The sequence below is a fragment of the Phaeobacter sp. CC-HEC084 genome (assembly GCF_059429255.1).
The window spans coordinates 1-55,816 of the sequence record NZ_JCAIJQ010000006.1; the positions used below are offsets into that span (position 1 = coordinate 1).

The following is a 55,816-nucleotide window of genomic DNA, read 5'->3' on the forward strand; positions in this document are numbered from 1 at the left end:
TCTGTCCACTCCCCAAGTGCAGCGTTGGCCGCGTTCAAGGTCTGGGTGGCGTCTGCCAACGCCAGCTGTAGCGGGGCAAGATCCGGGCGTTCACGATCTGCACAAGCGGCTATGGCGTTCTGCAATGTCGTGCGAGCAGCGATCAATCCATCGCGGTGATCGGTCACCTTCTTGCGGTCGGCGTCGAGAGTCGGGAAATGGCTCTTGCAGGCATCATATCCCGCTTTGTCCAGCCCAACCTCGGTAAGCCGAGCGACAAAATCACCTTGTGCCTTCTTCACGCGCTGCTGCTGCCCGTCGCGCGCCCGCTTCGCTGCTTCTAGCTGCTCTTGCGACCGGGTGAGCACTTCACTGGCGGCTCGGTCCTGTTGCGTCGCCACTTCCAGCGCCTCGGAGAGTTGCCTTTGCTCTCTCTGCAAAGCCTCGCGTCGAACGACAACCGCCTCGGGCGTGCGCAGACCTTCCGGCAGGGCCTCGATCACTGTGTCCAGCTTGGCGCGCGCGCCGGCAAGAGCGGTCTCAGCCTTTCCCGCAGCGGTGCGCGCCGTAGCCTCGGCAGTTTCAGCCTCGGTCAGTTTCAGCTTGAGTTGAGCCAACTGCTCCGCCATCGTGTCTACATCGACCGCTTCTCCGAGTTCGGCGACATCGCCTTCAAGTCGTGCGATTTCAGCTTCGAGTTCCACCAACGTGCGCTCAGGACTTTCCTGTTCCTCCAGCGACCGCTTCTTTTCGTCGAGCCGGATTCGAAAATTGCCGAGTTCGCTTTCGGCCCGAACTCTGGCTTCGGACGCAGTTCTCGCCAGAACCTGCGCGCTCCGAAATGCTTCGGTCAAACCAGATTGTTCGGGCGTACCATGGGCAGGCGCAGGATGATCATGGGAACCACAGACAGGGCAGGGCGCCCCTTCGGTCAACTTTTCCGCGAGAATGATCGCTTGCGTGCGCGAAAGCCGTGCCTCGGCATCTACCAAGTCCGCGTCAGCGGTTCGCGTCGCATCGGTTCTTGTCGCCAATTCGTTCGATGCCGCTTCGACATTTCGTTGGGCATCAGCGACAGCTTCTTGCGCCTTAGCATACGCCGCTGCCTTGACCCTTTCTCGGTTGACCTCGGCCAGCTCACCGGTCAGCTGGCCTCGCTCCGTTTCGGTCTTTCGCGCTTGATCAAGCGCCAGATCGGTCGCATCGCGCTGAGACTTGAGCTTCTCTCGGGCATCTATGGCCTCGGTCAGAGCCTTTTTCGCTGAAGCTTCGTCCTCCGCAGCGTCGTCAAACGCGCGTCTAAGATCCGCTGCCTGCCCGACCTGCTTCTCGATCGCCTCCAACCTTGTCAGGTCAGCCTGAACTTGTTGCCGTCGGTCCTCGCCAGACTGTGCCTCAGCAAGTTTCTTTTCCGCCAACTCCTTCACGCCAGTGGCGATCTTGAGTTCTGCCTCGGCCTTCGTGACAGCCTCCACCGCATTCAGGCTTTCCTGCTCCGCATCGCACCAAGCCGTCTCAAGATCACGGGCCTGCATGGCATTCCGGACAGCCTCAATCCGCTTGGCCAGTTCTTCGACCTCGCCCGTTTTCCTTTCTAGATCATCGAATGCCTGCTGTGCCGTGTCGACAGCAGAAAATGCTGTCGCGATTTGCTCGCCTTCGGTCAGAGCTTTGCGCGCGGCTTCGGTAGCCATCGCCGCGCCGTGCTGAATTCCCTGCTTTTCTTCGACTTTTGCTTCGGCTGCGGCAATCCCGAATTCTAACGCCTCCGCGCTCTCAAAACCACGTTCCTCGAGTCGAGCCACGTAGAGAGCGCGCTGGTCGCGCAACGCTCGTTCTGCCTCTGAGGCTTCTTCTTTCAGCCGTGCGGCGAGATCGCGATAGATCTTCACGTCGAAGAGATCCCGCAATATCTCGACACGCGCATCCGTTTTTGCGGCCAAGAACGTCTCGAACTTGCCTTGCGGTAAGAGCACGATCTGTCGAAACTGTTCTGCCCCGTAGCCAAGCAGCGCCTCGACCTGCTGCCCCACTAGCGAGACCTTCTTTTCCGCAATGACACGGCCAGACTGACTCGGACCAAGAGTGTCCACCGGAATCCCGGTGACGTCGAACAGCGAGGCTTCTGCGGCGTCCTCAGTGGTCCCTTCACCGCGCGCCTTTGGACGTTCCTGCACCGGACGACGACGGATCAGGTAGGTCTTGGCGCCCAGCTCAAAGACAAATTCGACTTCGGTAGGTAGATCCGATGCGGCGTGATCCGAGCGTAGTGAACGTGGTTCCTGATCAGTCTTGGTCGGCGCCCCGAATAGCGCGAAGGACATCGCCGAAAACAGCGTCGACTTTCCCGCGCCGGTCTGACCATAAATTCCGAACAGACCCGTCTCCAGCGCGGACCGGAAATCGACTACCTCGGTTGTCGCAAATGGCCCGAAGGCTTGAAGCGATAGGCGAATGGGTCTCATGTCTGCTCCTCCCCGGAGGATGCTGCGTGGAGCTTTTCCGCGACGATCGCGACTTCGGTGGCGTTTGGTTCCCGGCCGCGCACAACTTTCACGAAGTCGTTAATCATCTCGATTGGCGTGACCGCGGCCCGCCCGCTGCCGAGCGCCTTGGTCTCCGCAGCGCGCTCCTGCCGGGCATAGGCCAGATGGCAAGCATTGGGATAGGTCGCGCGTAACCGCTTCATCGGATCGATCAGAGGGTTTTCATCCGTCAGGATAGCCTGGATGAAATCGTCAGACGGCGTTCCTGCCAGAAGATCCGAGAATGCCCCGGTAAGCGAGCGGACCTGCCGGATCGGTCGGAACGGTACGGTGCGGATGTCGACACCTTCAGCTTTCAGATCGACGACAGTCATGGATTTTTCGTTTCCCACCTCGTCGAAACCGAAAGCGAGCGGTGCGCCGGAGTAACGAATATGGCTCGCGCCCACTTCCTGCGGCTTGTGCAAATGCCCCAGTGCAACATAGTCCACCCCATCGAAGACATCGGAGGGAACAGTTTCGATGCCCCCGACTCGCGTCAGGGCGCGCTCGGTCTCGCCGACCGCACCCCCCGCGACGAAAGCATGGGCCACGACGACCCAACGCGCCCCATCAGGAACCTGCCCCCTCGCAGCTGCGATCTGGGCGGCAACTACCTCCGCCGGCGCACTAATGCTTTCATCCCCGAACACCTCGCGTGCGGCGTATTCATAGGAAAAAGGCAGCGCGGAAAAGGCGACCTCGCCATGCGCGTCACGCAGCACCAGCGGCGCTTCCACCGCATCGGCAATCCCGCGCACCAGCACACGAGACGCGGTGGAAAAGACAGACATTGCCTCGATCCGGTCGCCAGAATCGTGGTTTCCAGAGATCATAACCACAGCGGCTTCGGTCTCCTCTGCCACGCGTTTGAGGAAGCGATTGAACTGCCGAATCGACGAACTGGGCGGCGAGGCACGGTCAAAAACGTCCCCGGCGATGACAAGAACATCGACCCGATCGGCGACAAGCGTTTCAAGGATCTGACCCAGGATGACCTCATGATCCTCCTCGAGGCTCAACCCCATGAACTGCCGCCCCAGGTGCAGATCTGCCGTATGAAGTATTCGCACCAGATCAATCCATTTTCTATACGTATAGTAAATGTATGGACTATGCGAGCAGAGTCAAGTATTACTCGGCGTATGAGCCTGAAAGCCCTCAAACACGCGCAACGCGAGCGAATTTTGTTCCTCGACCAATGTCTGACCTGGAGAGGTCAGGCGAACCGCCGCGACTTGATCGAACGCTTCAATATCTCGATGGCACAGGCTGCGGTTGACTTTCGAACCTATCTTTCTCTGACGAATACGCCGCCGGTCTACGATGCCGCAGTGAAGGCCTATTTCTCGACCGGCGACCACTGCGCATTGACTGAGGCTGGCCCGGAACAAGTTTTCGAATTACTTGATAGCAAGGCGACATCGCTTGGCGCGAGCATCCCGCTTCCCACTCGCGTGATGGATTCCACCGTTGTCGCACAACTCTACCGCGCCAGGATGGGCGAACGCGACATCCAGATTACCTACACCTCGATGACAAGCGGCCTATCCGACCCGCAGTGGATCAGTCCAGTTCAGTTCCATTTTGACGGAGAGGCAATTTATCTCCGCGCCTGGAGCTATAATCACGAGGCGTACCGCGATTATCTCCCAATACGAATAACGAGACAAACTGAGATGAAAACGCGGGAGCGGCCTGCTCCCCTGCCTTTTGACACGGACTGGAACAGCTTGGTGCGCATGTGGATACGCCCGCGTTCAGATCTATCCGATGCACAAGCGCGAGCCGTCCGGCTAGAGTATGGCTTTGACGAAAAGACGCACTTACTGATCGAAACGCGCAAGGCGCTCGTGTTTTATGTCGTTAGACGATGGCGACTGAACCAGGAAAAGGCGCGTTTGGAATTGGAAACAGTTGAAGAGATGAATGCATGAATGGTCTTTTCGAAAGGTGAAGTTCTGACCAACTCCGGAATTGAGCTTTAGGGACTGAATATGATGCCCCATTCGCTCTTCGAAATTCGCACAGTCGCGTTGCTCGCTGGAAGCGAGTGGCGGGAATGGGTCGACCAAGGTCAATAGCATCTACCTTGGTCAAATATTTTTCAGGTTTCACTCTGACGACCTAGGGGGGGGGGTGGGCGGCGACAAAACAGTTCATGGACGAGCGAGGCGAGATGACACATGGCAATACTTGATCCCGACACCAACCAGCGCGTCCCCTTGGATCGCGATCTTGCAGAGCGATATGCGAAAGAGGTGAACGCTTTTAACGCGACCGAGTGCCAGCACACGCGCAGCGAACTTCGTCGTGGCTTCAACAAGGGCGGCGGGCCAATCGTCAAAAAGCAGTGCCTCGACTGCGGCTTGCTTCTGGGCAACCCGGTGAAGCGCACGACCGAGACTGAACTATTGCCCGAGATCGACGAAGCGCACAACCCGGACTACGAGGCGAAACGGAAGGGCGAGTGGGACACAGTGCGCCGCCGCTACGTCGCCATCCAAGAGAGCCGGTGGCGCGGCAGTGTTGAGGGTAAATCATACTTCCAAAGATCTCATGCCGACTATCTTGCATCCCGCGAGTGGGCCGAACGGCGATCGCTAGTGATGGATCGTGCTGCTGGCCTATGCGAGGGGTGCCGCAAAGCGCGAGCAGCCGAGGTACATCACCTCAGTTATCGCAATTGGGGTAGCGAGTTTCTGTTCGAACTAGTGGCATTGTGTGGCGACTGTCACGACCGCATCCACCGCTTGAATGAAGACCGCGAGACAGGTTGCACCGGCTGCGTGCACGCTGGGGACGATGGCGAGTGGTGCCATCAGTTTGGCATGCCTAGTGGCGCCGCTTCAATTCCTGGTGGAGCCTGCGGCAGCGACCGACAAGGTTTTGTAGACGCAGAAGACTATGGGTGAGCGCACTACAATTGTCGCCTACTGCAATTCGCACACCTGTCCTTTGGACGTTTCACAACGTGACCACCCTCATCCACCCAATAACTCCTCAATGAAATCCTCCTGCCGGTCGAGCGCCGCCTCCCATTCCTTCGGCACCACCGCTTCCCGCTCGAGCGTCTCCGGCTCTGGTTGCCCGCGCCCAGCCTCGATCGCCATAACGCTCATCGCGCGGGCCTCGCGTCGCTGCGAACGATCGCGGGCCGGCGCGCGTTCGACTGGTTTCACAATCTCATCCGCGACTGACCCATCATCACCGTCGCCACCCACTATTCCATTCCAAGGCCCCACACCCTGCACGCTCGGCGGATAGGGAAAGGGCTTGCCCTCCTGGCGGGCCAGCATCTCCTTGAAGAACGGATCGTCGTAATACTTGACCCGGCTCGCCTTGATCGGATGCTGGGGCGAAGCGAGAATGATGACCTCGTCGGGATCCATGAGGCGCGCTTCGGTCTCGGAAAGCAGCGGCCGCTCTTCCAGCCGCGCTGATGTCGAGGTCGCGCCAAGGAAGCCCTTGTTTCGGCCATACATCCGGGTCACCGCCTCGCGGGTCGTGCTACCGACCGCGGCGGAAACTTCTTTCACCGTCCGCTGGTCCCGCGGGGTGATGTAGAGCTTGAGCCCCGCCCCGTTTTCGAGGCTTTCGCGGCCCTCGGGACCATAGATCCGGTCGAGCGAAGCGAGCGACTGTGCGATCATCGCGACGCGGCCGCCATAGCTTGCCAAGGAATGGATAGCGCGTTCGAGATAGGGCATTGCACCCATCTGCTGGAATTCGTCGATCATCATCATGACCGGCCAGGGTTCGTCGGGGCCCGGTTCATTCAGGCGGATCGAGGCGATGAGATCGGCGAACATCAGGCGCAGGAGTGGGGCGAGGGTTGCGATGTGATCTTCGGAGACGGCGATATAGAGCGACTGCGGTTGATTCCGAAAAGTCGAGAAATCGAAGTCGCTGGCTTGCGTGGCCGAGCGCACTGCCGGGTTGTCCCACTGCTTGAGGCCCGCGGTCATCAGCGCCTGGATGTTTGAGGTCAGCAGCCGCGACGAGGCAGAGGCCGCGTTGGTCCAGAGCTCGCGCAGGATGTCTTCTTCGGCTTCATCGGCATAGGTCTTGTACTGGGCGTTCTTGTACTCGCCCCCGGCGACGATCTGGTTCACCGCGCCAAGGTTTGGGGTGCCGCGCTGGATCGCTAGCAGGCAGGCGGCGACAAAGATCGACTTGCCGGCCTCGGAGAAAGTGTCGAGTTGTTTGTTGTCCTTGTCGAGGAAGAGGTCGGCGAGGATCGAGACCTCGGTGAACCGCTGCGCGAAGCTCGGGGCCTTGGCGATCCGGGCGAGCGGGTTGTAGCGATGCGTGGCATTGGCCCAGTCGAAGGGGCTGAACCGATAGACCTCGTCGCCATTGAGCGCCCGGAGCCGGGCGGTCTTCTCGAAGTTCTCGCCCTTCACGTCCAGCACCACGACCGAGCCCGCAAAGCTCAGAAGGTTCGGGATCACGAAACCGACGCCCTTACCGGCCCGAGTGGGCGCAACCATCATCACATGCGGGATGCTGGTCGATGAGATGAACTCAGCTTTGGACGTCGGGGCTCCGAGCTTGCCGCAGACAAAGCCCTTGCCAGGCGCTTGAAGCATGTCGTTCTTCTTCAGCTCCGCCTTTGTCTGCCAGTGGGCCGAGCCATAGTCGTCCCGCTCCTTCTTCCAGGTCCAGGCAAGCGCTAGGGCGCCGAGGCCGATGGCTCCGAAGCCGACGGCGCCAAAACCCACCTTGAAGGCCTCGGGATGTGCCGCGCGTGTGCCCGCGCTCGCCTTCCAGAGCGCCAACATGTCGAAGCTGCCAAAGCCGGTTTTCAGGGCCAGGGTCAGGTAGAAGGCAGCGACGATGGTGCCGATGACGGCGCCGCAGATCACGCCGAAGAGGAGCGCGGCCCAGAGGGGAAGTGTCTTGGTCATGGTGGTCATCCCCCCTTTAGAATTCCATCTCGTCATCGAGACCGCGGTCCCGACCGAGATCACGTCCCAGCTCCTGGGCCTCCTGCTGGCCGCGCAGCCGCGCGATCTCCGTCGCCTTGTCCTGCTGCAACCCGGCAGCGCGGTCGGTGAAGACCTGATCGCCGGTTTCCTCAAACGTCATCTCAAGGAACTCCTGCGTGACGGTGATCTGATCGAGCTTGCTCGGCAGCGCCGCGTCCAGCACCTCGTAGTTGCCGCGGCGAAGCTCGGCCAAGCCTTCTTCGCCCAACTCCTTGAAGAGCTCGGATTGCAGGGTCCGCTCGACCGTCTCTTCCTGTTCCTCGCTGAGCTTGCCGTCGCGCAGCATGTCGGCGAGGTCCTGCAGGTAGGGATTTGGCGTCCGGTCGTCTTCGTCGATGAGCGGCAGGATCTCCTGTTCCTCGTCCGCGAGGGTCCGACCGATCTCGACGCCCATCTCCTTTGCTCTTTCCATCAACGCGTCCATCACGCCGTCGACCTTTTCCAGCGCGGCATCCAGTTGGTCATCATTGGCCGTCTCGACGCTGAGACCGTCCTTCGCCAGCACCGCGTTCATGTCCCGCTCGACCCAGTCCTGCGCCATGCCGTAGTTCCGCGTGCCGCCCGCAGCAATCCGAGCCACCAGATCCTCACTGTCCATGCCGACTGCCTGGGCGCGCTCGAGCACCTCACGCAGCCCCTCGTCCTTGCCGGACTGCAGTGCGGCGATCAGCACTTCGCTGCCCGCCCCCGGCGGATAGGGTTCCTCGAGCTGCTTGCCGAAACGCGCGCGCAAGTCCGGGTCCGGCACCATCTGCGAGAGATCCGCGATGATCGGTGCGGCCTTGGCTTCAAAAGCGGCGCGCTCGGCCGGGTCCAGTTCCTCGGCCTTGAGCCGCAGCGCCTCGATCGTGCGCTCGGAATAGTCGATTGCATCACCGACGGTCTTGATGTCCTTCATGTCTATCTCTCCTTCGGTGAAATTCCACGGCGTGTCGGAACCAAGCCCGTCCGCCATGCCGCGCACGGCGCGGGCCATGTGGTGCCGGTCCATCCGGTCCAGCAGGTCGGCGAGGTTCTTGTAGTCCTTGGCGAAGCCCACCACCTGCGCCTGCGCGATGGCGGATTCCTGGGCCGTCATGACGATCTCGCGCGGCAGGCGGGCCTCTTCCTTGGCACGGTAGATTTCCTCGATCCCGACAGGCTTCTCGAAGATGCCCCGCTCGAGCCGGGTGGTGGCGTCGAGCATCACGCCGTAGCGCTCCGCGATCTCGGCCTGCTTCTCGCGCATGAGCTGCGGCGACATCACGCCCTCGGCCCAGCAAGAGAACCAGGTGCCTTTCTCGACGCCGCGATTGTTCAGAATGATGTGGGCGTGCTTGTGCGCCCGGTCGTCATGGACCGCGAGCACATAATCCCACTGGTCGCCGTATTCACCGCTCTCGAAGAAATGCTCCGTCCAGTCCATGGCGATGTCACGGACCTGGTCGACCGTCACGTCGGTCGGGAAGGACAGGAGCATGTGCGAGGTGAACCCGAGCTTGGTCGAGCCGCGCCAAGTCCCGGCCCAGTCCTCGATGATGCTTTCCTTCTGCTCCTCAGAAAGCACCGCGGCATCGGTCAGGGCATTGGTCATCGTCGAGTAGGTGTAGACCGCCTTGTCGTTGATGTAAGAGATCTGCGCCCCAAGCGAAGCACGCGTCTTGCAGCCCCCCGCCCGGATCCGCTTGAACACCGCCGCTCGGCTCTGACCCGAGGCCGCCTTCAGCGCGTTCCGCGCCGACAGGGAACCAACGTGCGCGAAACTCCGCCCCTGTCGACGCCCCGCCAGCCGCGCGTCGATCCGCGCCGCGGCTTGGCCCCGGATGCGCTCATCCTCCCAGAGCCGGCCCATGACCGAAGAGTAGAGGGCGAGGGGATCAGCCATTGCGCACCAGCCTCAGACCGCCGCCGGTCGCGGGCGAGCTGCCCTCCAGAACCGCGCGATCCGCCCCCTGCCCTTCTTCCTTTTGCGGCCACTCCTGTTGACGCAGCGCCTGCGCCGCATCCTTAATCCGGCCCATCTCACGGCTCATTGATTGCGCCAGATCAAGGAGTTCGATCAGCACCGCGCGGTCCGCCTCCGAGACCTCCAGCCGACCGCGATGGACCGCCTTGGCAAGCACCAATCCGGCGTCGCTCACGTCCTTCGCCTGACGCCATGCGGCGCAGAATTCGGCGACCAGATCGCGGGGAACATCAAGGAATCCGCAACGACCGCGCAGCACCGCATTGAGCGCCTGAGAACGATTGGCGTAGCCCCGTTCGCGCCACTCCACATCGAAGGCGTCCAGTTCGGATCGGCTTGCCCGGAACGCCACCGTCTCGCTCGGATCGCGCACCGCGATGCCTTCGCCCGCCTCCTCTTTCGCGAGGCGGTTCACGTGTCGCGGAGAGATGCCAAACACCGCCGCCAGCTCCTTCGCGCTCTCGCCCGCCGCAAAGCGCCGCGCGACTTCGATGCGCTCTTCAAGCTTCAGGTTTTTCGCTGGCCTCGGCACGGGTCAGACCCCTCGGACAAAATGTGCAAACATTGGCCATATCCTGCCAACGTCTTCCTTCTCTCCTTCGCTTATACTTCAATACATCACATTGCGCAATATTACGTTTTGCATGTTGTGTCTTTTTGCTGGCATTGGACGCCGTCAGGACCCCGCTGCGCAGCGCGACATGGAACGGGTCCCGCCCTCATCGATGCATGACAACCAGGTCGAAAGAGCTTCCGAAACTTGTGTTTAAGACGCAGGCGATGGCAGGCAAACCGAACGCTCGAGCCGGTCACGGATCGGCGCCAAGAACACGAAAATGGCCCGCGCGGGATGGCGCGGGTCGCACCCTCTGAGGGCGTCACGAAGCTTCTTAGAGACGGCGTCAGACCCCTGCGGATCCGAAGACCCGCAGGGGTGTCTGGGTCAGTGACCCAGTCCCTGAGAGCGCAGGTCGTCGTAGCGGCTGCGGGCGATCAGCGCCTCGGTCTCGAGGCTGTCGAGGGTCTCGGGATGGGCGTCTTCGTCGAAGGCGGCGAGGTAGGCATCGAAGGCCATTTCGGCTTGCAGTTCGGCGAGGTCGATGGATTGTTCGAGTGTCATGATGTGATCCTTTCCGTTGATCGTCGTTGGACGGATCGTGGAAAAGACCGGGGGCATGAGAGCGGGCAGCACCCGGCACGGGGCGGAATGAAATGGAGCACGCCGGGGGCAGGTTTGTTGTGAGCGATGCCCCGCAGCGCTCAAGGCGCCAGCCGCCCAGAAACCTGTCCCCGGCGTTGCCGACCGCTCGACCCCGGGCTAGCGATCTGAAAGGCCAACAGGTCGACGAAAAGGCGCGCAGCAGTGACACTGATGTGAGACGTTGCCCTCGGACACATGACGTTGATCTGCGGTTTTCACCCTCGCGGCACAGGGTGAGTTCGGCGCCCCTGCCAGCTTCGCCAAGACGACCCAGGCGCGGGTTGCTCGACTGATAGAAGGAGTGCGCTTGACCTCGCTCAGCGGACTGCCAGTTCTCCCTGCTGACATTCAGTCCCGCCTCGGGTTCGTGCGATCCACGCTGTCCCTCAACAGAAAGATCAGAGCCGCTACTGCGACCGATCCAGTCAGACTATCCGCCTCGGTGTCAGCGTCCGAAATATGCCACGTTCTTCGGACATCGGCTTTTTTGGCCCGCCCATCGGGCTCACCCAAGAACGAGAGATAGCCAGACCGCCGGAGCGGTCTGGCCCTTGGCTTAGGCGGCGTCTTTCGGCCCCCAGGGGATGACGGCCTGCAGGGACAGATCGTCCTGGTTGGCGGCCTTGCCGAGATTGGCGTTGAAGCCGTGGTCGCGGATGGTCAGCGTGTAGTAGTCCGCGCCGGTCTCCTTGTTCTGCTTCTTCCAGATTCCGCCGCACTCGACCAGCTTACCGCGCGGGGAACGGCCGAGGACGCGGTGCGTAGGGGCCATCGGGTTCGCGCTTGCGACGGGTTCGACCGTGATGTCGAGATCGAAGGTCAGGGTCGAGATGGAGCCGACGCCCTTGGCGGTTTCGATGTCGGCGCTGGTGAATTTGATGCAGTTCGTGGTCATTGCTCTTCTCCTTGATTGCGTTGCAATGATGGTCACCTTGCAGCTGGCCAAGGCCCGGCCACACCGAAGGCGAAGCGCAGCGGAGAGGGGCAGGCGCCGGTCTTTTTGCCCCGCGCGGAATGACCCGTAGGGGCAGGGGAAAAAGATCGGCGACAACCTTTGTGGACGGGACGACAGCTGCGACCAGCATGTCATGCAACTCAGACAAAGGGAGAAGTGCGGTGGCCGCGAAGGAAGGTAGGGGAACAGCCGAGGGAGATGCTGCGGAGTGCGGTGCCTTCTCTGTCCTCTTGCCCCGATCCGAAACCGGACGAGTCAGAGCTTTCCCTGACCCTAGCTTACGTGCCGCAACGGTTGGTTTCCGTGGCAACGCGATGTGTGTTGTCTGAAAAGAGCAGGGGGCAGACCGACGAAGCCTCGATACCGTACTCGGCTCGCCCGGATTTCGTACGGAACCTCTACGGCAGCCCGATATTATGCGATCCGTGCATCATGACCATCACCGGCCCTCTGCCGGCTGCGGCCAATGCAATCCAGCGGTCGTCGGACATCGTTTGCGACCCATGATCGCAGCGCGGAGCTGCGTGCCCGGCAAAGCGAGGAAAAACACCGACCGAGACGCTAGGTACGTGATCACTGATGTCACACGCCCGCCCCAGCGACCGTTACCGAACGGCCGAGATGAAGCGTTGCCACGACCATGCGACGGCTGGTCGATTTGGCTCCGGAGGAGACTGCACGGCCAGCGGCAAGTCGCAGGGAGAGGCGGCGATTCAGCTCGGGGAGGGCGGCTGCGTGCAGCCGACCGAGTAGGGCGCGGTCCTGGCCAAAGGGCAGGAGGGGCCAAAATCATCGAGAGGGGCCCACAGGTAGTTGCTTGCCGAACGTCCACGATGTAAGCTCGAGAAGCTCACTTGGGGCTGGCGCGCTGTAAAGTACAGGTCGGCGCAGCAGGTGGAAACCAACCCAGCGAACCTGATCCGGGCCCATTGGATCCTGGTTTGCCGAGCTTCTGGATATTCATCGGTTTGCTCAATCAGCTGCGCGCTTTCCGACTCCTGCTATAGGGCCCACGGCTTGAATTGGTTTCGGAGGCACGCCAGAGGAATGAGCAAAATGAACCTGAACACTGATGTGCAGTCAGCCGAGACCTTCCCGATCAAGCTCGAAGACCTGTCAAAAGGCGTCGACCGAATTCTGGAAAGATGGACCGGCGAAAATCGCCCTACCAAGCTGACACTCTTGAACGATCTTGCCGCCGCGATCTCCCCGGGCTCAAACTGGGGCGCGCTGAAAGCAAAACAATTCAAGCGAGCCCACCCACAGACGGGGCAGAACACCAGTTTCATCCCCGCGATCAATCGAAGCGCCAAAGAACTACCCGCGCGATTGGCCGAAGTGAAAAACAGCGAGAATGGAATTGACCTCGCATACCTCGTCGAAGAAATCCGCCCCCTATTTGCGATGCGGCACGCAGGCGATCCGATCATAGGTTTGGAACTCAGCGTCGTGGAAGGGAATGGGTACAGCGAGGCGTCCATCTACGCAAAACTGATCTTGAATCGTGGGGACGCCATTGGCATCGCCGAAGCCTATGCATCGGACCTTGAACCGGTCGTTGCGCAACTCGTCTACAACGCAATCCAAAACCTGAACTCCATCGAGTTGTACCCCACCTTGGCGCAGAGTGCTTGCAATGCGCTTCGGATCGTTGTCGGTCCCTTCGATTGCGTGCTGTCTATTCCGGAGTTCTACGGGCGCATGCCTGATGAAAGCCATGCATCTCAAGGGGTGCGGGTCCTTCTTGATGAAGGCGATACGCCGTCGGTCACCGATCTAGATCTGGCGTTGCGCCTGCTATCGGCAGTGTCCACCCATCTCGGCCAGAAACAATTCATGGAACATGGGAGCGTCCGGTTCAGGTTGTCCCAGCCGCTCATGCAGGTTTGGAAACGAATTGGGTTTGCGACGCCGGACCTGATCGATGATCGGCCCATGTTCTGGATTCCTGACGGCGAATACTGGGCGCACGAAGGCGATGACTACCTCCTCGATCACAACATTTGGACGCACAGCACACTTGGCGAGCCGCTCGATCTAGCTTTGGCCCTGATCAATATTGACGATCCGGATATCTACCTGAAGGTCGCGCTGACCCCGATGCCAAAGAGGTCGCAAAGATCCGGCCAACGACAAGAGAACTGGCGGGGCGGGTTTCATCGAGGCTTTCAGGTTCTCCGGATACGAGAGGGTGAACCAGTTCAAGAGCTTTGCCTGGACGACCAAACGAAAGAACGTTTCGAGCGGGGATTCATCGGGTGGGCTATTCACGAAGGGCACGAGGTTGTTGAGGACAGAGCCCGAACACGAACTGAAGCGCTCATTCCACGGAACTTGAGACGCGCCTCGCAGCACCTCCTTCAGGTGGAGGCGATTTTGAACGGTGCCGACCCAACGGACAAAGAATTATTGCGTCGTATCCGGGAGGGAAAGGGTAGCGATCAGGCTGGCTAGCGATCTGTTTTGCGTCGTCTGCAACGAACAAGCGAGGCAAAGGTTTGCCTCGCTTAACCGTCTTGCGTCCTCGCTGGCAGCTACTGAACGACTATGCTTTCGCCAAGCGCAAAAGCGGCCAGTGCAGGATAGCGCGAAAACACGCCCTGCTCTCCCGAGGCGATCTTGAAAAGCCGAGACTGCGCATCAGCAATCGAGCTCGGGTCATCGGGGTTCAACTGACGAAAGATCGCAAGGACGGGCATGGCGACTTCAACAGTCGTGGCAAGTGTCCCACGTTCACTGAACTCGTTGTTGAAAGCCCCGTTGCCGATATCGTCGACCAAAGCAAAAGCTTCCCTACAAATTGCCGGATAGTCCATGATCAGAGGTTTCCCTTGCCTTGATATTGAACGCGCCTAGAAGAGAACGGTCGCGCGCCAAATAATCCTTTGGCGCGCAACGCAAAAGTTATCTCACCTTTTCTATCATCGATACGGACATTTCAATGCGCCGAAGCTGCCGGCGAAGTGGGGCGCAATCCGGATAAGCGTTCTTCAACATCCGTACTATCCTACGAAGGGCTGCAACAACGTCGTCAGCAGAGTTCAATGTCTGCAGAAACGCCTGATCCTCATCGGTTCGGGTATAGTAGACTTCGAAGAACTCAGGGCCGTCGAGTTGCCCCCGATCAATCTCAAGGCTGAGCCAATCCTCGAGATCTGAGCGAAGCGCGCTCAAACGCGTATAAACCCCATCTGTCGCATATTGCGACGACATCACTGCCTTGAGCACGCGGCCTGCCTGCACATGGCCATCAATTCCGAGTTCACCAGCTGGACGGCGGCGCGAACACCCGGGGTTGTAGTTATAGGGTACGGTGGCCTTGCTCGGAGAGGGATAGATCATACCCTTGCACCTTGCGCGGCGTTCGTCCTGTTTCGTCTTCGCCATTGGGCTGAGAAACGTCTCCCATGAAGGTACGGATTCGCCCGTCCAGTTTTCGCTGACGACTGGCTCTGGCATGGCACTGATCTTTTCCATCAGAGCGTCAACGTCGTATCCTGAGCGTGTGTCGATACCGACATAGAGATCGCAATCGTAGGGCCGATACATCCCGGGCCAAGACGCCTTTTCAAGCCGCCAGCCGTTGCGGGTCGCCCATGCTGCGCGATTTGAATCGTCGGGCGCGTTGCCATAGGGCTCGTCGATCAGGACGAATTGACCATTGGCCGGATCTACCCAGTCTGTCGAATGGTCGATATTGGGCAGTTTGTCGGTGTCCAGAATTCTGGGGTAGTTCCTGCGGTCTCGGTTTGGTCGCAGTCCGGTATGCTCCATGAAACGAAGCGAACGCTCAGCTGCACAAAGCCGATCCCGCGCATATTCTTGCTTGTGGGCAATGTCATCACAGACAAAATGGTCATCGGCAACCATTCGAAGGTTTCCGAATCCGCGAACATATCTGAGCGCACTTTTGGGGCAGAGTTCGAGGATTGGCTTGGAAAGCTCAATTCGCAGTGTTTCCCGCCCGCAGCGATGGTGGCGCTCCTTGTCGCTCCAGTAGATCGTCAGCAACACATAGGGCTTGGAGTTCGTGAAACCATTGGTCGGCAAAGTGCGCTGTGCATGACGAAAGTTGACACAATCGGCAGACTTGGCAGCAAGATCAAGCGCGTCAGAATGCTTGATTCCGTTTGTCTTCTTCAGCTGCTTGGCAAGGCGTTTCACCCCAACAAGGGTGGTAGGTCGTGGACCATCGATCAACATAGCTATCTCCCGGCTTGACACCGAACGTCACTCGCCTACCGCCCTACAAGCCAGAGTGTTAGCTGATGGGGGTCGCTAGAAAGATTTTCGGGCAGTGCTGCCTGCAGCTTCGGAACGGCGAGTGCCACGCTCCTGCCAAGAGCTTCTACAAGATAGGATGGATCGCACCATCATGCAACTGGCACCTGACCGCGTCGCCGCCTGCGGAAGCACGGTCGGCACAGGGATCACAGTTCGCAGCGACGATACTAACATCAGCATTGAAAACTAACACTATCAATGTTATCTTCCAAAATCATGTTAGAAGTGGATCAGAAATCCTGCCAGGAACTCATCAAGGATGCGCAGTCTCACCTGCGTACAACGCTTCATGTGCCAGCCAGCCTGAAGGCCTGGGGGAGCAAGAAAGGGTTGCCGCTCTTTCTTGCCAATGGGTTCGAGTACCGACAAACGGAGCTCTTTGGGCATACGATCTTGCTCGTCGTCCCGATGTCAGAGGACGCCAAGAATCCTACTGGCCTTTCCAAACAGCTTGGAGCTATCCAACGCCACTTTGAGGGAATCCTCGTATTGGTCCTGGACCACCTATCCGCCTATCAACGCAGCCGGCTCATCGAGGAGTCCGCAGCCTTTATTGTCCCGGGCAATCAACTGTTCATCCCGCAGCTTGCCATGGACCTCCGGGAGCATTTTCGGCGAAGACGTGATTTTGCGGAGGACCAGCTTTCGCCTGCATCACAAGCGCTCTTCTTGCGACACCTGAACCTCAGGGACGTGGAGAACGCGCGACCGAGCGATCTCGCGGAAATCTTGCGATACTCGGCTATGTCGATCGGGCGCGCCTTCGAAGAACTGGAGGCCAGCGAGCTAGCGCATGTGGAAACGCGAGGGCGCAGCAAGCATATCCAGTTCTCCGAAGCTCCTCGAGAATTGTTCGAAGCCGCAGCTTCAAGAATGCGCTCACCGGTCAAAGCCGAACATTGGTTTCGGGCACCCTCCCTGCCGAAGGGCTTCCACGGCAGCCCACTGCCTGAGTACCTGCCAACCGGTGGCGAAAGTGCACTCTCGGAGCGATCGACAATGTCCAGGCCCCGCATCATACGTTTTGCTGCCGGGCCAAAGGACTGGAAACGGATTCAAAGTGGCGAGTTTGGGAAAGAGGTCGAACAGGACGAGGAGCCGAACTTCGCGGTCGACGTTTGGTGGTACGACCCCGATATCGTGTCGGGTGCGCGTGAGGTCGATGTGCTGTCGCTCTACCTGCAGTTCCGCGATAGCCCAGACGAGCGGCTGGAAGCCGCTGCGGAGCAATTGTTGGAGGACTTCGCGTGGTAGTCGGTCTGGACAAGTTTCGAGAGCATTTCGCGGACCATGCCGACCATTATGCGGTTATCGGCGGCACCGCATGTTCGATGATTTTCGAGGAGGTCGGCATCGATTTCCGCCAGACCAACGACATCGACATGGTTCTCTGCGTAGAGGTGGTGGATCCGTCCTTCGCACAGTCCCTGAAGGCCTTTCTGGATAGCGGAGGTTACCAGGCACGCGAACGCAGCAATGGTCGCCGGGAGTTCTACAGGTTCCACAAACCGACCGACCCATCGTATCCGGCAATGCTCGAGCTCTTTGCGCGAAAGCCCGAAGCGCTGGAAATCCCTGAGGATGCGGGGCTGACCGTGGTGGAGGTTTCGGACGAAACCCTGAGCCTCTCCGCGATCCTGTTGGACACGGACTACTACGAGGCACTCCTCGAGAGCCGTCGCGCGATCGATGGTGTTCTGGTTCTCGATGAACGCCTGCTCATCCCATTCAAGGCCAGAGCATTCGTCGACCTGTCTCAGCGAAAGGATGATGGGGACGCAAATGCCAAGGGAAGCGATATCAGGAAGCACCGGAACGATGTGTTTAGGTTGCTTCAACTTCTCCCGACCGATCAGCCCATCGAGGTCACCGAGCCACTGAAAGCTGACCTCAGGGCCTATGTGGAGCGGGTGAACGGGCTGACAGACTTCGACCCGAATACATTCGGTGTCCCCATTGATCGAGAAACTGGCCTCGGCCTGATCTCCAGTCTCTACCAGCTCTGACAACTGCTAGCCGACACGTCTGCGAGCCAAGCTGAGAACGTCGCGGGTGCGAAACTCAACGCATACGGCGCAGGCTGCGGCGCAATGCGCGGTTGCCTTCGTCTGGGTCATCCTCTCCAGGGTGTTTTCCCCCGCCCTTCCAGTCGTCCGACACGAGCCATTCCTCGAAATAAATCAGCCAGAGGTGGGTCCAGGGGATGATGGTGAGGTCCAAACGTTTGCTGGCATCCCATTGTCCGGTCCCGGGCAGATAGAGTCAGAGCCGATCCGGGTTGTGGTAGATATGCGGCAGGTCGCGTCCACCGGCGAGCAACCTCAAGTCAGGTTCTACGACCCGAACGTCCGGCGTCCCGTCCCTCTCCAGGACAAGAGTGACTTGATACGACCGGGAAAGCGGCGTCGGTTGCGCCTGAAAACGCCATTCCAACCGGCGCGGACCAAGCACCCCCGCGCCGGCTATCGTCTTGGACCTCTGCAGGAACAGGTACTGCTGGGGCAGTGACAGCCGGTTTTTCGTAGTCGATCCCGTCATCGCGCCTAGTCCCCGAAAAACTCGTTCTTGGGAACGTGCGTCGAAGCAGCCGATTTTTGGGTCGTCAGGCCGACACCGGCACCAAGCATGAGAGCGCCCGTCTTGCGCCCTTCGTTCAGCGCATCCATCCGCCGGTTCATGGTCCGGGCAACAAGTTTGTCACCCAGGCTGTCCTTCATGGAGCCGACAATCGCGTCGAGGCCAACGAGGTCACGCAGGGATTCGAAATCCGCAAGCGCCTTGCCGTGCCATTTGTAGAAGGCCTCGACCCGCGCGGGTTCTTCATTCCAACGCTCTGCAAAATTTTCGCCTTCGGTGGTCTCGTTCCAGACCGCGTAGATTTGGCGGCCATTGACCAGCGGGCGTTCGATGAAGACCGGCATCAGACGGATCGTGTCGATCAGAACCTGGAGCTCGTCTGCGAAAACGTGGCGCCTCACACACATCTCATAGGATCGCATGGCCAAGGTCGTGATGATGATCGAGATCGGTGCGATCTCCTCCTGAACATGCAGGAATTCCAGATCCCGGTGACGCTTTAGGAGTTGCACGGTCCGCCGCAGAATGCCCTTGACGGACTGACGTACCGGGAAAGGCTCGGTCGTCGCCGCATCGCGCTGCGCCGCGATGATCGACTGCGTCATCTGCGGGACTAGGGCCGCCCGTTCGTCGAAGAGGGCCCGATAGGCCCGGGGATTCGTCGCGTGCCAATCCCGCAACTTGCGATCGGGCACCAGCTCACCGCCGTTCATGCAGTTCGGATTGGCAATGGTCGGGGAGATGTCGAGGTGGAAGTCACCGGCGTAGTTCAGGCGCCAGCAGCGCTTCTTTTCTTCCAGGATCGACGCGTAGTAGGCGTGTTCGCGCAAGCGCTTGCCGATCGCAGCCTTCAGGCGCGCCGGTGCGATTTCCGGGCCGAGGCCGAGGATGAAGCTGATCAGGTCGACATCGAACTCGTCGCGCCCGATTGGTTTGATCGAGGTGCCGAGTGCGCCAGAGCCGTGCAGGTAGACATGAAGGGAAGCAAGCATCGGGTCACTCGATCCGGCCAACCAGTCCGCGACCGCCTCGTAGCTGGTGCGGGCCTTCTCGAACTGGGTCTGCGTCCATTCCAGCTCCTGGCAGATTTCTTCGAGGATCGTGAAAACCTGCGCCCGCCGCTGAATGGCGGTATCGGTAAGGGGGTGCGAGAAGAACTGGTTCATGCCGCGTTCCGTTCGAGTTGATGCACGGGCACGAACGGCTCGGCAGGTTGCTGGAAGAAGATGGGGGTCAGTGTGGGGCTCGCGTGCCGGGCACTCGAGGCACCAAGCCCCTTGAGCCTCTGAATCTTGGTGGTGTCATCGAGGGAAAAGAAACCCTCCGGCACGCTTGGCGAGTACCGGTGAACAGCCGTCCGGTCGTGCGGATCGCCTGTCATATGACGGGCAATGCCGAGCGCTCCGCGGGATTGACCGTCCATGAGAAGGCTGAGGGCCTTCAACCCGAGTCCGGCTTTGCCGGGGGATTCGGGAAGCATGTAGACCTCGTCGACACAGCCGAGGCTCAGGATGTGCAGGTCCTGTGGAGACCAGCCGAGCATCGAGATCGCTTCGACGGTCGCGACGCCCACCGGATTGTTGCACCAGGTGCCGCCATCGAGAAGCCCGACATCATCCACCGTCTTGTGGCGCGCGAAATAGGTCGGAGCGGCTGACGTCGCCATCGCGGCGTCGAGGGCCGGCTTCCGGTAATCCTTGGTGAGCCGCGGATGATGTGACGTCTTGTAGATGTAGACGCTGCGCTGATCGGCATCCCAGGCCGGGATGAGCAACCGGGTCTCCGCTTCGCCGATGAGCTTGTCACCGAGGACGGCGCGGAGCTCGTCTCGAAGCGTGGATGCTTCGTGCTTGGGCTTGACCAGGTGACGCAGGGCGGCACGCGCGTCCCGGGCCTTTTGTCCGAGCCAGCTCTTGTCCCCCGCTTGCCCGAAGATCGTCGGCCCGCGATTTTCGTAAAGTTCGAGGAGGGTCTTGGCCCGGATGCCGAGGGCAAGGCCGATCGCGAGAATACCCCCGGTTGACGTTCCCGCAATCAGGTCGAAGTAGCGGCCAATCGGTTCATCAAGATCTTCTTCCAAACCCGCCAGAAAGGCCGCCGGTTGGGTGCCTTTGATGCCGCCGCCATCGATGCACAGGATACGTCTCATGGTTCACTTAGCCTTCCGGGGGGTAGGGGTCTTTGCCGTAGGTGTTGCGCTCACGGATGCGACCGTTGGTGCCGTGGATCAGCATTTCCGAGCCCTGATTGCGGGCGATGTCACGCGCCTGGGTGATCGCGGATTGCTGCGTCGGGTGGATGGCCGTTGCTTTATCATTTCCGGCGCCTTTCACGGCCCAACCGTTCTTGTGGGGACAACATGCTGATTTTTCTTGGTCATTTTAATCTCAAAGTGCCTTTTTTCCTTGACGATTCGTCAATCTTGTGTTGATATATACAGCAAGAATTGTCGTATCTCAACCGACGTTTTTACGGGAGCAGACCATGTTTGGACAACGGTTGCGACTGGCCCGCAAGAAGGCGGGTTTGTCGATGCAGGGGCTTGCCGACCGCACCTCGCCAAGGATCACCGCACAGGCCATCAGCAAGTACGAGGCGGACAAGATGAATCCGTCCTCCTCGGTGTTGGTCGGTCTGAGCAAGGCTCTGGGCGTGTCGCTCGATTTCCTGATGGGAGGTCAGGTCGAAGAGCTTGTCGGCGTCGAATTCCGCAAGCATTCCAGCACCTCCGCGAGGGACCGCGCCCATGCGGAAGCCATCGTCATAGAGAGACTGGAAGACTACCTGGCGATCGAGGACATCCTGGAGATCGCACCGCCGGATGACCCGTTCGGCGATCTGGTTAGGGAAGTCGTCGAGAGCTACGAAGAGCTGGACCTGTTGGCACGAGAGCTGCGAAGGCATTGGAAGCTCGGAAACGATCCAATTCCCAGCATGTCGCGGCTGCTCGAGGACAAGGGCATCAAGGTCATCGAAGCCGATTTCGCCGAGCGCTTCGATGGGTTGGCCTGCGAGGTGCGGCGCAGCGAGGGCCGAAGTTCCACCGATGTCGTGGTGGTTTCAAGCCGCACCAATGTCGAGCGCAGGCGTTTCAATCTTGCGCATGAACTGGCGCACCGTGTCATTCGGGCGACCGGAAACTCGGCGATCAAGCTCGAGAAGGCGATGAACCGTTTCGCCGGTGCGTTCCTGATACCCACCGATCACCTGATCGAGGAGGCCGGTCCCTCGCGCAGCGGCATGACCTATATGGAGATCATGCGACTGAAGCGGCTCTATGGCGTGTCGGCAGCCGCGATGCTGATGCGTCTCGGACAGGTTGGCATCCTGCCCCAGTCGATGATCGACTACGCGTTTCGGACCTATGCACGGCGCTGGCGCACCAGCGAGCCGGACGAGATACGGGATGATGAGGGGTTCGGTGCCTTCGAGCATCCGCAGCGGTTTGAGCGCCTGGTCTGGCGAGCCCTCGGTGAGGAATTGATCTCGCCGGTACGCGCCGCTCAGATGCTGCACATATCGCTGTCCACCGTTGAAGAGAATATCAGGGGATAGTCCTCTCGTGGCCCGTGTGATCGTCAACGATGCCAGCTGCTTGATCGATCTTCGGAAGGGTCGGTTGTGGACCTGTCACGGAATTGTTCCGCTCCTTTGACTTGGTATTTTGCCACAGAGGAGAAACATCATGGCACAAAAACCGACCCCGGAATTCCGCGCAGAGGCAGTGCGGGTAGCGTTGACCAGCGGCTTGCCGCGTAGGCAGGTGGCAGCAGATTTTGGCGTCGGCTTCTCGACGCTGAGCCGTTGGATCCAGCAGGATCGGCGCAATCCCGAGAAGCCAACCGCCCAGTCTGATCTCGAGCGCGAGGTCGCCGAGCTGCGGAAAGAGAACCGCATGCTCCGGGAGGAGAGGGAGGTGTTAAAAAAGGCCACCCAGTTCTTTGCGGAGCGAAGCAAATGAGGTTTGCTTTCATCGCAAAGAACGCTGACATGTTGTCCATCGAGCGGCTGTGCCAGATTATGGATGTCAGCCCGAGAGGGTATCGTGCATACCGCAGCCGTCCCCTGAGCCAAAGTCAGCGCAAGGATATGGTTGTCTTGGCGCACATCCGCGAACAGTTCGTCCTTTCTCTTGGCAGTTATGGCCGACCGCGCATGACTGAGGAGTTGAAGGAACTGGGCCTTGACGTGGGGCATCGCCGTGTTGGCAGGCTGATGCAGGAGAATGGCATCGAGGTGAAGCGAAACGAGAAGTTCAAGGCCACGACCGACAGCAACCACAGCTTCAACATCGCGCCGAACCTCTTGAACCGGGACTTCGCTGCTGATCGCCCAAACCAGAAATGGGCAGGCGACATCAGCTATGTATGGACGCGCGAAGGATGGCTCTACCTGGCTGTCATCCTTGATCTGCATTCCCGGCGCGTGATCGGCTGGGCGGTCAGCAACCGGATGAAACGCGACCTGGCGATCCGGGCGTTGAACATGGCCATTGCTTTGCGGCGACCACCCAAGGGCTGCATCCACCACACGGACCGGGGTAGCCAATACTGCTCACACGACTACCAGAAGCTTCTGCGCCAGCATGGCTTCAAGGTGTCAATGAGCGGCACCGGCAACTGCTATGATAACGCGGCCGTTGAGGCCTTCTTCAAAACGATCAAGGCGGAGCTGCTGTGGCAACGGTCCTGGCGGACGCGACGTGACGCCGAGATCGCCATCTTCGAATACATCAACGGCTTCTACAATCCGCGCCGACGCCACTCAGCACTGGGCTGGAAAAGCCCGTTGGCTTTCGAAAGAGAGGCCGCTTAAATGAGCAACCGGAGCGGCACGAAAGCGTGACAGGTCCAGTTGTTGCATGTCCTGTGCGCCCTACCCTACGAGTTCATCGTACCGCTTCCCGTGCGCGCGAGCGAGATCCTGGATTTCACACCTCAGGAATGGGCGCTTCTCGACGGTAGCGGCATGACAACATATGACCTGCCGCCTGCCCAGGTCGGCCAGGCATTCGACATCAAGAAGCGGCACGGGCGTCTGTCGGCGAACGATTGCTTCTGCATCGTGACGGCACAGATGCACGCGGAAGCTATTCTGCTCACCGGAGACCGTTTGCTGCGGCGCGTGGCCGTGGACAACGGGATCGCCGCGCATGGCGTTCTATGGGTGGTCGACCAACTACTGAGTGAGAGCCTTTGCGATCCCAAGCTCCTTGAAACGGCATTGACGCTTTGGCGGGATGACAAGGCGGTCTTCCTGCCTAATCAGCTCATCGATAACCTGCTACGTCGGGTGCGGTAGTCGAGCATCAGACACCTATTTCTTCCACCTCCCGAGCGCGCAGATACTCTTGGCGGTCCTCCTCATTTGTTTGCCTCAATGTTCGCTGGCTCACCGCGAGATACAGATCGATCATTTGCCGATGAGCCTTATCGGTATAGGCTTGCGGATTGTTTCTGAGGCCAGCCATGTAGCCCGTCAGTCGTCGGAAAAAGATCAGAGGATTGCAATAATCCTGGATATCATCCCAGCAGTCCATGAAGCCTTGGTGATTCAGGCGTGACGTCAACCTGCGGTCGCACTCGCCCTTGCATACGAAGTGGACCGAGTGCGTGATATCATCCTTGACTGCGAAGTTGATTGCGCCCTTGAAATTTCCTTTGGTGCTCTCCTTCAGGAGGTCCCTTCCGCAAACCTCGCATTCCAGCGGCACATACTCACCGAGAAGAGGATGGATTGGCCGCAACGCCGTGTGGCTAGCAGGAAGATGCTGAAGCAAGACTCCAGACAACCCAACATCGTGAAACCCGCTCTCAATACGAGCTCCGTCAAATACTTCAAAAGACTCAATTGTGCCGTTACCACGAAGTTCCTTTAGGCGGGTAATCAGCGCAGCACTGGCGGTCGTAGAGTAGAACCCGAGAAATCCATTCGCATTATGGTGCGCCAGCCGATCCGTTATATTTGTTTCATGATTGGTCCCGACGGACCCGCCACCAGCGGCAAAGTGCTTGCATGACACAAGCCATGTGAAAGACCGTGTCGCGAGCTTTCCTTTTAGTTGCTCCTTGACTAGCAAGTCGCGACCACCGTCCGGGCCCGGCCCAGGCGGCACCTCGACTACCAGGCCTTGCGCCACAAGATAGTCCAAGCAGAAGAGCTCCCAATCGTCACCATTTCTGATTTCCGTATAGTCAATCATCGGAAGCCTCTTGTTTTGGTTGGTCTCACGCAGTCATCTGCGCCAGCCGATAACTCCTTGTCAGATCATTTGACAAGCCGATCAACCGGATACGGGATTCATTACGTCGTTAATTCCAGATCCGGCAGATCCCGCAGGCTCTGCAGATCGAAGGTCACCAGAAACGTCTCGGTCGTCACGAAGGTATGCGGCGCCCCGGGCCGCGGTGACCGCGGCCCGCTTGCGATCAGGTCCTTGTAGCGCAGTCGGGCCAAAAGATCGCGGCTGACCTCCTTGCCGAAGATGTCGGCCAGCCCCGCCCGGTCGATCGGCTGGTGGTAGGCGATGGCGCAAAGCACGCCCATCTCCATCTCGGAGAAGGCAAGCGGCTGCTCGCCAAGGTCGGCCGCCGCCTTGATCGCGTCCGCGAACTGCGTCCTCGTTCGGAACATCCAGCCGCCAGCCACTTGGGCCAGCTCGTAAGGACGACCCGTCAGCTCGGCCTGGACGTCCTCGATCAGCATCTCCACCGAGGCCCCCTGCCCCACCACGCGCGCGAGGTCCTCGCGGCTAACTGGCGAGGCACTGGCGAAGAGCACCGCCTCGATCCGGCCCATCCATTCGCGCCAGCGCAGCTCCTGCGGCAGGTCGTCCAGATCCCGGTCAAAGACGGCGCCGCCTTCCTCCGCCGGTTTCCGCTTCCTGGTCGCGACCGTCATGGCGCGATCCCGTAGAGCCGGAAGGTTGGCCGCCCGGTCAGCTCCCGCGCGACACCCAGCTCGACCAGCCGGTCGCAGAACCGCCGTGCAGCGCGATCGGTCATGGAGATCGAGGTCCCGCGAATACGCGGCGACAGCATCGACGCCGGGGCGACCGCATCTTCGGTCAGGAACAGGTCGACCGCCGCATCCGAACCCTTCGCCCGCAGCTTCGGCGCCACGGTCCGAAGCGCCTCCGCGCGACGGACAAGCTCTCGCACCAGCCGGATCACAGCCTCGATGGACTCGAGGATCCGCGCCTGAACGGCCATCTCGGCACTCCGCCCGTTCGTGGCCAGATCGCGCAAAACGGCCTTGGTGAGATGCTGCGCCGAAACCGGCAGCACGGTCGTCCAGTTCAGCGCCCGCGCTAGGACGATATCCGAGAGCAGGCAGGCGGTGCGCTCTGCCCGGTCGACGGCCTCGAGCACGGCGCGCAGGGCGGCGACGCAACCCGACAACGGACCATGGGTCCGTGCGCGCTCCAATCCCACGTCGAGCCAAGCGCCCACCTCGCCCGCGAACTCCGCACCAACGACGTCGGCGATCTCGCCCGTCCGGCCTGCACGAAGCCGGACGCCTTCGCGCCAGAACGCCAACAGATCGCCATCCGGACCCCGCGCCTCGCCCGGCGGCGCCAGGTGAAAGGCGTCTCGGATATCCGCCTCCCGCGCCAGCCGTCCTTCCAGCTTCGACGTCGCTGTCGCAGCCGTCAGGGCCAGCCGGTTCGCGAGCAGTTTTAGCGGCACGCCATGCCTGGGATCACCGAACAGCTGATCGAGCACCGTCAGCGCCGCCCCTGACCGAAAGGCCACAGTTTCAGGGGTTTCGGCACGTCCGGAGGTGACCCAGGCAGGTAGGTGCGGTAGTTTGATCGGGTCGTCCGAGATGGCTGTCGGCTGATATGTCATGCCACAAGACTAGTCTCTCGCGGCGCTTTCGTCTACAAAATGATGTGCAAACCGCCCCGCCTTGCCGTGCGCCAACATGTCCAATAAGTTTGCATTATCGGACATAAAAAGATATGCTGAAAATCAGTTCAATTTCATCGCTGGATTCACTGGAAAATGGCCGCAGAGGACGAGAAGTCGACATCATCAAACTCTGGTGCGTTTAGTATCGCTCAGGACGGCGAGAGAGAGCAAGAAAAAAGCGACGATATCTCCCTACCCGCCCACGTCGCGGGCTCAGGCAGCCTCGATCGCCTGGTAGACACCGCCCGCGGCTATGCCCGTGCCGCAGCTTCGGAAAACACACTGAAAGCATATGCGAAGGACTGGGCAAATTTCGCGCGCTGGTGCCGGATGAAGGGCGCGGAGCCTCTGCCCCCCTCATCCGAGATAATCGGCCTTTACCTCGCCGATCTCGCCTCCGGGTCGGGCCCCTCCCCTGCCCTATCGGTCAGTACCATCGAACGTCGCCTGTCAGGCCTTGCCTGGAACTATGCGCAGCGCGGGTTCACACTTGATCGCAAGAACCGCCACATCGCCACCGTGCTGGCCGGGATCAAGCGCAAGCACGCGCGTCCACCGGTGCAGAAGGAAGCGATCCTGGCCGAGGACATTCTCGGAATGGTGGCCACCCTGCCCTACGATCTGCGCGGGTTACGGGATCGCGCCATCCTTCTGCTGGGCTACGCTGGGGGCCTCCGCCGCTCGGAGATCGTCAGCCTTGACGTCCACAAGGACGACACGCCGGACTCTGGCGGTTGGATCGAGATCTTCGACAAGGGTGCCCTGCTCACCCTCAATGCCAAGACGGGCTGGCGCGAGGTGGAGATCGGCCGCGGCTCCAAGGAGCAGACCTGCCCCGTGCTCGCGTTGGAACAATGGCTGCACTTCGCAAAGATCGACTTCGGTCCAGTCTTCGTCGGCACTTCGCGCGATGGCAAACGCGCCACGGAAACGCGACTGAACGACAAGCATGTCGCCCGCCTGATCAAGCGTACGGTCCTGGACGCGGGCATCCGATCAGAGCTGCCCGAGAAAGAGCGCCTGGCGCTGTTCTCTGGCCACAGTTTGCGCGCCGGTCTCGCGTCCTCGGCTGAGGTGGATGAGCGCTATGTTCAGAAGCAGCTCGGCCATGCTTCCGCCGAGATGACCCGCCGTTACCAACGCCGCCGTGATCGGTTCCGGGTGAACCTGACCAAGGCCGCCGGGTTGTGACGTGGATCAGGTGTCTTCGGACTTCAAAGCCGAAAGTGAGGCAAGATGGCGAGGCAGATCGCTGCGGGAATGCAGGATATCCACGATGATGACCTCGTCCGATCGATCCAGAAAGACCAGGAAATGCTCCCCTGCCCTTATGAACCTCAGGTCGTCGACATCATCAACGAGAACTGCGCAACTCCGACTATGGGCTTGGCCATTCAGAATACTCTCACAGCGGTTGAGCAATTCGGCCTCGTAAAGCTCTGCTTGGCGCAGCCCGAAAGTTTCGATCGTCCATCTGGCGATGTCAGTGAGGCTGGCTTCCGCACGACGGGTCAGCCGGAAGGATCGGCTCATGAACGCGCGCGCGCAGTCGCAAAGGCCCTACGGATCGCATTTTTGCCGCTGCCTTCCGCAAAATCACCCGCATTTGCCTGCGCCAGACCTTCGAGAAGTCCTTGGCGGATGCCCGTGATCTGCGCCTCTTCCTGCTCGAGCAGCCTCAGGCCCGCGCGCATGGCTTCACTCACATTCTGGTAGCGCCCGGACGCCACCAGCGCTTGAACCAGATGGTCTTGGGTTTCGGTCAGGACAACGTTGCGTGTCACCATGGGTCAGGTCTCCTTTATTGGCAATATATGCCAATGCCACTTATTTATCAATACGTCACGCCGCCTGCCCACTGATCCTGCCATAGAAGCTGCGCTCGAGATGCAGCTCCCCTGCCCCGGCTTTCTCGACCATGCCCCGCAGATATCCGCCCGGTGAGGAAACTTCGCCCGCGCTGTGTTTCTCGAAGACGAGCGCAAACGCGGCCGTGGCCACCTGAGTGCCCATTCGGTCCTGCGCCACGTTCCAGGCATGCTCCGAGATCCCGATCATCGGCCTGAGTTGCCCCGCAACCCGGTGCAAATCGCCCCAATCCTTCAGGAATCCACCCATATTGCGCGCCCAAGACGCGAATTCCGGACAGGCCTGCATGATTGTCGGCAGGTCGAGCGCTGTCCGCTTCTTCCGCACCTCGGCAACCCAGTCTTCCAGATCCCTATCAACCCGCTCTTCGGGTGGGGCATTGGGCACCACACCCGCCGCTTCCTCTTTTTCAGAGGAATTACGAATTACAGGATTAAGTTGATTTGTAATTAGTATATGAGGTTCAGAAATGACCTCCCTGGGGTTCATTTCTTGAGTCTTCTCTTTGAGTTGGGCGTGTTTATCATCGGTGTTTTCCACAGGTTTCGCCGCGCCAGTCGCTTTGAGATAGGCCGCTTCGACCCGTTCCTGAAGTTCCTTGAACCACAACAGTAGCCGTTCCAACTGCTCAGAGGCTTCGTGTCGGCGCGGTAGCCGGTCCAGAAGCTCCTCGAAGAGACCCGTGAATTGCCTCCAGGGCCCGCGCAGCGCGTTGCTGATAGCCGCCTCGATCCGGGCTCGGATCATCCGGCGTGCCACCGTGATCTGGCGCTTCAAGCGCTGGCAGAGTTCGCGCTCGGCCTGCAACTCGGCATGAAGTCCCTCGAACTCATCGACGCGGGCCGACAGCGGCGACAGATCAAAGCCGTATGCCTCGACGATACGCCCCTCAGCGTCCCTACGGCCCCACCGCTTGCCATTCGGGCTGTCCTGAAAGGAAATCACGCCGATCTCGGCCAGGCGCCGTGCATGGCGCTTGAGCGCCGATAGGGAAAAGCCCGTCTGCTCCATCAGATAGGCGTTCGAGGCCCAGACGATCGGGCGCTGCTCCTCCTCCCAGTCCTGGGCCTGAGTGAAGGCCCCCAGTGTATCGAGGAGCATCATGTCGCCAGCCTTCAGGCCGATATGTGCACCAACGCGCTTGAGCGCGACAAATGCCCGTGTTTTGGGTACTGCTACCCGTTCACCGGCTTGGGCAAGTCGCTCTGCCGTAGCCAGCCCGGCCGTTGCTTTACGCCACCCTGACCGTTGGCCTATGTTGGACATAACTCTCTTGTTCTGAGACATGTCTGTCTCAGCCGCTCCTTGTGGAGCATCACTAAATTTTCCCATCTTTATGCCAGCGACAAAGAAATCCCGTTCGCTCAGAAGCGTTTTCTCTTGTGTGGTGATTCGTTGGCTGCTAGATTCTAGGTGTCTAATCTAAGAATTGCGTTCTGCGCAGCAGCCCTCGAAGCTCCGGTTTCGGGGGTTTTCTTTGTTTGCCGTTCCTCCTTTCTGCTCGTCCTCAGTTGTCATCCACCAAATTTTCATCTGTAAATTCGGCATAGGATTTTTTGATTATCTCTGCGAGATTGCTCTCAAGCCAGGTTGCAAACTCAGCGTTCGCGCCAGACTTCTTGACTGACAATGACAATGTTCCGCGGCCAGCTTTGATAGTCACGCCTTCCAACGGCGTTATCTCTCTAACCCCGCTCGACGTCTTCGCGCCGCGCTTAGTCGCTTCCCTAATGAGAAATTCGAGGCGATCATCCGAACCCGATGAGGCGCTGATTCTGGCCAAGATATCGAGCGCCGCGCGTTCAGTTAGCTTCTTTGAGAGAAATAACTCAGCCAGCTCCGTCCATTTTGGACGCCCGGACTTTGGTGCGGCGCCAATCAGGTCGCCGATCTTGACCGGGACGTTCTGTGTTACCTTTGTAAGGTGCGAATGACCCGACGCAGAGAGATTGAGAACCTGCCGAACAGTTGCCGCGTCGTGGCCCGCTGTCTGGATGGCCACGGCGAACCTCGCCTTCTCGTAAAAAGAGAGGTTCCGGCGCGCGGCATTTTCCAGTCCTTTCGCCAGCAAAGCCGTAGCATCGTCGATATCTTGGACGTTCGCGCGAACCTTGATGCCGAGTTCGCGGCATGCCTTTAAGCGCCGCCGCCCGTAAATCGCCTCGAAGCGCCCTTCAGACGCCTTTGAACGCCGAACGAGAATGGGCACTTGCTGACCATCTTCTCGGATGCTGTTCTTTAGTCCTTCGAAGCTCTCGTCATCGTCTTCGACGTTTACAGCTGTAAACTCTTCAAGGCGATCTACTGGCCCCCAATCGTCGATTATATTGGGATCAATTTCTCGGATAGATGCCAGAGATCCTTGAAGGGCCCCCAAAGCCGGAGCACTGGTCTTCGACGGCCGCTCTGACGGCGCCCCGCCAGAACGAGCGATAGTACTTGCAATTCCGGACATATCGCGAAGTGATTTCCTAGCCATTACTTACGCCCCCACGATTGTTGGATCATCGTTTCGACTTCATGTCCCACAGCATCCATGGAGCCCTTTGCACGGTCATATGTGGCCCGTGTCATTTCGGAACGGACCACCTCATAAATCGACTGCTTTAGCATGGTCGCGTCACTGATTGCTGTGCTCTTCAAGGCGGTTGCCGACATGACACGGTCTTGAAACAAAGCCCGCATGAAAGACGTTAGCTGCTGAGAGGGAACGTCCGTCGGTTCGTCTCGCGTGATCAGAAATTTGAAGTGATCATATTGGAGAGTTGCGCCAGCATCCTCGATCACACCCATATACGCTCCGGCTAGTTCAAGAAACTGAGCAGTTGACGAAACGTCCAACATCGATGGCGTTAGAGGGACAATCAAAGAACTAGCGGCAGCCATCCCAGCAATGGTCAAGAAACCAAGCTGTGGCGGGCTGTCCATCAACACCAGATCAAAATCATCTTCTACCTGTGCCAAAGCATTTCGGATACGAGTAAAGAATGGTTGGTCTGGGTTCGAATGAACGGCCGACTCAGTCTCAAACTCGGACAGCATCAAGCGGGACGGCGCAATCGAGAGCCCTGGAAAGTATGTTGGAACGACGACATCAGCCATGTTCACCGGCTCGTCGTAGCGGATCGCATCATAGACAGTCAGTCCATCGAACTCGATTTCAGGGCTGATCCCGCACATTGATGTGAGAGATCCCTGAGGATCCAGATCAACAACCAAGACCCGATATCCTCGAAGAGCAAAGTAGTGAGCGAGGTGAACGCTCGTCGTGCTCTTACTGGAACCACCTTTGAAATTCATCAGCTGCCAAATTTGCAACTGCTCCTCTCCCGAGCGGCGAGGCAGATAACGGCCTTTCTTCCGAGAAGCCTTCTCTAGAACTTCGCGCGCGTCCCATATCTCTTGGGCTGTATAGTAGCGGCGGCCACCCCGGATATCGTCAGGTTCAGGGATTGTGCCCTCAGCGTGAACCTTTCGCATGAACTGTCCGGATACTCCCAAGAGCTCAGCGGCCTCAGGTGCCGAAAAAGAGCGTAGCGTCTTCGTGTTGTCTGGGGCAAAAGCAGAGAGCAGATGTTCCCTGATGGCAGCGTTGAGTCGTTCGGAAATCTCCGTTGCAAGAGCCGAAGGGCGCTCACTTGCCAATGGTGTCACAGGAATCATCTGGTTGCCCCAATTTCGAAAATGTGGCCTTTTTCGCGCCACTTGGGGATAAAAGCAGTGATTCACGCGACTAAGTCAAGATTTTTCCTCTATGTAGTGCCTATCAACCCTCGAAGAGACTATATCCACGACCGCGATCTAGGTCGATTTTACAGCTGTAAACGAATTGGCGGAGGCAAGCCCCCGCCAACTTTGGTTTCAGGCGGCGTCTTTCGGGCCCCAGGGGATGATGGCCTGCAGGGACGGATCGTCCTGGTTCGCGGCCTTGCCGAGGTTGGCGTTGAAGCCATGGTCGCGGATGGTCAGCGTGTAGTAGTCGGCGCCGGTCTCCTTGTTCCGCTTCTTCCAGATGCCGCCGCACTCGACCAGCTTGCCGCGCGGGGAGCGGCCGAGGACGCGGTGCGTGGGGGCCATCGGGTTCGAGCTCGCGACGGGTTCGACCGTGATGTCGAGGTCGAAGGTCAGGGTCGAGATGGAGCCGACGCCCTTGGCGGTTTCGATGTCGGCGCTGGTGAATTTGATGCAGTTCGTGGTCATTGCTCTTCTCCTTGTTTGCGTTGCAGCACGACGTGCGGTCATGCAGCTGGCCAAGGCCCGACCACACCGAAGGCGAAGCGCAGCGGAGAGGGGCAGGCGCCGGTCTTTTTGATCCGCGAGGAATGGCCCACCCCTGTTCTTTGGTGGGTCAGGGGAAAAAGATCGGCGGCAACCTTTGTGGACGGGACGACAGCTGCGACCAGCGTGTCATGCAAAGCAACACATCGGGAGAAGTGCCCCGGCCACGAAGGAAACTGGGTGAACGGCCGAGGGAGATGCCACGAGTGTCTTGGCTCCTTCCAAATTCACCGAAGATGAGACATAGTCCAGACGTCAAAGTCGCATCCCCAGGATCACTAACGTGCCGATAGTCTTCGCTGAAGCGCCCACGATGCGGAGGAGTGCTCGGCGCGATCAGAGCGTGGTACGAAAGACCGGGTCGCCACGAGACACAGCAACCACCCAATAGCCCTAGATGACAGCCCGGCTGGTTGGTTAGGTCAGAAAATGCGACAGGACATTTGACCAAGGGCCGCCGCTACCAACGGACGGGACATCCTCTCTAGCTCCGGCAAGCGTCGCCGACTTGTCCTTCCAGTGCTCATGCTATACGTCATTGACACATACACCGCCGAAACCTATATGGAACTTCACATGACGCGATTGCAAACAGTGGTCGAACTGCCCGAATTCCAAAGGCGCGCCAAGGCAATCATGTCGGACCAGGAACGTGAGGCGGCGATCAACTTCATTGCCGCCAATCCGGAAGCGGGCATTTCTCTTGGTGGCGGGTTACGCAAAGTCCGCATCCCGAGAGAGAGGAGCGGCAAGAGTGGCGGCTTCAGGACGGTGTATGTCTTTGGCGGGACCCATATGCCGATCTTTCTGATTACGGTCTTTGCCAAGAATGAGAAAGCCAACCTGTCGAAGTCTGAGCAGGCCGCGGCGGTAGAGATGAGCAAGGCGCTTGTCGCGAAATATGGAGACGCAACATGAGTGCATTCGAATCCATCACCAAGGGGCTGGAAGAGGCGCTGGCCTTCGCAGATGGCGACTTGGTCGGCGCGAAGGTCCATAAAGTTTCCGTAGCGGAAGTCGATGTCGCCGAAGTCCGGCAACGGACGGGCCTGTCCCAGGCGGAATTCGCCAAGAGCATCGGCGTCGCGAAAGGTACGCTCCTGAACTGGGAACACGGGCGTCGGCACCCGACGGGCCCTGCACAGGTTCTACTCGCCCTGATCGCCAAGAATCCTTCTGTCGTGCAGGACCTTTTGCGCGGGGCGTGAACCGGGGCCTAAGCCCCGATCCTCTTGATGCGGATCCCGAGCTTGCGGGCCTTGTCGACGATGTTCTCTGTGATACCCGAACCTGGGGTGGCGATCAGCCCTTGGGGCATGGTCTCCAGCATCTTGTCATTGCGCTTGAAGGGGGCGGCCTTCCCGTGGCTCTTCCAGTCGGGCCTGAAGACCACCTGGGTGACACCTCGGGTATCTGCCCAGCGGGCCGCGATCATCTCGGCGCCTTTGGGCGTGCCACCGTGCAAGAGCACCATGTCGGGGTATTTCGCAAGGGTGGCATCGAGGACGGACCAGATCAGGTCGTAGGCCTGATAGTCGCCGCCCGAAAAAGCGATCCGTGTGCCTTCGGGGCAGTGCACCTCGGTCTCCTTGCGGCGCTTGGCCGAGAGATAGGCCCGACTGTCCACCACGGCGGAGATCAGACCCCGATGCGAGACCTTGGATCCGGTGCGGGGCAGCCAGGGCGAACCGGTGGCGGCCGAGAAATGGTCCACGGCCAGATCGCGCATCTGCTCGAAAGCGTCGCGATGGTCCCAGAGCTTCAGCCCGATCATCTGGAGGCGTTCCAGCTCGACCGAGGCGACCTCAGAGCCGTCCTGGATCGCGAGGCTTTCCCGGACCTCGAATTCGTTGTCGTCGAGAAGCTTCTGGATATGGGTCAGCCGGCGATGGAAGATCGAGGTGAGGGACCAGAGCATCTCTTCAATATTGTCCTCCAACTGGCTGCCGGTGAGGAGGCCGATGGTGGTCTCAAAGAGGGTCGCCATGGCGAGTTCGACCTCGTCGGGTTGGGGCAGGGGGCGATGATCGGTCTCGCCGGGTCCCGGTGTTGCGCCGTGAAGTGCGAGGTGGTCGAGGATGGCGGAGGTCACGCCGGTCTCCTCTTGGATGTCTGTCTGATGGGGCATTGTCTGGTTCCTCTGTTTGATCTGACCCGATTTGGATGGGGCGATGTCAGGACCGGCGGCGACCGGGCCGCATCCGTCAGGATCGGAGCGAAGCGGAGAATGTGACCCGGACCGGAAAATTGGTCCCGCGAGGAATGCCCTGAAAGGGGAGGGGAATTTTCCGGGTAGCGGGCGCATTGCTGCCCGGGCGAGGGGCACTCAGCCCCGACCCGCTGGTCCATCGCTCCCCTTGTCCAAACGGGATCAGATCGAACCGGCGGAACCTTTGCCCTGTCGGACATCAATGGGTAGGCAGGCGGTCATCCGCCCCCAATCTCCAGACCTTGCGCTTTCATGGCCTCTAAAAGGGACCGGCGCAGCGCATCCTTGCCAAGTGCCCGCAGATCGTCGTTGAAATCGCCCATTGCCGGCACGAGATCACCACAGGCAATTCCTCGCGATTCCAGTTGGTTACGCAATCTCTTTGATGCATTGCGTCCTGCTTCATCATTGTCCCGCGCGATCCAGATACGCTTGATCCCCGGCGGCGGGATGAAGAGGCCGAGATGGGTGGCGGTGAGACAAGACGCGAGGTCGAACTCAAGCAGAGCCGTGCCAACCGAAAGGGTGTTCTCGAGACCTTCGCCGACGATGAGATCAGTGCGCCCGGTGCCAGACCAGAAGCGGATGGCATGGCCATGAAGCTGCCCAAGGATCCGCTTCGGGTTCTCGATCGCGGCCAGACCGCCGGTGGAGGGGTCGAGATAGGTGCGCGCGCAGCCAGTGATCTGGCCCCGATTGTCCGTGATCTTCGCCAGCAGGGCAGGGGCTCTGTGCGGCGGATCAGGCCCGTCCTCGCCGTGGCGCAGGAAGACCTGCGGGTGATAGCGGAGCGCTGGACCGAAGCGCGAGATCCCGCGCCCCTGCAAATAGGTGGCCGCCAGAGTGCCGAGGACCGGCTTGCCTGCGGCAAAGAGCTTCCGCGCCCGCGCGATGCGTTTGCTGGAGGCTGCATCCGGGCGCTCAGCCTTTCGGGTTTCACGAGGTACGGCAGCGCAGGGGGCCTCGCCGAGAAAGGACTGCGCCTCCCTCAGCGTTTCCTTGAGCGTGACCGAACCAAGCCGTTCCTGCAGCAGGTCTATCAGATCGCCATATTGCCCCGTCGCAAAGTCGGCCCAGGATCCGGCCTTGCGCCCACCTTGAGCTTGCAGCCGGATGGCGAGGCTTTGACCTTTGGCCCCCGAGGTATCGCCAACCTGCCAATAGTTGCCCTGCTTGCGCCCCTCGGGGAAATACTGGCGGCAGAAGCTCTCGGCCCGATCTGCCAGATCGGCCGAGAGGTCTGCGATGCTGCGCCGCGCGTTCATGCGGCGGCATTCGCAGCGTTTGCGCCAACCGGATGCTCGCCGAGCACGCGCGCCAGCACGTCAATGCCGTCCACCGGGATGAACACCCGCGTCTTCCACTGGATCACCTCGGTGAAGCAGCCCAAAGCCTTCAAACCGGGCAGGGCCGCACCGGACGCGCCGATCAGCTCACATCTCGGCTGCCCCATCACGAGCGACCGGCGCAACTGGTAACCGCCGAGCAAGCTGAGGGTCGTCTTTGCGTCCATCACCGCGCCGAACACCTCCTGCGGTGCCATCTCGATCTGACAATCGAGACCGAGGCGCGCGTAGACATTGAGAAGCTGATCCTGGCTGACCAGACGGCCGATGGCGCGTTCCCCATCCTCGGTCTGCAGGCGATAGATGCGCATGTTGTCAGCGGGCAGCCGATCCCAGATCGGCAGGAGCAGCCCGCAGATCAGCGTGATCTTCGAGGTGGTGAACTCCGGCACGGCGGCGACTTCGGTCTGCCAGAGATGTTCGAACATCGAGTCATCAATCTCCTCCCAATGCGAGGTCGAAAATTCGCTGGCCGCGAGGATCTCGGTTCCCATGGGCCGCAGCAGTTTCACCCGCAGGATCGGCACACCGTCTTCGTCCATGAAGGCGGGCGCCTTCACCATCAGCGCCGCGCGTTTGGAGGTCGTGTTCCAGCAGAGCGTCGCGCCCTCTGTGTTTGCGCAGATCGATTTGACCCGGGGCAGGGCGAGAGGATCGTTGCGGTCTGTGCGCTCCACGGTCAGCGCAGTGGCCGTCGCCCCCGTCGCCTCATGCTCGAAGATGACCTTGCGATCGACGATCTCGAACTTCTCCGCGCGCAGGGTCTCGAGGCCGACATCCAGCGTGCCCGCCTGCCGCGCGTCTTCGATGATCGCCGAGAGGAACCCGCCGAAGGCCTCGAAAATTGCGTCTTGCACGTCAATCCTCAGAGCAAGGCAGCGGTTCAGGAACTGCTGGATCGGCGGCAGGGTTTCCTTCATCGTGCCGTCCGCGTCATCGAGCGTCAGCCCGGTCATCTCCTGGAATTTGGCGTAGGAGCAGGCGTCAATCTTGCCCGCGCGCAGCTTGTAGAAGAACTGGCGCCGCGCCGCGCGTGCGTAAGGGCTTTCGAGGTTGTCCTCGGCGCGAAACATGTTCTGACCGCCGGTCTCGCGTTGCCCCTTGGTGATCGCCCCGAGCGTGTCGAGGCGGCGCGCGATGGTGGAGAGGAACCGCTTCTCGCCTTTCACATTGGTGGCCACCGGCCGGAACAGCGGCGGCTGCACCTGATTGGTGCGATTGGTGCGCCCGAGCCCCTGGATGGCATTGTCGGCCTTCCAACCGGGCTCGAGCAGGTAATGCACCCGGAGGCGCTGGTTCTTTGCCCCAAGGTCGGCGTGATAGCTGCGCCCGGTGCCACCTGCATCTGAGAAGATCAGGATGCGTTTGGCGTCATCCATAAAGGCCTGAGTCTCGCCGAGGTTGGAGGAGGCGGGGCGGTTCTCGACCTTGAGCCGCCCTTCGCGCGTTTTCACGATGCGCCGCTTGCGCCCCGTGACCTCGGCCACCGCATCGCCGCCAAAATGCCAGAGGATCTGGTCGAGCGCGCCCTGCACCGGGGCGAGGGCACCCAAGTGCTCGATCAGATCGTCCCGCCGCCGCTCCGCTTCGCGGCAGATGATGGGATTGCCGTCAGCATCGAGGGCGGGGCGCGACCGCAGATCGCCGTTCTCGTCGGTGTAGGGCTCGAAAAGCTGCGTCGGGAAGCTGTGCATCAGGTAGTCCATGATGTTTTCACGCGGTGTAAAATCGACCTGCAGATCGTCCCAGTCCGAGGCCGGAATCTCCTCGAGACGGCGTTCCATCACCGCTTCGCTGGTCGAGACGACCTGAATCACTGCAGAATGCCCCGCCGCCAGATCCGCCTCGATCGCGCGGATAAGCGAGGGGCATTTCATGGCGGTGATGAGATGGTTGAAGAAGCGCTGTTTGTTGCTCTCGAAGGCCGAACGCGCGGCGGATTTTGCCTGGGCGTTCAGCGTGCCGGTCTCGGAGGAGATGCCAGACGCCTGAAGCGCGGCCTCAAGATTGGTGTGGATGATCTGGTAGGCATCGGCATAGCTGTCGTAGATCGCGATCTGAGGGGGCGTCAGGTCGTGCACCAGCATCTCGTATTCGACCCCGGCGTAGGAGAGCGAGCGTGCCAGATATAGCCCGAGCGCCTTCAGGTCGCGCGAGATCATCTCCATGGCGGCAATACCCCCGGCCTCCATCGCGGCGACAAACTCTGCACGTGTCACGAAGGGGAAATCGCCAGTGCCCCAGAGCCCGAGGCGGGAGGCATAGGCGAGATTGCCGACGACCGTGGCCCCGGTGGCCGAGACATAGAGGACGCGTGCATCAGGCACAGCGTTTTGCAGTGCGAGGCCAGCGAGGCCCTGCTGTGAGGCCTTCTTGTCGCCGCGGTCGGACTTTTCGCCAGCAGCATTGGCCATGGCGTGGCTTTCATCAAAAGCGATGACCCCGTCGAACCCTGCGCCGAGCCAGGACGTCACCTGGTCGAGACGGGAGGCTTTGCCTTCCCGCTCGGCGGAGCGCAGCGTGGCGTAGGTGACGAAGAGGATGCCTTCGGGCAGGCGGATGTCGCTCCCTTGGCGGAATTTCGAGAGCGGCACGATATCGCTTTCACGCCCCCCGAGGGCCATCCAGTCGCGCCGCGCATCTTCGATGAGCTTGTCGCTCTTCGAGACCCAAACGGCCCGGCGGCGCCCTTTGAGCCAGTTGTCGAGAATGATGCCCGCCACCTGCCGCCCCTTGCCGCAGCCGGTGCCATCGCCCAGGAACCAGCCCTTGCGCAGACGGAAGGCACCTTCGTCACCCTCCGCCGCGGCCATAAGCTGACCCTCGATCTCCCCGCGCTTGAACCAGCCTTTCAGGTGCGCCTCGTGTGCATTGCCCGCGTAGATCACGCTTTCGAGCTGCGGAGCGGAGAGGAGGCCGTCAGCGACAAGGGACTTCGGCAAGACTGGGCGATAGGTCGGCACGGGCGGCGGGACAGACGCCATGGCTGCGGATTGGACAAGTGCTGTCGGGTGCTCCGCTGCGCCGCCGATCCGCATCGCCTGAAGATTATAGGTCTCGTAAACCGTGTCCTGCAGCGCGACGCCCGGTACGCTCCAGGCTTTCGGCAGGTAGTCGAGCGGGGCCGTCACGACATCATCAAAGGGATGCCGGGCGCGCTCCTCGGCGCGGGCGCGGGTTTCCTTGCGGGCGGCGTTACGCAGAGCGTACAGGTTGGTGCGGGACTGGCGGTTCGGCACAGACAATGCCGCGCTGGTAGGGCAGGGCGGGGGGTTGCGGCGCGCGGGACAATGGGTGAGCACTGCGGAGAGAAGATCGCCCGTGGTTGCGCAGATGGGATGATAGACGGCCTCGATTTCGACAGGTGCGGTCTCGCGTTCGCCCGCCGCGCGCTTGTCGATTACCGTCAGCCGCGTGTCGATCGTGGTCCCATGCCGCGCGAAGACCTTGCCGTCGATCGCGGCGGAAAACACCACGTCTGCGCTCTGGCCTATGCGTTGAAACGTCGGCTGGAAACTCTTGGTGGAGGGCCGAAAGCTCTCGCCCGTGATGATGACAAGCCGCCCACCCGGAGCAAGACGTGCCAGCGCGGACAGAACATGCTGACTGGTCGCCTGCCGAAACCGACCTTCGACATGGTTCGCAGCCGAAAACGGCGGGTTCATCACGATGACCGAGGGCGTGATTGCGCGGTCGAGACGGTCGTCGATCGAGGCGGCATCGTGATCCGAGACAACAGCATCCGGAAACAATTGTTCCAGCAAGGCACGGCGCGTTTCCGCAAGCTCATTGAGAACAAGCCGCGCGCCTGCAGTCCGGGCGAAGATCGCCAGCATGCCGGTGCCAGCGGATGGCTCGAGCACCAGGTCGCCCTCGCGAAACCCCGCCGCCTGCGCGACAATCGCCGCAAGGGGCAGGGGGGTCGAAAATTGTTGCAGGCGGACGCTATCTTCAGAACGCCGTGTGTGCGAGGGCGCCAGACTGGCCAGCCGCTCGATCATGGTGAGGAAGGCCTGCGGCGAGGCCGCCTGGCGCTGCATCAGCGCGCCATAGCGCGCGAGCATCAGGATTTGCGCAACCTCGACGGCCTCGTAGGCGTCCTTCCAAACCCAGGCGCCGCTCGTGTCGCTGGCACCGAAGGCCTCCTCCATCACGGCGCGAACAGCGGCGGCGTCAATGGGTTTGCCAGCCTCGAACAAAGGGACGAGGGCATTTGCAGCCTGCATCAGGTTTTGAGCAACGCCTGCAGCCTCGGGCAGGGCAGGGGCCTCTGAAAGACATGCAAGCGGGACGGAATGGGGGTGAGCGTTCATCGGCAATCTCCGGAGTTGAGGGTTGGCCCCAGGCCCCGCGCGCACTCTCGCACCCGGGAGGGGTCACCCCTCCCGCCCTGTCTCTCGCTCTTTCATGGCAAAGCCCTGGTGCGAATTTGCCCTGCGTCAGGACGGCCGCAGATGGCGAGGCACGTCCATCGATTGATGCAGGATCCGGATCACAAATATCCTGTCCGGGTCCACCTCATAGAACACGAGGTGCCGGCCCGTGATCAGTTTACGCGCACCCTGCAGGAGATCGGAGCAGTCCGACCCCATTTGAGGATTGGCGATCAGCCCCTTCAGGGCACGCTCGATGTCGTCGAGATAGCGGTCCGCCTGCGCCGCGCCCCACTGTCGGTCTGTCTCGACCCAGATATCGACGAGATCGGATTTAGCCGCTTCAGAGAGATGGATGTCACGCATCAGAAGCGCCGGAGCGGCTCCGCGCCTCGCGCTTGATCGCATCCATATCGAGCGGACCAGCGTCGCCGGATTGCTTGCCCTCCATCAACGCAACGCGAAGCCGCGCCCGCTGACCTTCCTGTTCTTCCATCAGGCGCAAGGAGGCGCGGATCAACTCGCTGGTTGACCCGTAGCGCCCTTCCTTCAACATCAGGGCAATGAATTCGTCCCAATGGGGGCCCAGTGTGACGCTTGTGCTTGCCATGTTCACCTCCGAAATACGCATGAATAACATATATGAGTACTTCACGCATTTCAACTCGGAGGTGGGCTTGCGCCCAGTTCTTCGGCGGCGACGGCTCTGGATCTCGCCTGTAAAACGAGATGGTCTACAAACGCTCGTGCCTCGGACAGGCAGTCCAGCTCATAGTCGCCGAAGAAGCCCCAGCAGGCGTCGAGCTCCTCGCCGTCACGCTCGATGACATAGCCATAGACCCGCCCGCCAAGATAGGCGTCGTAGCTGACGATTTCAGCGCGCAGGATGTCGGCTGCCTTTTCCCGCAGTGCCTTGGTGACGCGCTTCACATCGAACTCCTTCCGAACCGCCTCAAGCAACACATAGACGTAACCGGCCTGGCCGGAATCCCACGGGCAGTGGAACCCGATGGTGTTCATCGCGAGGCCGGAATGGTCATAGAGAAACACCGGCAGAAGGATCGCCTTGCGCTCGGCGCGCTCGCGCAACTGGTCCATTGAGAGATCACACTGATCCGAGACACCCGCGAGATCGCGCAGAAACGACTCGGGGCTTGCGAAATGGTGGCTTTCGCCCAGCCGGTATCTCCGATGCCAGCAGATCAGCGTGCCGAGGTTCGACCACTCCCGTGGGCTTTCGGGATCGGGGTCATGGAAAATCTTGATGGTGTGGCCGTGATAGGCCTCCTCATAGACAGGGTCGTGCATGTCGATGTCCTTTCTTGGAACGAAATCGACTCGCCAGGCCGATTGGGCGCAGGCGAGTCGATCTGGTTGTGATGAGTTGGTTGGTGAGGTTGCCGCCCGTCGGATCAGGCGGCGGCGCGGTTCTGGCGGTGCTGAACGTGTTCGACCGAGACCTTCAGCAGCCATTCCTCGAAGCCGAGAATGGTCTGGTGATTTGCCACCGCGTGGCTCCAGACCGCGCGCGGATCGCTGCCGATCTGCGTCGGGTCGTTGTCGATCCGGCCGTTGGCCATCCACGGTTCCGGTTGGATGCGTCCAAGCCAGTCGGCCAGCGACGGGATGCGCCCTTGGCAGTCTTCGCGCACATGTTGTTCGCCGATCCAGCGGATCGGCACGACCCGGCCCGCGCTGTTGGTCAGGCTTCGCCCAAACAAACGCTCAGCTTCGAAGATCCCGAGCGTGTGGTGCCGATGTGCTCGGTGGGTGAAAAGTGCGAGGTGTTCCTTAGATGAGTCGAACCAATCGTGCACATATTGGTAATCATCTGGAACACCTCCGAACTTTCGGGCCGAGCTTTCGGCGTGGTGGAGGGGATGTGCCATATCAAAGCCCCTCATGTTCGGTGGTATTGGTCGCGATGTAGCGGTTCGAATGACTGACATCGATGTTGTCAGTCGCGAGCACCCAGGTCAGTTCGCCATAGCCACCTTCGTTGTTCTCGAACCCGGGGCTGAGCGCATAGGCGAAGTCCCAGCCGAAATCTTCGACCCGGCGGCGCAACTCTTCTGAGAGAGAGATCGTGTCTGGCGTCACGACGACATCTTCGATATTGCCGGAATCGCCGTAGCCTTCGTATTGCACCTCGATCTTCGTCACGCCGACGGCACGCAGTTCGGAGAGAAGGGCCACGCGGGTCACAACCCTCTGTTCGGCGGCGCGTTGCTGGGCTTCCAGCATCTGCGCGTAAAAATCATTCACTTGTGTCATGTCTTCGATCCTTTGGAATTGAGGGAAGGGGAGGGCGACCTTTGCATCAGATCGCCCAGGAGGTTTCCTGCGGGGGGCTTCAAGCCGCGGCGTCGCCGCGTTCGTCACCCGTCCGGTCAACCAGGTTGAAATACAGATTCTCAGTCGCGCGCTTGAACCCCGGCGGTTTGCGCGGGGCGAGGCAGCGCACTGAGGCACTGCAGCTCTCGCCATGCTCCATCGCGAACTGCGTCACTTGGTCGATCAGGTCGTCCATGCCCGCGGCCTGGATGCGCTTTTCCGGGTAATTCGCCATCATCTGGAACTGTGTGACGACGAAGGCGCCGTCGCGGTGCGCGGGATAGAGGGTGATCTGATAGTCGAGTGTCTTGGCCATCTCTGGTCTCCTGCGGCGGGCGGAACGCGACCATCGCGCCCCATGGAAACCCGCCAGCGCGAAAGGACCGCCCTTTGTGCAAGGGCGATCCGAGGTGATGTTGAAGAAGAGGGGCGTCAGTATTCTGACGGCAGAAGCAGGGTCAGGACGCGGCGGGTTTGCGCGGGATCGGATGGCTCGGGAGAGCCATATTGATAGTCGACGTCGTACAAATCGAGCTTGAACCAGGTCGTGGTCCCGTCGAAGTCGATGACCCCCATCTCGTGCCAACCATGGGGGTCACTGTCAGCGTTGAACGCGTCAAACGAAGCGACGCGGCGGGTGAGAGCGAGCTGGGCGTCCGGCCCTAGTGCTGCAACACCACGGGTCATGACAAACTGGCCCTGCGGCGCATCGGCGACGGGGGTGGTCCTGAGAATGGAGCGACGAAAGGCATCATTTTGCCCGGCGATCAATTCGGTTTCCTTGACGGGATCGATATCGAGTGTGGTGGTCATGAGAATTCTCCGGGACGGGCCAGCCGATCAGACACCGGCTGCGTGAAACCCGTCAGCGGGAAAGGGCCGCCCTCTGCGCGAGGACGGCCCAAGGCTTAGGTCATGATCGGATCGGTTTTCGCCGCGTCAGGCCGCATCCTCGCTCAGGAAGGCGGGCAAGGACGACGGTTCATTGCTCTCAGCGTCGCTCAGAGAATCTTCGGCGGACAGATCTCCCTCCTCGGTCTCCGGCGCAGCGCCTGCCGTGTCGGCACCAGCCTCCGTCGCACCGGCAAACACCATCCCGTCGGGCAGCCACCGCGTCGTCTTTGCAACCGTCGCGGCGTCGAAACCTTCCGTCTCGCTCGCCGCTTCTGCGAACGCCCGCTCCATCGCGGCCGCGATATCGCCCTTGCGTTCGCGATTGCGATCCTCGGCGTAGTCGTCACCGATCAGCTTGCGCGCCGTGGCCACCGCATGCCCCTTGTTGACCCGACCCCAGTAGTTTTGGGCAGTCGGGCGCCAGCAGGCAGCCACATCAACATCGAGCCGCGCGCCGATCTCCTCGATGATCGGGGAAGGACGATTGTCGGAGGAAAGCTGGGGTTTGACCGCGAGACCCGTCGCCCAGGCGAAAAGCGCCTGCTTGTCCGCAATGGGCAACGCCGACATCGTCCGGAAGTCCTCGGGTTTCTGAAGCTTCATCCAGTCCGTGGCGAGGTCTTGTTCCAGCGCCTCGAGCATTTTTTGGGCGACGGTGTCCGCGTGCAGCACTTCGCGGTCTTGCGCCTGGAAGGGCCGGATCGAGATGTCGAGTGCCTCGTTGCCGTAGGACCGCCCCAAAGCCTGTTCGCAGAGCGCGTAGAGCATCGCATCGAAGGCCACCTCGAAATCAGCCGCCAGATGCGCCCTGAGGATGTGCTGGCGCGTGGCACGCAGATCATCCGCCAGGCTCGCCGAAATGCCGTCCGCCTTGCGCAACGTGGCCGCGGGGTCAGAGGTCGGCACTGGCGTGGAGGACGTCGGCGGCGTCACATGTGGGCGGGCGGGGGAGGAGGCATCACCCGCATCAGCACTATCTTCGTCCGGCATGGCCGCAGCAGGGATATCTTCTGGCCGCACCAGGCCTTTCTCGACACGTAGCGCACCGTCATGACCGATGGTCAGAACCACGCCCGCAATGGCGCGATCTGCGTCCGCGAAAGGTTGCCGCTCGCGCTGCAGGGCTTCGATCTCGCGCAAACGCGGCTCGATGGCGTAGTATTCTTCGGTCTCGGCGTCGGTCCAATCCTCGCCGTCATTCTGCGCCGCCAATTCCTCTTCGCGGGCGATGAGATGCTCTTCCTCGGCGAGCAGATCGGGATCGGGTTCGATATCCTGCGGATAGACACGCCCGAAACTGCGAAACGCCCCGTAATCCACAGAGAGATGCACCTCGACCCATTTCCATGTCCCTTCAAAGGGTTTGGCCGCGGCCTGCAGCTTCTCGATGGCGAGACGCTCGAGGAGCTCAGGGTTTTCCATATGGGCGCTGGCGCGATCGTCGAAGAGGTCGCGCAGCAGAACGCCTCCCGCCGCCTCATAGGCTTCGATGCCGACGAAACGCCCCAAGGCCGAGTTCGCAGAATGCGCGGTCTCGGTCAGTTGGCGTTTGATGCTTTGCGGGTGGATGTGATAGCCGCCCTTCACCGCGTTCCAGACCGCCAGTTGCCGATCGTGGTCGTCGGTCAGCGTAAACGCCATCACGCATTCGAGGGTCAGATCCCCCGCGCGAAATCGCTCGATGATTTCGGGCGCGACACGGGCGAGTTTCAGCCGACGGCGTACCAGGTCGACGGAGACACCGAATTTCAGCGCAATTTCGTCCTCGCTGCGCCCTTCGCCAATCATCTTGTCGAAAGCTTCGAACTGGTCCGCCGGATGCATGGCTGCGCGCTGAAGGTTTTCTGTGGCGGAGGTGAGGATGGCGTTGCGTTCGTCCTCGACGAGGCAGGGCACCGGGTGGTCTGCGGGGATCACACCGTCCTCGGCCAGCTGTTTCAGCGATTTGAGGCGACGGCCACCGGCGTCAACAGCAAAACGTGTCTCTGACAGCGCATGAACCACTAGGTTCTGTTTGATGCCTGTCTCGCGGATGCTGGCGAGGAGTTCGGCGTCGTCGCTAGCGCTCGCGGCGACTTTGCGGACGTTGAGTTGGCTCGGCTCCAGCTGGTCGAGCGGGATCATCCGGATGTCGGCGGCGCCGTCAGGCGCAGCCGATCCGGCGGTTTCGGTTTTCTTTGAGGTGGCGGGTTTCGAACGCGTCGTGGTTTTGGTCTTGGCCATGGTCAGGATCCTTGTCGCGCCGGACCCGGAAGAGGCTCTCTCTTTCCTTTCAAGCCCGGCACACGGGCTTCCCTTTCTCTGGCTCTTTGCAATTGCGAAACACGTCAGCAATCGACCGTTTGTAAATGAATGCAAGGGCGCGCTCTGTGGCGCTGTTCATCAGAAAGCCCTTGGTTTCCATACGCAGAGCGCGATCAGGGAGGTCTCGCGGACCATCGCGCGCGCGTGCTATGTAAGGTGTACAAACGCACTCTGATAAAACCCTTGGGTAAAGCTCAAAATAGCTGTATTTTGCGCATATGAGGCCTGGAACCCCCGCATTGTATGATGAATCCGACGCGCTCGGCATTTATGCTGAGGAGGTCGAACAGGCGTCTGAGGACGACCTGTGGTTTCTGCCCGGTCCGATGGACGACGAGCCGGACTATTTGCCGCCGGGACCACGGGCCGAACCGCGTGAAACCGAGGTCCTCGACGAATGGCGGAAGGCAGAGGGCGGGCAGGCCGCGCGTCTTGCCCGTGTGGCCGGTCGCGTCGGCGCGCTGGACAACCGGTTGAAGCGCGGACCGGAAGGATGGCGGCATCGGCTTGCGCTGATGGAGGCCGCAGATTTGAGCTGGCACACCGGTGACCGCATCAGCCAAGACCGGCTGGCGCTCTGGATCTCGCTGCGCCTGTCCGGTGTCCAGGACGACACGGCGGCGCTGGCGCGAGTCGGATGGGCGATTCGGCGACTGACGGGTGGACCGGGACCGGAGCAGGACCTTTCCGCCTTCCTCGACCGTCGCGACCCCGAGAACATCAGTGATGAGACCGAGCCGTTCGTGGATCGCGCGAGCGGTTGGCTGGATCTGATGGGGCAGGCCACGGACCTGCACCCGATCACTCGCGCTTGCGCGGGCTTTCACCTCTGGCGCCTCGCGGGGCTCGGGCAGCACGACGACCGTATGGAAGCGGCTGTCGCAGCTGCGCGGATCGCGGCCAGCGATGGAAGAGGCGCAGTCTTCACGCCTCTGGCCATGGGCGGGGCAGGGGGACTACGAGCCGGTGGTTCACCGTTCGAACGTCTGGAACGCTGGCTATACGGGATGGAAGCCGCGTGCCTGACCGCGGTGCGGCACCTTGACGATATCGAGGCATGGTCGGCGCGGGCGGAAGCCGAAATGACATTGCTCTCGGGCAGGACGCCGCCGGCCTTGCGCGCAGTGCTGACCGAATGGCCGCTCGTCTCTGCGCCAATGGCCCAGGCCCTGACGAGTGCCAGTCGCGCCGCTGTTCAGCGCAACCTTGCATGGATGCAAGAGCGGGGTCTGATCCGCGAGGTGACAGGACAGGGGCGGTTCAGGATGTGGAAGGCGACAAACTGAAGGTTAGCGTGGGTCTCACCCGCTCACTCGACAGCAGCGATAACCGCGAGCACGCGGCAGGGCGCGCAGAAACTCACCAACACTTAATGCATTTGTTGCACTTATTTCATATATGGTGGTAGAGAACAGAAACCGGAGAGGAGACCACCATGAACATGCTGGCACACCGACATCTTCCGCCCACGCCGCAGGACGCAGCGATTGCGCGCGTCTCTGGCCAGGCATTGTCACGCTTCGCCCAGGCGCGCGCGCCGTTGAAACTTCGTGTGACGGACTCCGAGCAGATGGAGCCGATCGAGCTTCCTGCGGGCGCCGTATCGCTGCTCATGGAGATCCTCGAGGCGATGGCAGCGGGGCGGGGGGTCACCATCATCCCCGAGAACGCCGAACTCTCGACCGTACAGGCCGCTGAGGTTCTGAACGTCTCGCGTCCGTTCCTGATCAAGCTGCTCGAGGATGGTGCCATACCGCATCGGAAGGTCGGCAAGCATCGCCGCGTCCGCATGGAAGACGTGATGTCCTACAAGGCCGCGATCGATACCGAGCGTGAAGCTGCGCTCGATCAACTGGCCGCCGACGCTCAAGAGCAGGACATGGGCTACCGCTCGAAATGAGCCAGTACACGGTCCTGTTCGATGCGAACGTCCTTTATCCCGCGCCGATGCGCGATGCACTGATGCAGTTGGCGGTCACAGACCTTTTCAAGGCCAAGTGGACGGCCGATATCCATCGGGAGTGGATTGATGCGCTTCTGCGCAATGAACCTCATCGGGAGCGCGCCGCGCTGGAACGAACTCGCGACTTGATGGACGGGGCCACACGCGACTGTCTGGTCACCGGCTACGAGGCATTGGTGCCGGCCCTAACACTGCCGGACCCTGACGATCGGCACGTTCTGGCGGCGGCAATCGTTGGGCGCTGTGACGCGATCGTCACGCAGAACCTGAAGGACTTCCCACCAGCGGCACTTGCGCCCTTTGGCATCGAGACCCAACACCCTGACGACTTTTTCCGGAACCAACTGTCTCTCGCGCCCGGTCTGGTCTGTTCCGCGCTGCGGAAAGTTCGCGCGCGCCTCAAGAATCCGCTCAAAAGCGTCGACGAGTATCTCGCGATCCTGACACAGCAGGGGTTGGTCGCCACGGTTGCCGACCTGGAGCAATTCGCCGACCTGCTTTGATCCCAGAACTGCCCTGACTGAATACGTTCTGGCCAGAGTTGTGGCACCCGATCCATCATCACCGCGAGATTTCGCCCGCCAGGACTGCACGCCCGTGGACTGCAAGCGTAGCAGTGAACCTCGGGCAACCGAACTGCCGGATCACGGCGACAATGCGCGCATCGTACGCCGCTTGCCCTATGACGCGACACAGGTCTGACGCGTGAAACTGGCGGTTCGAGCTTGGCGCAGCCTTGATCTGTTCGTGCAGCTCGCGCTCTCGTGGCTCTTGAACCGGCTGTGGTGCGGGGAGAGCCGGTGGGCGCGTCGCTTCTCCAAGCGAGGTGCGCCACCGGCGCATGAAGCCGAGCAGGAAACCGGCCGGAACCTTGCTGTTCCCACGGGCCCGGTTGAAGGCAAGGAAGCGTTCCCAGATCACTTGCGTATCGACGTTCCAGCAGGGTAGGGCGCTCTTCGCGGCCTTGATCAGCTCGGCCCAGCATGTTCGGAACACGTTCGAGCAACCGTCAATGTTGATCTGTCCTGTGAATATAGTTTTGTTAGATTCTTCTCTAGATAGTGATGTGTCGTCTCCGTCTGACACGAGATCGTGGGTCTGTTCGCCGTCGTCAAAGGCCGCGAAGCGGAAGAGCCAGGGGGCGAACTTGCCGTTCGACTTCTCGCGCTCAAGCTTCAGTTCAGAAGTTTCAAGCTCACTCAGCAGAACGCTCAGGTACTGGCGCGAGACGCCCATCTTCGCTGCCAGAGAGGACAGGGTGAAGGCAGCCGTGCCGCGGGGCAGGCCGTTATACCCGTCCTTCCACGCAATTCCGTCGAGGATGAGCGTGGCCAGTTTGTGCGCCGAAACAGAGAGGTCTGTCTGCGTGATCCGCCTTAGGATCAGGCCAGTCGTTGGTTCCATGGTCGTATCTCCTGAGAGAGACGATGCCATGTCGAGAGCAAACAACATTCTTGCCAGCAAAAACACTTTGCTGGTTGCAGGGGTTCGGACACTGCGCTAGAAGAACCGTGTTCAGGGGTTTTTTTCTAGCGCGGCGTCAGGCTTCTCGGTCTGGCGTCGTTTCCCTTTTTTTGGGTGATGCACTGGGCGTTGTTGCAGAACTCAGTCGGTGAAGGATTCACATCGGGAATCCATGCGGTTAGACGATCTGCATGAGCAAGCCCAAGCCCGCCCGCTACCGCACGACGAACTGGTCCAGCTACAACGATGCGCTCAGGAAGCGCGGATCGCTGCTGATCTGGCTGGACAAGGAGATGACCTGGCACGCGCCGCATGAGGGACGCCCAGGGCGCCCGCCGGTCTTTTCGAATGCCGCGATCCAGTTTTGCCTGTCGCTCAAGGTTCTGTTCAAGCTACCGCTCAGGCAGACAGCCGGAATGGTCGCGAGCCTCCTGCGCCTGGCAGGGCTAGACTGGCCCGTTCCGGACTACTCGACGCTGTGCCGCAGACAGAAGACCCTCAAGGTGCAGATCCCCTATCGCCGTGCCGAAGGGCCGCTGAATCTTCTGGTGGACAGCACCGGCATCAAGTTTCTTGGCGACGGCGAATGGCAGGCCCGCAAGCATGGCGTTCAGGGCCGCCGCCAATGGCGCAAGGTGCATCTGGCGATGGATATCGCCACCTCGGATATCCGGGCCGTCGAGTTCACCCCTAGCCGGGAAGGCGACAGCCCAGTCCTGCCGGACCTGTTGGGCCAGATCCCCGAGGACGAGGACATCGGCACCGTGACCGCGGATGGTGCCTACGATACCCGCCGCTGCCACGGCGCCGTCATCGCACGCGGTGGCACGGCAATCATACCGACCCGAAGGAACGGTCGAGCTTGGAAAGAGGACTGCCCGGCTGCCAAGGCGCGCAACGAAACCCTGCGCGCCACGCGTCACTACGGTCGGGCATTCTGGAAGCGGTGGACCGGATACCACGCCCGTAGCCGAGTGGAGGCCAAGATGCGATGCCTGAAGGCCTTCGGTGAGCGCATCGCCGCGCGGGATCCAGATCGCCAAACCGCCGAAATCCACATCCGGGTCGCCCTTGTCAATCGCTTCAACGCGCTCGGCACCGCCCACGTCGTCCGCGTGGCATGAAACTGAATGGGAAAGGGGCACTCACAACTCAGGCCGACTTTCTGCAACAACGCCCATCGCGCCCCATGTTCAAGGTGGAGCGCTGGTGAATTGAGGGCAGAAACTGAAGACGACGGCCGCATCGCCCTCATTCAATCGGACATCTGGATCGGCTTTCCCCGAGCGGAGCAAGTGCTGGACCGGCTGCATGGTCTGATTGAGATGTCGCGGCAGACCCGCATGCCTGGCCTTCTGGTGCATGGGGCGTCCGGCATCGGCAAAACAATGATCGCCCGCAACCTGTCGCGACGCTATGCGCCGGAGTATGATCCGGAGTCGGGCGTCACCCACACCCCGTTACTTCTGTTGCAGGCGCCACCCGCTCCTGATGAGCGGCGGTTCTATATGCACATCCTCGCAGCCGTCGGAGCCCCGTCGTCGACGCTGAGCCTGAAGGCGCAGAGTGTTGCCTCGCTGGAAGTTCGGGTCGTGGGCCTTTTGCGCGACCTCGGGCTGCGGATGATCATGATCGACGAAGTCCACAACCTTCTTGCGGGCACGCATAGGGAACAGCGCCGGTTCCTCAATGTCTTGAGGTATCTCAGCAACGAGCTGGAGGCATCTTTGGTCTGCTACGGTGTCAGCGAAGCCGTCGATGCCATTCGCGGCGATGTCCAACTGGCCCGTCGGCTTGATGAACACCACCTGCCGAATTGGCGCGATGATGCCGAGTTTTCGGATATGATCCAGACATTGATCGCGGCCATGCCGCTGGAGAAGAAATCCAATCTGCAAGTGCGGTCGCTCAAGCAGATCCTCGCATTAACTGGCGGGGTGACGTCCCGCATCTTTGCCTTGGTCAAGGATCTGTCCATCGACGCGATCATCAGCGGTGACGAGTGCGTCACTGATGATGCCATCGCAAAATGGACACCGGTCTGGTCGCGCCATGCAAACGCTCAGCGACGGCTCGAGAAATCTGGGGCGTGACGTGTATCCCGCTGCCGATATCGGTGACGCCAGTGCCGGACGAGTTGCTTTCTGGTTGGTTATCGCGACTGGCCGCTTCCAATCATTGCGAGGTAGCAGACCTGCTCGCCCATATCGGGATCGACGCAAAATATGCTGCAGCCCTTGATTTTGATCTCGACATGCTGGCCGCGGATAGGATTTCCGTTGCGGCGCGCTTCGATCCAGCGTTCGTGTCGTCGATGACTTTCGCGGCGATGCCGGAAGCAGAGATGCGGTTGACCGCACAGGTGCCGTTCCAGGCTTGCACAAGCTGCGCTGATGGCGGCCTTGAGCTCAGGCACTGGCGTAGGGCCTGGGCGTTCGACTGCCAGATTTGTGGTGCCCGGCTTCTTCCAAAGGCCGACAGGCAAAATGGCGCAGCGGTCTCCGAAAAGCTGGTTGATCGTGCCCGCCGGGGGGCACGGATCCTGGAGCGTGTCGCGGTGTCGGGCAGCGCGCGTCAACTACGCCGAGCCATGCGGGCGGTCACCTTCGCGATGGGACTCAAAGCTTTATGTGGAGACCCTTTCTTCGCGCTTCAAAGCCCCCGCCCGAACATAAGGCTCTTCTGCCTTGCCGCCATTGCCTCCGCCCAATCACGTCCACTGGTAAAGGCTGCGTTGTGCAGCATGGACATCGACGTCTACGCACGAGTTGCCCTGCTTCGCGCCTACGATAAGGAGCCCCGACTGCTTGCAACCGTCGACCAGATTGCTCAGCGGATGCGACTACGCGTCGGCGGTTCAGCCACCTCATCTCAAATTTAAGGGCAAGAAAGGCCGGAAAACGCGCCGTGTCTCGGATTTAAGGGCAAGGCGACACCCACTTCCGAGAGAACCAGGAACGGTTGCCTGACCATGCTGCGGCTGCCATCCATGCGTTGATCTGCCAAGCGGAGGCGATTGCCGATCAGGCTGAGGCCCTGGAGAAACGGATCCTCGAGTGGCACCGGACGCACGAGACGAGCCGGCGACTGGCGACCATTCCCGGTATCGGACCGATCACCGCCAGCGCAATTGCTGCAAATGTTCCGGATCCGAGCCTGTTCCGCTCGGCACGACAGTTCGCGGCCTGGCTAGGCCTGACGCCACGGGCGAACTCAAGCAGTGGCAAGGATCGACAGACCGGGATCAGCAAGCAGGGTGATGGATATATCCGGCGACTGCTCGTTTCCGGCGCGACTGCGGTGCTTCGCTTTGCAAGGCAGGGCGATGCCGGCAAGGCTTGGATGCTTGGGCTTAAAGCACGCAAGCGACCGAAAGTCGTTGCGGTCGCGCTCGCCAACAAGACTGCCCGGATCGCTTGGGCGCTCCTGCGCCGCAACGAGATCTACGCGGCCCCTGTCTCCTGAGCGCGGAACCGCTGACGGAATGCGTGAAGCTGAGAAGAGATGACAAACCGGTCGAACCGGGGATCGGGACACCCCAGGGGGTCAAGGCGCAGAAAGCGCGCAATTTTGATTGGGACCCGATCCGCGGACTTCATCTGGGCCAGCGGCTAGACCGCACCACAAAGGCCGTAGACATGACTGCTTTCGGCATAGGCGCGTCAATTCCCAGCTTGCGCAGCAGGGGTCGTCCAGACATGGGAACACTTGCCCTCGCCAGAGATGCCCACTGCGCGTTGGCGACGGTCCACCAATGACTTGCGCCACCGGACCTGTGGGGGAACCGGCGCAGCGCCAGTTCCCCATCGGCTCATTCTGCCGGAACCCAGGGCCGGTTATAGGCTGCCACGCGCCAATCACCGTGTTCGATGAACCGGGGGGCGCTCCCGGTTTCCAGCGCCTCGGCTGCGGCGTTCAGCGCCTCGGGCGATGTCTCGGGCCAGGCGCCCGTTTCGATCCGTTCGACCAGGGTCTCGACGATGGCCGTGCTTTCGGCAGCCGTGAACTCGCAATGGCCCGTGCCCTGGACCAGCGACTGCCGATACAGATCGCCGGTACCCTGCTCCTGCACCAGCGCGCCGTAGCCTTCCATCAGCGTGTAGGGAATGGCCCAGTCGCCCAGCATGTGGATGCGGATCGCCGGAACCTGCAGATCGCCGGTCGTCGTGCGCCCGTCTGCGGCCCAGAAATCGCGCGCATAATCCGAGGCCGCGATGCGGGGGGCGGCGTCGATCCTGGCAATGTCGGCCTGAAGGTCCAAACCGGCCTGTTCGTAGAGCGCCTCAACCGTCCGCGCCATCGCGGGTGCGGCATTCTGGTAGAAGGCGGCATAGTCGACCCCCTCGTTCCCGGAAAGTTGCTGCCCCGATGCGGCGTTTTCGAACAGAAGCCGCGAGGACCCGCCAACATTACCGCCGATGCGCAGCGCCGAGGCCACGATCATGTCGGCCATGGCGCCGGCATCCGCGGTGTCGGGTAGTTCGGTCCCCTCGACCATCCACGGCGACCACTGTCCGATGGCGAAGGCAAGCGCCAGCCGCGCGCGGCCCTCCGGGCTTTCGCCCGCCGTTTCGATGGCGGCCATCCAGGACGCACGGATCGCGTCAAGGCTGCGCTCGCCACCCGCTCCGGCATTGGGCAGGCCGACGATGGCGAGATCGCTGGCCGGACCGTGCCCAGCGGCCTCATAGCTTTCGCCCAGCAGGGTCTGCATGGCGAACCAGCCATCCAGGAAACTGCTCATGATCCAGACCGGCGTATGGGCGGCAAGCACGGCGGCACCGTCGATCCTGTCCGGGTAATCCTCGGCCGAAGCGAGGCTGTCGAGCCCTCCGCCAGAACAGCCGTATTGCAGCACCATGTCAGGAGCGCGCTCCAGGTCCGTGAAAATGTCCTGAACAGCTTGTAGATTCAGGATTTCACGCTGCGGATCGTATTGCCACAGGCGCAGCGGGTGCCGGGCGAGCCCGGCGAAGGCATAGCCACGACCGAGCAGGTCGTCATACCGCTGGACCGCTGACGCGACCGAAACGTTGCTGGCGAAATCCAGATCCCTGAGTAGTCGACCATTCCAGTTCTCGGGCACGCGGATCAGCCATGCCGTCCCGTCCGGCAGGGTTCCCGCATGTTCGTTGAAGGCGGGCTGCTCCTGCGCCGACGCGAGCGGGGCGAAGCCCGCGGTCAGAGCGAGGCAAAGCACCACCATTCCGGTCCGCGAACGCGGGCCGGCCAAATTGGCTGTCCGTGACATGAATTTCCTCCAGTTTGATGCAGCGATGAAATCCGGCTCCTCTTCCGGGGAACCATCGCCGGGAAAAACATAGATAGCTAATTATTAGTGTCAAGGGCTCTGATGCACAAATCGGCTTAAGGCCGAGGTTCCCCTTTCCCCGGACGGACTTATCCCACAGCTTCCGTGACGGGTATTCCGAGCGCGGTGTAGCCGTTCAGGACGGCGATGCGGACCTGGAGTTCGGCGACCTGTCGATCGAAGTCCCGTGCCATGAGCCGCTGGCCCAGCAACTTGATACAATGCATCTTTGTCTCGACGCGGCTTCGGCGGTGGTATCCACTCCATCGTCGCCAGAGCGCGCGGCCCAGGTATTTCGCCGCGCGCAGGGCCTCATTTCGCGCCACGGCTCCGGCGGTGATCGTCTTCCAGGGCTTCGCGTTCTTGCGGGGCGGGATGACGGCATGGGCACCGCGATCTGCAATCGCATCGTGGCATTTGCGCGTGTCGTAGGCGCCATCAGCCGTAACGCTACCGATTTCCTGGTCCTGCGGGATTTGGTCGAGAAGGTGGGTAGGATGGGCGCATCACCGATGTGGCTCCCGGTGACTTCGACGGCCCGGATCTCCAACGTTTCTTCATCGATCCCAAGGTGGAGCTTGCGCCAGACGCGCCGTTTCGGGCCGCCATGCTTGCGTGCGTGCCACTCGCCTTCACCTTCGACCTTGATCCCGGTGCTGTCGATCAGCAGGTGCAACGGCCCCTTGGAGCCGCGGTAGGGGATGTTCACGGCCAAGGTCTTCTGGCGGCGAGATAGCGTGCTGAAGTCGGGCACCGTCCAGTTCAGGCCGACCAGCCGTAGCAGGCTCTCGACGAACCCGGTCGTCTGCCGGAGCGCCATGCCGAACAGCACTTTCATCGAGAGGCACGTCTGGATAGCGGCATCGCTGTAGGTCTGCTGGCGGCCACGCCTGCCTGTCGGCGCGGCATCCCAGCTCATCTCGGGGTCAAACCAGATCGTCAGCGAGCCCCGGCGCTTGACTGCTTCATTGTAGGCTGGCCAGTTCCTGGTCTTGTAGGTCGGGGGTATGGGTCTGCTCATGCAGCCTGACTAACAGACTGGATTCGCAAGGTGAAACCTTCACAGCATTTGCGCAACATGTATAACCGCCCCTTGCGCAA

51 protein-coding genes and 3 pseudogenes are annotated in these 55,816 nt (G+C 60.9%); 18 read left to right on the plus strand and 36 right to left on the minus strand.

Going from position 1 to position 55,816, the window contains the following annotated elements; all coding sequences use genetic code 11:
- Together AC5SSZ_RS16525 and AC5SSZ_RS16530 are read right to left on the minus strand one after the other, a co-directional pair.
- Positions 1-2,444 (minus strand): AAA family ATPase (locus tag AC5SSZ_RS16525; RefSeq protein ID WP_495438881.1); only part of this gene is annotated, 2,444 nt, incomplete at its 3' end.
- Positions 2,441-3,532 carry an exonuclease SbcCD subunit D gene (locus AC5SSZ_RS16530; RefSeq protein WP_368999378.1) on the minus strand — a complete coding sequence of 364 codons (1,092 nt, stop codon included), beginning with the start codon at positions 3,530-3,532 and terminating at the stop codon, positions 2,441-2,443. The genes AC5SSZ_RS16530 and AC5SSZ_RS16525, both read right to left, overlap by 4 nt.
- Here AC5SSZ_RS16530 and AC5SSZ_RS16535 point away from each other — a divergent pair.
- Both AC5SSZ_RS16535 and AC5SSZ_RS16540 read left to right on the plus strand, forming a co-directional pair.
- Positions 3,506-4,441, plus strand: a complete 936-nt coding sequence (locus AC5SSZ_RS16535) for a BrxR family transcriptional regulator (RefSeq protein WP_368999379.1) — start codon at positions 3,506-3,508, stop codon at positions 4,439-4,441. The genes AC5SSZ_RS16530 and AC5SSZ_RS16535 overlap by 27 nt on opposite strands.
- 249 nt (positions 4,442-4,690) lie before the next feature.
- Entirely contained in the window at positions 4,691-5,419 is a 729-nt protein-coding gene (locus tag AC5SSZ_RS16540; RefSeq protein WP_271073668.1) for an HNH endonuclease, read from the plus strand.
- Positions 5,420-5,488: 69 nt separating this feature from the next.
- Here AC5SSZ_RS16540 and AC5SSZ_RS16545 read toward each other — a convergent pair whose 3' ends face one another.
- The 5 genes from AC5SSZ_RS16545 to AC5SSZ_RS16565 all read right to left on the minus strand — a co-directional run bounded on the left by AC5SSZ_RS16545 (position 5,489) and on the right by AC5SSZ_RS16565 (position 11,536).
- Positions 5,489-7,414, minus strand: coding sequence for a type IV secretory system conjugative DNA transfer family protein (locus AC5SSZ_RS16545; protein ID WP_495438884.1), 1,926 nt, complete (start codon positions 7,412-7,414; stop codon positions 5,489-5,491).
- A 16-nt stretch (positions 7,415-7,430) separates the two neighbouring features.
- On the minus strand, positions 7,431-9,359 hold the full coding sequence (locus AC5SSZ_RS16550; protein ID WP_495438886.1) for a relaxase/mobilization nuclease domain-containing protein: 1,929 nt from the start codon (positions 9,357-9,359) through the stop codon (positions 7,431-7,433).
- A complete protein-coding gene (locus AC5SSZ_RS16555) occupies positions 9,352-9,972 on the minus strand; it encodes a helix-turn-helix domain-containing protein (protein WP_368999382.1) in 621 nt (206 codons plus the stop codon). Before AC5SSZ_RS16555 ends, AC5SSZ_RS16550 begins: the two co-directional genes overlap by 8 nt.
- Before the next feature lie 411 nt (positions 9,973-10,383).
- Positions 10,384-10,560 carry a hypothetical protein gene (locus AC5SSZ_RS16560; protein WP_255612201.1) on the minus strand — a complete coding sequence of 59 codons (177 nt, stop codon included), beginning with the start codon at positions 10,558-10,560 and terminating at the stop codon, positions 10,384-10,386.
- 637 nt (positions 10,561-11,197) lie between these two features.
- Complete coding sequence (locus tag AC5SSZ_RS16565; RefSeq protein ID WP_008335621.1) at positions 11,198-11,536, minus strand: DUF736 domain-containing protein; 339 nt, start codon at positions 11,534-11,536, stop codon at positions 11,198-11,200.
- A 1,116-nt stretch (positions 11,537-12,652) separates the two neighbouring features.
- Between AC5SSZ_RS16565 and AC5SSZ_RS16570 the strand changes: the two genes are divergently transcribed.
- A complete protein-coding gene (locus AC5SSZ_RS16570; protein ID WP_495438888.1) occupies positions 12,653-14,050 on the plus strand; it encodes a hypothetical protein in 1,398 nt (465 codons plus the stop codon).
- An 80-nt stretch (positions 14,051-14,130) separates the two neighbouring features.
- Here the strand turns inward: AC5SSZ_RS16570 and AC5SSZ_RS16575 are convergent, their stop codons facing one another.
- Positions 14,131-14,412: a hypothetical protein gene (locus AC5SSZ_RS16575; RefSeq protein WP_495438890.1), complete on the minus strand. Its 282-nt coding sequence runs from the start codon at positions 14,410-14,412 to the stop codon at positions 14,131-14,133.
- A gap of 88 nt (positions 14,413-14,500) precedes the next feature.
- Positions 14,501-15,799 carry a DUF5623 domain-containing protein gene (locus tag AC5SSZ_RS16580; protein ID WP_495438891.1) on the minus strand — a complete coding sequence of 433 codons (1,299 nt, stop codon included), beginning with the start codon at positions 15,797-15,799 and terminating at the stop codon, positions 14,501-14,503.
- Between the two features lie 279 nt (positions 15,800-16,078).
- On the opposite strand from AC5SSZ_RS16580, the gene AC5SSZ_RS16585 reads away from it, so the two are divergent.
- Both AC5SSZ_RS16585 and AC5SSZ_RS16590 read left to right on the plus strand, forming a co-directional pair.
- A complete protein-coding gene (locus AC5SSZ_RS16585) occupies positions 16,079-17,134 on the plus strand; it encodes a winged helix DNA-binding protein (protein ID WP_495438892.1) in 1,056 nt (351 codons plus the stop codon).
- The gene (locus tag AC5SSZ_RS16590) at positions 17,128-17,886 is read left to right on the plus strand and encodes a hypothetical protein (protein ID WP_170819454.1); all 759 of its coding nucleotides are present in this window, start codon (positions 17,128-17,130) and stop codon (positions 17,884-17,886) included. Before AC5SSZ_RS16585 ends, AC5SSZ_RS16590 begins: the two co-directional genes overlap by 7 nt.
- A gap of 55 nt (positions 17,887-17,941) precedes the next feature.
- On the opposite strand, the pseudogene AC5SSZ_RS16595 reads toward AC5SSZ_RS16590, so the two are convergent.
- The 4 genes and pseudogenes from AC5SSZ_RS16595 to AC5SSZ_RS16610 form a co-directional block, all read right to left on the minus strand.
- Positions 17,942-18,418: pseudogene (locus AC5SSZ_RS16595) on the minus strand (type II CBASS E2 protein).
- Positions 18,419-18,423: 5 nt separating this feature from the next.
- Positions 18,424-19,623, minus strand: a complete 1,200-nt coding sequence (locus tag AC5SSZ_RS16600; protein ID WP_495438893.1) for a nucleotidyltransferase domain-containing protein — start codon at positions 19,621-19,623, stop codon at positions 18,424-18,426.
- Entirely contained in the window at positions 19,620-20,606 is a 987-nt protein-coding gene (locus tag AC5SSZ_RS16605; RefSeq protein WP_495438895.1) for a CBASS cGAMP-activated phospholipase, read from the minus strand. The genes AC5SSZ_RS16600 and AC5SSZ_RS16605 overlap by 4 nt, the downstream gene beginning before the upstream one ends.
- Positions 20,607-20,613: 7 nt before the next feature.
- A complete protein-coding gene (locus AC5SSZ_RS16610; protein ID WP_495438898.1) occupies positions 20,614-20,790 on the minus strand; it encodes a DUF2188 domain-containing protein in 177 nt (58 codons plus the stop codon).
- 151 nt (positions 20,791-20,941) lie between these two features.
- Here AC5SSZ_RS16610 and AC5SSZ_RS16615 point away from each other — a divergent pair, with 151 nt between their 5' ends.
- The 3 genes from AC5SSZ_RS16615 (at position 20,942) to AC5SSZ_RS16625 (ending at position 23,758) form a co-directional block, all read left to right on the plus strand.
- Entirely contained in the window at positions 20,942-22,012 is a 1,071-nt protein-coding gene (locus AC5SSZ_RS16615) for a helix-turn-helix domain-containing protein (RefSeq protein ID WP_495438901.1), read from the plus strand.
- A gap of 130 nt (positions 22,013-22,142) precedes the next feature.
- Positions 22,143-23,272, plus strand: a protein-coding gene (locus AC5SSZ_RS16620; protein ID WP_495438903.1) for an IS3 family transposase whose coding sequence is annotated in 2 segments (ribosomal slippage) — positions 22,143-22,377 and positions 22,377-23,272 — 1,131 coding nt in all. Because the reading frame shifts where the segments join, the coding sequence is not laid out codon by codon here.
- Positions 23,273-23,311: 39 nt separating this feature from the next.
- Positions 23,312-23,758 (plus strand): PIN domain-containing protein, encoded by a 447-nt coding sequence (locus tag AC5SSZ_RS16625; protein WP_495438905.1) that lies wholly within the window; start codon positions 23,312-23,314, stop codon positions 23,756-23,758.
- A gap of 7 nt (positions 23,759-23,765) precedes the next feature.
- Here AC5SSZ_RS16625 and AC5SSZ_RS16630 read toward each other — a convergent pair whose 3' ends face one another.
- From AC5SSZ_RS16630 to AC5SSZ_RS16640, 3 genes are all read right to left on the minus strand, one after another.
- A complete protein-coding gene (locus AC5SSZ_RS16630) occupies positions 23,766-24,659 on the minus strand; it encodes a hypothetical protein (RefSeq protein ID WP_495438907.1) in 894 nt (297 codons plus the stop codon).
- 101 nt (positions 24,660-24,760) lie between these two features.
- On the minus strand, positions 24,761-25,357 hold the full coding sequence (scpB, locus tag AC5SSZ_RS16635; RefSeq protein WP_495438909.1) for an SMC-Scp complex subunit ScpB: 597 nt from the start codon (positions 25,355-25,357) through the stop codon (positions 24,761-24,763).
- Positions 25,354-26,307, minus strand: coding sequence for a DUF1403 family protein (locus AC5SSZ_RS16640; protein ID WP_495438910.1), 954 nt, complete (start codon positions 26,305-26,307; stop codon positions 25,354-25,356). The genes scpB and AC5SSZ_RS16640 overlap by 4 nt, the downstream gene beginning before the upstream one ends.
- A gap of 156 nt (positions 26,308-26,463) precedes the next feature.
- Between AC5SSZ_RS16640 and AC5SSZ_RS16645 the strand changes: the two genes are divergently transcribed.
- Complete coding sequence (locus tag AC5SSZ_RS16645; RefSeq protein ID WP_495438912.1) at positions 26,464-27,561, plus strand: tyrosine-type recombinase/integrase; 1,098 nt, start codon at positions 26,464-26,466, stop codon at positions 27,559-27,561.
- 6 nt (positions 27,562-27,567) lie between these two features.
- Here the strand turns inward: AC5SSZ_RS16645 and AC5SSZ_RS16650 are convergent, their stop codons facing one another.
- From AC5SSZ_RS16650 to AC5SSZ_RS16675, 6 genes are all read right to left on the minus strand, one after another.
- Positions 27,568-27,903: a type II toxin-antitoxin system RelE/ParE family toxin gene (locus AC5SSZ_RS16650; RefSeq protein WP_495438914.1), complete on the minus strand. Its 336-nt coding sequence runs from the start codon at positions 27,901-27,903 to the stop codon at positions 27,568-27,570.
- Positions 27,900-28,157: a type II toxin-antitoxin system ParD family antitoxin gene (locus AC5SSZ_RS16655; RefSeq protein WP_495438916.1), complete on the minus strand. Its 258-nt coding sequence runs from the start codon at positions 28,155-28,157 to the stop codon at positions 27,900-27,902. The genes AC5SSZ_RS16650 and AC5SSZ_RS16655 overlap by 4 nt, the downstream gene beginning before the upstream one ends.
- 55 nt (positions 28,158-28,212) lie before the next feature.
- Complete coding sequence (gene repC, locus AC5SSZ_RS16660; protein ID WP_495438917.1) at positions 28,213-29,526, minus strand: plasmid replication protein RepC; 1,314 nt, start codon at positions 29,524-29,526, stop codon at positions 28,213-28,215.
- 220 nt (positions 29,527-29,746) lie between these two features.
- The gene (gene repB, locus AC5SSZ_RS16665) at positions 29,747-30,694 is read right to left on the minus strand and encodes a plasmid partitioning protein RepB (RefSeq protein ID WP_495438918.1); all 948 of its coding nucleotides are present in this window, start codon (positions 30,692-30,694) and stop codon (positions 29,747-29,749) included.
- Positions 30,695-30,717: 23 nt separating this feature from the next.
- Complete coding sequence (repA, locus tag AC5SSZ_RS16670) at positions 30,718-31,902, minus strand: plasmid partitioning protein RepA (protein ID WP_495438920.1); 1,185 nt, start codon at positions 31,900-31,902, stop codon at positions 30,718-30,720.
- A 198-nt stretch (positions 31,903-32,100) separates the two neighbouring features.
- Positions 32,101-32,439 (minus strand): DUF736 domain-containing protein, encoded by a 339-nt coding sequence (locus AC5SSZ_RS16675; RefSeq protein WP_495438922.1) that lies wholly within the window; start codon positions 32,437-32,439, stop codon positions 32,101-32,103.
- Between the two features lie 654 nt (positions 32,440-33,093).
- On the opposite strand from AC5SSZ_RS16675, the gene AC5SSZ_RS16680 reads away from it, so the two are divergent.
- Both AC5SSZ_RS16680 and AC5SSZ_RS16685 read left to right on the plus strand, forming a co-directional pair.
- Entirely contained in the window at positions 33,094-33,435 is a 342-nt protein-coding gene (locus AC5SSZ_RS16680; protein WP_495438924.1) for a type II toxin-antitoxin system RelE/ParE family toxin, read from the plus strand.
- Positions 33,432-33,725, plus strand: coding sequence for a helix-turn-helix domain-containing protein (locus AC5SSZ_RS16685; RefSeq protein WP_495438926.1), 294 nt, complete (start codon positions 33,432-33,434; stop codon positions 33,723-33,725). The genes AC5SSZ_RS16680 and AC5SSZ_RS16685 overlap by 4 nt, the downstream gene beginning before the upstream one ends.
- A gap of 8 nt (positions 33,726-33,733) precedes the next feature.
- Here AC5SSZ_RS16685 and AC5SSZ_RS16690 read toward each other — a convergent pair whose 3' ends face one another.
- The 11 genes from AC5SSZ_RS16690 to AC5SSZ_RS16740 form a co-directional block, all read right to left on the minus strand.
- Complete coding sequence (locus AC5SSZ_RS16690; protein ID WP_093455093.1) at positions 33,734-34,645, minus strand: DUF2493 domain-containing protein; 912 nt, start codon at positions 34,643-34,645, stop codon at positions 33,734-33,736.
- Between the two features lie 299 nt (positions 34,646-34,944).
- The gene (locus AC5SSZ_RS16695) at positions 34,945-35,991 is read right to left on the minus strand and encodes a DUF7146 domain-containing protein (protein ID WP_093455094.1); all 1,047 of its coding nucleotides are present in this window, start codon (positions 35,989-35,991) and stop codon (positions 34,945-34,947) included.
- Positions 35,988-40,385 (minus strand): strawberry notch-like NTP hydrolase domain-containing protein, encoded by a 4,398-nt coding sequence (locus AC5SSZ_RS16700; protein ID WP_093455095.1) that lies wholly within the window; start codon positions 40,383-40,385, stop codon positions 35,988-35,990. Before AC5SSZ_RS16700 ends, AC5SSZ_RS16695 begins: the two co-directional genes overlap by 4 nt.
- Positions 40,386-40,511: 126 nt before the next feature.
- Positions 40,512-40,811 (minus strand): type II toxin-antitoxin system RelE/ParE family toxin, encoded by a 300-nt coding sequence (locus AC5SSZ_RS16705; RefSeq protein WP_103911893.1) that lies wholly within the window; start codon positions 40,809-40,811, stop codon positions 40,512-40,514.
- A complete protein-coding gene (locus tag AC5SSZ_RS16710) occupies positions 40,804-41,055 on the minus strand; it encodes a type II toxin-antitoxin system ParD family antitoxin (protein ID WP_036784147.1) in 252 nt (83 codons plus the stop codon). Before AC5SSZ_RS16710 ends, AC5SSZ_RS16705 begins: the two co-directional genes overlap by 8 nt.
- Before the next feature lie 50 nt (positions 41,056-41,105).
- Positions 41,106-41,753 (minus strand): hypothetical protein, encoded by a 648-nt coding sequence (locus AC5SSZ_RS16715; RefSeq protein ID WP_093455097.1) that lies wholly within the window; start codon positions 41,751-41,753, stop codon positions 41,106-41,108.
- A 104-nt stretch (positions 41,754-41,857) separates the two neighbouring features.
- Positions 41,858-42,334 carry a DUF6915 family protein gene (locus tag AC5SSZ_RS16720; RefSeq protein ID WP_093455098.1) on the minus strand — a complete coding sequence of 159 codons (477 nt, stop codon included), beginning with the start codon at positions 42,332-42,334 and terminating at the stop codon, positions 41,858-41,860.
- A 1-nt stretch (position 42,335) separates the two neighbouring features.
- Positions 42,336-42,719, minus strand: coding sequence for a DUF6878 family protein (locus AC5SSZ_RS16725; protein ID WP_103911894.1), 384 nt, complete (start codon positions 42,717-42,719; stop codon positions 42,336-42,338).
- Between the two features lie 79 nt (positions 42,720-42,798).
- The gene (locus tag AC5SSZ_RS16730; RefSeq protein WP_093455100.1) at positions 42,799-43,095 is read right to left on the minus strand and encodes a hypothetical protein; all 297 of its coding nucleotides are present in this window, start codon (positions 43,093-43,095) and stop codon (positions 42,799-42,801) included.
- Between the two features lie 116 nt (positions 43,096-43,211).
- Positions 43,212-43,592 carry a DUF3768 domain-containing protein gene (locus AC5SSZ_RS16735; protein WP_093455101.1) on the minus strand — a complete coding sequence of 127 codons (381 nt, stop codon included), beginning with the start codon at positions 43,590-43,592 and terminating at the stop codon, positions 43,212-43,214.
- 126 nt (positions 43,593-43,718) lie between these two features.
- The gene (locus AC5SSZ_RS16740) at positions 43,719-45,896 is read right to left on the minus strand and encodes a ParB/RepB/Spo0J family partition protein (RefSeq protein WP_093455102.1); all 2,178 of its coding nucleotides are present in this window, start codon (positions 45,894-45,896) and stop codon (positions 43,719-43,721) included.
- A gap of 299 nt (positions 45,897-46,195) precedes the next feature.
- On the opposite strand from AC5SSZ_RS16740, the gene AC5SSZ_RS16745 reads away from it, so the two are divergent.
- The 3 genes from AC5SSZ_RS16745 (at position 46,196) to AC5SSZ_RS16755 (ending at position 48,443) form a co-directional block, all read left to right on the plus strand.
- Complete coding sequence (locus AC5SSZ_RS16745; protein ID WP_495438934.1) at positions 46,196-47,263, plus strand: helix-turn-helix domain-containing protein; 1,068 nt, start codon at positions 46,196-46,198, stop codon at positions 47,261-47,263.
- Between the two features lie 149 nt (positions 47,264-47,412).
- The gene (locus AC5SSZ_RS16750; RefSeq protein ID WP_007803221.1) at positions 47,413-47,877 is read left to right on the plus strand and encodes an excisionase family DNA-binding protein; all 465 of its coding nucleotides are present in this window, start codon (positions 47,413-47,415) and stop codon (positions 47,875-47,877) included.
- Positions 47,874-48,443 (plus strand): PIN domain-containing protein, encoded by a 570-nt coding sequence (locus tag AC5SSZ_RS16755; RefSeq protein ID WP_495438937.1) that lies wholly within the window; start codon positions 47,874-47,876, stop codon positions 48,441-48,443. The genes AC5SSZ_RS16750 and AC5SSZ_RS16755 overlap by 4 nt, the downstream gene beginning before the upstream one ends.
- A 58-nt stretch (positions 48,444-48,501) precedes the next feature.
- On the opposite strand, the gene AC5SSZ_RS16760 is transcribed toward AC5SSZ_RS16755, so the two are convergent.
- Complete coding sequence (locus AC5SSZ_RS16760) at positions 48,502-49,344, minus strand: hypothetical protein (RefSeq protein ID WP_007803218.1); 843 nt, start codon at positions 49,342-49,344, stop codon at positions 48,502-48,504.
- Positions 49,345-49,595: 251 nt separating this feature from the next.
- Here AC5SSZ_RS16760 and AC5SSZ_RS16765 point away from each other — a divergent pair, with 251 nt between their 5' ends.
- The 4 genes and pseudogenes from AC5SSZ_RS16765 to AC5SSZ_RS16780 all read left to right on the plus strand — a co-directional run.
- Positions 49,596-50,528 (plus strand): IS5-like element ISRhba5 family transposase, encoded by a 933-nt coding sequence (locus tag AC5SSZ_RS16765; RefSeq protein ID WP_007803217.1) that lies wholly within the window; start codon positions 49,596-49,598, stop codon positions 50,526-50,528.
- Between the two features lie 90 nt (positions 50,529-50,618).
- Entirely contained in the window at positions 50,619-51,497 is an 879-nt protein-coding gene (locus tag AC5SSZ_RS16770) for a TniB family NTP-binding protein (protein ID WP_007803215.1), read from the plus strand.
- Complete coding sequence (locus AC5SSZ_RS16775; RefSeq protein WP_081731462.1) at positions 51,434-52,285, plus strand: TniQ family protein; 852 nt, start codon at positions 51,434-51,436, stop codon at positions 52,283-52,285. The genes AC5SSZ_RS16770 and AC5SSZ_RS16775 overlap by 64 nt, the downstream gene beginning before the upstream one ends.
- Positions 52,286-52,344: 59 nt before the next feature.
- Positions 52,345-52,869, plus strand: a pseudogene (locus AC5SSZ_RS16780) (IS110 family RNA-guided transposase); the annotation flags it as partial.
- Between the two features lie 346 nt (positions 52,870-53,215).
- On the opposite strand, the gene AC5SSZ_RS16785 reads toward AC5SSZ_RS16780, so the two are convergent.
- Positions 53,216-54,655 carry a hypothetical protein gene (locus AC5SSZ_RS16785; protein WP_024099412.1) on the minus strand — a complete coding sequence of 480 codons (1,440 nt, stop codon included), beginning with the start codon at positions 54,653-54,655 and terminating at the stop codon, positions 53,216-53,218.
- A 149-nt stretch (positions 54,656-54,804) separates the two neighbouring features.
- Positions 54,805-55,658: pseudogene (locus AC5SSZ_RS16790) on the minus strand (IS5 family transposase).
- Positions 55,659-55,816: the final 158 nt, after the last annotated feature.

What these genes read in the sequence shown, in the direction of transcription:
- AC5SSZ_RS16615 (WP_495438901.1), top strand. Translation starts at nt 20,942, where the DNA reads ATGTTTGGACAACGGTTGCGACTGGCCCGCAAGAAGGCGGGTTTGTCG.
- AC5SSZ_RS16605 (WP_495438895.1), bottom strand. Translation starts at nt 20,606, where the DNA reads ATGAGACGTATCCTGTGCATCGATGGCGGCGGCATCAAAGGCACCCAA.
- scpB (WP_495438909.1), bottom strand. Translation starts at nt 25,357, where the DNA reads ATGACGGTCGCGACCAGGAAGCGGAAACCGGCGGAGGAAGGCGGCGCC.
- AC5SSZ_RS16680 (WP_495438924.1), top strand. Translation starts at nt 33,094, where the DNA reads ATGACGCGATTGCAAACAGTGGTCGAACTGCCCGAATTCCAAAGGCGC.
- AC5SSZ_RS16750 (WP_007803221.1), top strand. Translation starts at nt 47,413, where the DNA reads ATGAACATGCTGGCACACCGACATCTTCCGCCCACGCCGCAGGACGCA.
- AC5SSZ_RS16550 (WP_495438886.1), bottom strand. Translation starts at nt 9,359, where the DNA reads ATGGCTGATCCCCTCGCCCTCTACTCTTCGGTCATGGGCCGGCTCTGG.
- AC5SSZ_RS16645 (WP_495438912.1), top strand. Translation starts at nt 26,464, where the DNA reads ATGGCCGCAGAGGACGAGAAGTCGACATCATCAAACTCTGGTGCGTTT.
- AC5SSZ_RS16575 (WP_495438890.1), bottom strand. Translation starts at nt 14,412, where the DNA reads ATGGACTATCCGGCAATTTGTAGGGAAGCTTTTGCTTTGGTCGACGAT.
- AC5SSZ_RS16690 (WP_093455093.1), bottom strand. Translation starts at nt 34,645, where the DNA reads ATGCCCCATCAGACAGACATCCAAGAGGAGACCGGCGTGACCTCCGCC.
- AC5SSZ_RS16735 (WP_093455101.1), bottom strand. Translation starts at nt 43,592, where the DNA reads ATGACCACCACACTCGATATCGATCCCGTCAAGGAAACCGAATTGATC.
- AC5SSZ_RS16630 (WP_495438907.1), bottom strand. Translation starts at nt 24,659, where the DNA reads ATGATTGACTATACGGAAATCAGAAATGGTGACGATTGGGAGCTCTTC.
- AC5SSZ_RS16705 (WP_103911893.1), bottom strand. Translation starts at nt 40,811, where the DNA reads ATGCGTGACATCCATCTCTCTGAAGCGGCTAAATCCGATCTCGTCGAT.
- AC5SSZ_RS16535 (WP_368999379.1), top strand. Translation starts at nt 3,506, where the DNA reads ATGATCCTCCTCGAGGCTCAACCCCATGAACTGCCGCCCCAGGTGCAG.
- AC5SSZ_RS16720 (WP_093455098.1), bottom strand. Translation starts at nt 42,334, where the DNA reads ATGGCACATCCCCTCCACCACGCCGAAAGCTCGGCCCGAAAGTTCGGA.
- AC5SSZ_RS16760 (WP_007803218.1), bottom strand. Translation starts at nt 49,344, where the DNA reads ATGGAACCAACGACTGGCCTGATCCTAAGGCGGATCACGCAGACAGAC.
- AC5SSZ_RS16570 (WP_495438888.1), top strand. Translation starts at nt 12,653, where the DNA reads ATGAACCTGAACACTGATGTGCAGTCAGCCGAGACCTTCCCGATCAAG.
- AC5SSZ_RS16755 (WP_495438937.1), top strand. Translation starts at nt 47,874, where the DNA reads ATGAGCCAGTACACGGTCCTGTTCGATGCGAACGTCCTTTATCCCGCG.
- AC5SSZ_RS16710 (WP_036784147.1), bottom strand. Translation starts at nt 41,055, where the DNA reads ATGGCAAGCACAAGCGTCACACTGGGCCCCCATTGGGACGAATTCATT.
- AC5SSZ_RS16715 (WP_093455097.1), bottom strand. Translation starts at nt 41,753, where the DNA reads ATGCACGACCCTGTCTATGAGGAGGCCTATCACGGCCACACCATCAAG.
- repC (WP_495438917.1), bottom strand. Translation starts at nt 29,526, where the DNA reads ATGTCTCAGAACAAGAGAGTTATGTCCAACATAGGCCAACGGTCAGGG.
- AC5SSZ_RS16765 (WP_007803217.1), top strand. Translation starts at nt 49,596, where the DNA reads ATGAGCAAGCCCAAGCCCGCCCGCTACCGCACGACGAACTGGTCCAGC.
- AC5SSZ_RS16580 (WP_495438891.1), bottom strand. Translation starts at nt 15,799, where the DNA reads ATGTTGATCGATGGTCCACGACCTACCACCCTTGTTGGGGTGAAACGC.
- AC5SSZ_RS16640 (WP_495438910.1), bottom strand. Translation starts at nt 26,307, where the DNA reads ATGACATATCAGCCGACAGCCATCTCGGACGACCCGATCAAACTACCG.
- AC5SSZ_RS16740 (WP_093455102.1), bottom strand. Translation starts at nt 45,896, where the DNA reads ATGGCCAAGACCAAAACCACGACGCGTTCGAAACCCGCCACCTCAAAG.
- AC5SSZ_RS16545 (WP_495438884.1), bottom strand. Translation starts at nt 7,414, where the DNA reads ATGACCAAGACACTTCCCCTCTGGGCCGCGCTCCTCTTCGGCGTGATC.
- AC5SSZ_RS16725 (WP_103911894.1), bottom strand. Translation starts at nt 42,719, where the DNA reads ATGACACAAGTGAATGATTTTTACGCGCAGATGCTGGAAGCCCAGCAA.
- AC5SSZ_RS16565 (WP_008335621.1), bottom strand. Translation starts at nt 11,536, where the DNA reads ATGACCACGAACTGCATCAAATTCACCAGCGCCGACATCGAAACCGCC.
- AC5SSZ_RS16775 (WP_081731462.1), top strand. Translation starts at nt 51,434, where the DNA reads ATGGACACCGGTCTGGTCGCGCCATGCAAACGCTCAGCGACGGCTCGA.
- AC5SSZ_RS16700 (WP_093455095.1), bottom strand. Translation starts at nt 40,385, where the DNA reads ATGAACGCTCACCCCCATTCCGTCCCGCTTGCATGTCTTTCAGAGGCC.
- AC5SSZ_RS16785 (WP_024099412.1), bottom strand. Translation starts at nt 54,655, where the DNA reads ATGTCACGGACAGCCAATTTGGCCGGCCCGCGTTCGCGGACCGGAATG.
- repB (WP_495438918.1), bottom strand. Translation starts at nt 30,694, where the DNA reads ATGTCCGGAATTGCAAGTACTATCGCTCGTTCTGGCGGGGCGCCGTCA.
- AC5SSZ_RS16540 (WP_271073668.1), top strand. Translation starts at nt 4,691, where the DNA reads ATGGCAATACTTGATCCCGACACCAACCAGCGCGTCCCCTTGGATCGC.
- repA (WP_495438920.1), bottom strand. Translation starts at nt 31,902, where the DNA reads ATGATTCCTGTGACACCATTGGCAAGTGAGCGCCCTTCGGCTCTTGCA.
- AC5SSZ_RS16695 (WP_093455094.1), bottom strand. Translation starts at nt 35,991, where the DNA reads ATGAACGCGCGGCGCAGCATCGCAGACCTCTCGGCCGATCTGGCAGAT.
- AC5SSZ_RS16650 (WP_495438914.1), bottom strand. Translation starts at nt 27,903, where the DNA reads ATGAGCCGATCCTTCCGGCTGACCCGTCGTGCGGAAGCCAGCCTCACT.
- AC5SSZ_RS16530 (WP_368999378.1), bottom strand. Translation starts at nt 3,532, where the DNA reads ATGGGGTTGAGCCTCGAGGAGGATCATGAGGTCATCCTGGGTCAGATC.
- AC5SSZ_RS16675 (WP_495438922.1), bottom strand. Translation starts at nt 32,439, where the DNA reads ATGACCACGAACTGCATCAAATTCACCAGCGCCGACATCGAAACCGCC.
- AC5SSZ_RS16745 (WP_495438934.1), top strand. Translation starts at nt 46,196, where the DNA reads ATGAGGCCTGGAACCCCCGCATTGTATGATGAATCCGACGCGCTCGGC.
- AC5SSZ_RS16560 (WP_255612201.1), bottom strand. Translation starts at nt 10,560, where the DNA reads ATGACACTCGAACAATCCATCGACCTCGCCGAACTGCAAGCCGAAATG.
- AC5SSZ_RS16655 (WP_495438916.1), bottom strand. Translation starts at nt 28,157, where the DNA reads ATGGTGACACGCAACGTTGTCCTGACCGAAACCCAAGACCATCTGGTT.
- AC5SSZ_RS16730 (WP_093455100.1), bottom strand. Translation starts at nt 43,095, where the DNA reads ATGGCCAAGACACTCGACTATCAGATCACCCTCTATCCCGCGCACCGC.
- AC5SSZ_RS16600 (WP_495438893.1), bottom strand. Translation starts at nt 19,623, where the DNA reads ATGAACCAGTTCTTCTCGCACCCCCTTACCGATACCGCCATTCAGCGG.
- AC5SSZ_RS16685 (WP_495438926.1), top strand. Translation starts at nt 33,432, where the DNA reads ATGAGTGCATTCGAATCCATCACCAAGGGGCTGGAAGAGGCGCTGGCC.
- AC5SSZ_RS16585 (WP_495438892.1), top strand. Translation starts at nt 16,079, where the DNA reads ATGTTATCTTCCAAAATCATGTTAGAAGTGGATCAGAAATCCTGCCAG.